This is a genomic window from Thalassobacterium sedimentorum, assembly GCF_031127905.1.
GTDB classification, from domain to species: domain Bacteria; phylum Verrucomicrobiota; class Verrucomicrobiia; order Opitutales; family Coraliomargaritaceae; genus Thalassobacterium; species Thalassobacterium sedimentorum.
On sequence record NZ_JARXIC010000026.1, the window covers coordinates 1 to 57,671 of the forward strand.

Below are 57,671 nucleotides of genomic sequence, written 5' to 3' on the forward strand. Positions count from 1 at the left end.
TACAAAGACACACAGCAAGACTCAAATCCATTGAACACCACTATCGAAAACAGAGATGAACCGCCTACATCTCGTAGTTTAACAATGTAGAAATAAGTAGAATATCTTCGCTTACTTGAGTCTTTGTTGATTGTATGTGAAATCCATATGTGATTTGACTTGGAATTAGCTTTTGCTTTTTTGCAATGAGTTGATTGAATGAAGCAGGTAAATGGCTAATACAGGTTCAGTCACAGATTCAATTTTCAGTGCTCAAGAGAAAACAGTCTCTGAGCGCGATCTTGATTGGGCAATTGTCCAGCGTGTGCAGGCCGGGAATGTGGGTGCCTTTGACCAGTTAGTGCAGAAATATAGAGAACATATTTTTTCGGTCATCTATAATATGACCAGCAATCGCGAGGATGCCTCCGATTTGACTCAGGATACTTTTATTAAAGCGTTTCAGGCCATTGGCCGTTTTAAAGGAAAATCGTCGTTTTTCACTTGGATTTACCGCATCGCCATTAACACCACGATGACATTTCTTAAGAAACGAAATCGTCGTCGGTTTATCAGTTATGAAAAAATTGATGAAGAAGTCTCTAATTCTGAGATATTTGAGCGCTTGACGGCTAAGAATCGTTCGGAAAAAGGAGCTTTAGTGAGTGAATTACAGGAAAAATTGAACGATGCGCTGCAAAAATTGTCTCTAAAGCATCGAACAGTGGTTATTTTACATGAAATTGAAGGCTTGGAGCATGCTGAGATCGCAGAAATTACTAAAACTTCTGTGGGAACTGTGCGTTCTCGGCTGCATTATGCCAAACAGCAACTTCAGTCGTACTTACAAGAATATATCGGTTAGCAACTACGTTTGAGTTACGCTATTTTTCTCATCAATTACCTATGGTAGATATTAACAACGCCCAAGATAAAGAAGTTAAAGTCGAAGATTTGCTCCGCCTGAAGCGGCAGGAAAAGCCTGACGATGCATTTTGGAATGCATTTGATTGTGAGCTACATCAGCGCATGCTTCAAACTTTGGTTAAGAAGGATCCTTGGTACGTGCAAATCCTACGTGGAGCCTCGGGGCGCATCGCGCAAATGTCTGCAGTGGGAGCTGCGGCTGCTTTTCTTGCGATGATGATTGTGCGACCAGCATTTGTAGAGCTGTCTCAACCTGTGATTGGTCCTGCATTGGCGGAGCAGATTCCTGCTGATGTGCGTACGGCGCCTGTCGAGGTCGCTATGTCTGATTTCGATTCTGCATTCACGCCGGATTATCAGTTGGATGCAATTACTGCTGGTGTAGATGCGGGCTATACTCAAGAGTTTGCGCACGACACATTTGAAGTTGTTGGCTATGACAGTGCAGCCTACGTTGCGGATACGGCTACTTTTGCTGGCACTGGACTGGCGACTGGGCTGGTTTATTAGATAAGCGTGATGCGATCTTGGTTTATTCGGATTGGGCTGTCGCTAACCTGTTTCGTTGCTGGTCTGTGGGGGAACGGTGCTGAGGCTTTGGCGTTGCAGGGGCGCTTGCTTGAGGTTTATGAGCAGAATAAAGATGCAGTCGTGCGTGTGAAAGCGGCGTATGCGGGGGCTGAAGTCGAAGGGAAGCAGCAGATCGCTTTGCGAGTGGGAACTGGTTTTTTTATTAGCAATGAGGGCCATGTGCTGGTCAGTGCGAGTCGGGCTGCTGGAGCCGATCGCGTATGGATTGAGTATCAGGGGCGCCCCTATGCCACGGAGGCTGTTGGGCATGATCGTTTGACGAATATTTCGGTTTTGCGCGTGCTGGAGCCACCGGCTGATTTTTCCATCATTAAATTGGACCCCTCCGAGCCATTGCCTGCGACGGGATCTATTGCGATTGCGATTACTTGTCCTTTGGATTTTGGGCCGACTCCAGTCATGGGGCTTTTTACTGGTATCGAAAAGAAATTGGGTAATAAGGTTTTTCCTACCAGTTATATTCGAACATCGATTTCAGTGGATGGTGGGCAAGGGGGCTGCCCGATTTTAGATTTGAATGGACGGTTTATTGGCATGTCGGTTGCGTCGATAGTTGAGCTGGATGGTTCATTTTCATTGCCGGTAGCTGCGCTTGCTCGCGTGCGTGATGACCTAATGTTTTCCGGGCATATAATACATGGTTGGATGGGCTTTGAGGTGACATCTCAATTACTCGATGACGATTCGACCGGGGTTTACTTATCGAAGGTGATTGAGGATGCTCCTGCAGCTCAGGCAGGGTTGCAAGCTGGGGACCAATTGGTTTCGATCGCCGGTCGTTCAATTGGCGACGTGTTTGATGTGCCAGATGCTTTCTTTTTCACGCGTGCCAATCAGTTTACACCTGTGGAGGTGCTTCGTGAGGGGAGCCTGCTTAAGCTTTCGGTCAAGACATTGCCCCGGCCTGAGAAGGATCCTATCATCGCGACTGAAGCGCAGGCTGAGGTTCAAGCGGATATGGATGCAGTTAAGCCCTAGCGATGCTGGTGTATTTGCTGGTGTATTGTTAGTGAGCAAGACCCCGCAGCCTATCTGCAGGGCTCGCTGTTCGAGAATGCTAAATGGTTCTTACCAGGTGTATTCGACGGTGTAGGAAACCGTTTTTGTGGTTTCAGCTGGGATAGTCACTGGGAACTCGATGCTTTGGGCATTTGTTTGGGTGAATGCGTCGCTGTGCTTTTCAATTGTCCAGTTTGAGCCTCGATAGAGGTGTTCAATGATTTGCACTTGGACTGATTCTTCGCTGCGATTTCGGACTTCAATTTCGAAGGTTTCTCGCATCATGTTGCGGCTTGGATGCTTGTAAAATTCTGTGCATGTGCGTTCTCCGACGAGGTCAAAGGCATTTCCGAGATAGACGCGAATTGTCTCGTTCTTGGGGGTGTGATCGATGGTATTTTCACCGGTAAACTCTAGTTGGCCATCGCTATCCATGCGGTAAAAACGTGCTTTACCTGCTGGGAGTGCGATGCCTAGACCGTTGGCATCGCTGTTCTTAAAATCACGATAAATGGCAACGTCTGGCTGCGTGTTCTGCCCATAGTTTTGGTTTGTATTGACACCGCCGTAATAACGTGTGCCACCAGAGCCGTCGTATACGTAGAGCTTATTTGTGGTCACTTTTTCAGCGCGTACGAACTCAACTTGTTTGGTTTCGCTGTCCCGTAATGTTGTTTTGAGTGGTAGCGAATACATGTGAAACTCGTCAAACTTTTTGGTTTCGACTTGAGGGGCATCTGCGTACGACTTTGCCATGGCCATTTCCATGACTTGACCCCTTAGCTGAGCCGAGGGTTGTACTTTATTGACGTCGCCGGCGATGAGTTTGATGGCAGCATCCTGAAAGCTGGTTCCTGTATTGTTATCGATAGAGATCCAGCCGGTGAGCGTAACTTCATCACCCTCTTCAGGTAAAACTAGATTGTAATCGGATTTCCAAGACATGCCATAGGTTAGGTAGCTGAGTTGTGCATCGAATTGGGCGGCCGCGTCGGAGTGAAGCTTCCAGGAGAGAGTGGGCTCTAGGATAGAGTCGTCGCCTAGGCTGGGAAACAGTGGGGTGCCTGGTAGGCGTGTCATTAATAGGCCATCGACTTGTATGATCGGCTCCAGCATTTGTTGCTGTTGGTTGCCGTATTGATTGGTCGTGGTGGCCAGTGAGGGGGCGCGAATGATTGTGCCTTCTTGAATGACTTCTTTACCGTCCACAGTTTTAAGGAAACGGATTGTTTGGCCTTGGAACATTTGTAGCAGGCGCTGTTGGTCGACTGGGTCGCCGCGGTAGCTTTGTTCGACAACACTGATGGCAATTTGGCCGGTAGGATCGCGTAAGATGACGGATTCGGGCTCGAGTTGCGAGGTGACACCACTGTAGTTTTGTTGATTGATCCCTTGTGTCAGCTCAAGTGGGACGGTGTCGCGCACGACACCGAAGTTGCCATTGTAAACGGTGATTGCTGTGTGCGCGGATAGTGAAGTGGCACAGGCAATTAGTGCGGGGAGGAGGGCTATGGATTTCATGGGCTATATAGACTCGTTTAAGCTTCAACTGTTTCGGCTAAATCACACAAAAACTCAATCATCTCTTCGAAGCGCTGGCGAACGGCTTCGTTGCTAATGAGGCCGAGTTCAGTATACACCAGTGTGCCATTGCCAATATATAGAGAGCCTTTGCTGTTCTTTAATGATCTCCTTAGCCAGTTAAGCGCTTTCTTGCCTAGTATCGCTTTGAGTTGCTGGCCGTGGTTGCTACGTACATCTATTGCCTGATCGAAGGAGGCGTCGCCACTTTGCCAGCGGGTCATGCCGCCACTGTCGCGCTGTTTGAAACGACCGATGATCCCTGCTGCTGTGAATTGTGCGCGTAGGTCTGGGTTTTTTAATTCGATTTTTAGGACCGTTTCAATTTGCCGCGTATTTTGCAGGCCTTTGCCGGGCACCGATAATGAGAGTTCGCGTCCACGGTAGATCCCGTAGGAGGCTGGTTCGTTACGGACGAACCCAAGCAGTTTGCTCTCTGGAATTGTGACTTCTAAGTTTAGTTTTTCACTGATTATGCGGTATTGAGTGATGATTTTGTCCGAAGCACTTCGGAGTATGAGCCAAAAGGTGGCAGCGACGGCGACGGCGAGTGCTATGATAAAGGCAATTTCAGTTCCCATGATATATAGAAGTATAGTCTCAGCTTCTTGGTGCGAGTTATTAAAGGTAAAATTAGCTCAGTGTATTACGAATGTGGCTGTGGCACCATGCCACGAATGGCTTGAGATTCTTTTAATATTTTTAAGGTTTACTAGGCGCAATTGAGACTCAATCTTATCTAAAGAGCCATGGAATTCCGTAAAGTAGAGAGCGCACCGATGGATGCGGTAGGAAGTGTTCCCATTGTAGGACATGAGGATTTGTCATATTGTAAGATTTGGCAGTTCGAAGGTACTACGATACCGGCTAGATCTAAACAGCCGCACCGACATCAGGTGATGGAGTTGTTATGGCTGCAACAGGGGGACGCGCATTTTTATAGTGAGACGGGCGAGTGGCGAGTCTCGCCTAGTTCTTTAGTATTGGTGCAGCAGGGGCAGGTGCATGCGTGGGATTTTTCAGAAGATGCGCGCGGTTATGTAATTGTATTTGATTATGAGTTAATCATCCGTGCAGGTTATACCACTGATGGCTTAACCGAGCTGCTTTTCTTGAATGCGATGCTTTATTCGCCAGTGGCGCAATTAAGTGCGAGTGTCGCTGAGGAGGCTGATTGGCAATGTCAGTGGTTAATGCGGGAATATAGATCCGATCAAGCGTATCGAGAAAAAACGATGTGTGCGCGGTTGAAGCTTTTGTTAGTGCATTATAACCGATATTTCCAAGGGCAGGCTGAGCTGAAGCAGGGGACAGCAGTCAGAGTGACGACTCACTTTGTGTCGTTGCTGGATCAGCATTATCACGCGCAGCATAGCTCGCGCTTCTATGCGGAGCAGCTGGGGATTTCGACTTATTTACTGGAGAAGCACGTGCATGCCAGCACGGCGCAATCTCCGATGCAGTGGATTCGGAAGCGCTTGCTCTTGGAAGCACAGCTCAGGCTTCAGCGTCCAGAACTGAGTATTGCGGAGATTGCCTATCAGTTGGGCTTTAAGACTCCCTCTAACTTTGGGCGCTTTTATAAGAAAATGATGGGGCACTCGCCCGGCGATGCACGTCGGGTCGGCAAGCGCGTGACGCGTCGTGAGCAATTGCAAGGTCTGTGTGTGTGCCTGGGCGAATTTACCCGCTCTTTGGGGATTTTGGACATTCCTTTGGGTTTTTGAATATAAATGTGGCTGGACTTAACCTTAGAGACTGAGTCTCAATAGCGTCTTATGCAAGCTAAGCAGATCAACGATTCAAAAATAAATGTAGCCAGAGTGTTGGCGCTGGGGGGCATCTTTGCCTCTGGCACAGCATTCTCTGAGGAGGTCCCGGCGATGGATCCTGTCCAGTTCGAGGAGGTGGTGATTTCCGCTTCTGGATTTGAGCAGGACATTACCCATGCTCCCGCCAGTATTTCTGTGGTTTCCAGGCAGGACTTGGAAGAAAAGCGAGTCAACTCGTTGGCAGAAGCTTTGTCTGAGGTTGAGGGGGTCGACGTGAGTTCTTCGGCTGGAAAGACGGGTGGTCGCGAGATCAGTATTCGCGGCATGCCTAGCGACTACACTTTGATTCTAGTGGATGGGCGTCGTCAAAACGTCGCAGGTAATGTGACGCCTAATGGTTTTGGCTCGACCTCGACGAGCTTTCTGCCGCCGGTATCCTCGATCGAACGGATTGAGGTGATTCGCGGCCCAATGTCTACGCTCTATGGTTCCGACGCGATGGGCGGTGTGGTCAATATCATCACTCGCAAGGTCAATTCGGAGTGGGGTGGCAGTTTGACTACGGGCGGCACCATCCAAGGCGATAGCGATTTTGGAAATACGTCCACCAGTAACTTCTATTTCAGCGGTCCTTTGATCGAAGAAACCCTAGGCCTGACTTTGCGCGGAAGCTATTATAAGCGTTTTGAGTCGGATCTAGAATATACAGATGACGCGGGGGATCCGGTAGAAGTGAGTAAGCGTGGCCCCAGTCCCGTGGAAGCCGATATTTATACTTTGGGCGGTCGTTTGACCTATATGTTAAACGAAGATCACGACCTATGGTTTGATGCGGACATCGCTCGTCAGAGCTACGACAATAGTGAGGCTCAATTGGGAACTTTGGGCGTTCGTGGCTACGAGGATGAGCTTCAATTCAACCGTGAGCAATATACATTGGCGCACACTTGGCGCTATGATCAAGGTCAGCTGGACTCCAGCTTGATGCACAATGCGACAGAAACCATCGGTCGCGTCCTGCCCGCGGGCACGGCTAATGTCGGTGGTCCACGTGAGTTGGAGAATACTAATATCGTCTTTGATACCAAGGCCGTTTATAACCTAGGATCGCATCGTGCGACACTGGGTGGCCAATGGTGGGATGCCGAGATGATCGACGGGGTCGCGGATGCGCCTTACGAACACACGCAATGGGCTTTGTTCCTTGAAGATGAGTGGCACATTCTGCCGGATTTGGCTCTGACCTTTGGCGCGCGCTATGATGATCACAATGTTTTCGGCTCACAAGTCAGCCCACGTGCCTATGCTGTGTGGTCTGTCACCGATCAGTGGACGGTGAAGGGGGGCATCAGCTATGGCTACAAGGCGCCACGTCTGGATCAACTTGCGGACGGTATTACTGGCTACAGTGGACAGGGCACGATTCCCCTGATCGGTACGCCGACTTTGACGCCGGAAACCAGTGTCACACATGAAGTGGGCGTGGTTTATGACAACCTCGATTGGGTGCGCGTGAGTGCGACAGTCTTCCACAATCAGTTTGATGACAAAATCGCCAATGGCCCCGGCTTGCTGAATTGTAGCTGGGCGGGGGATCCGAATCGCCCCGGTTGCGTAGATTACGGCAATTGGCCCAATGTGGACGAATTCAGACAGACTGTGAATGTCGATGAAGCGATGTCACAAGGTTTGGAGCTTTCCACTACGATTCAGTTTGCTGAAGACTGGACCTTGACCGCCAATTACACTTACACCGATAGTGAGCAGCAGAGTGGTGATTCCAAGGGAGATCCACTCTACGACACACCCGAGCATATGGTGAATGCCCGCTTGCGCTGGAATACCACCGATAAGCTCTCGCTCTGGTTGAGCGGTGAATACCGTGGAGAACGTTTCCGCAGCGAGGGTGCTGCGAAAGATGCTCTGGGCGACTATAAAGCCTATGTGCTCTTCCATCTCGGCGGTGTGTATCAGCTCTCTGAGAATGTGACATTGAACGCGACTATCAACAATTTGTTGGATAAGGACTTTGTCGACTATCAGGCCTACGATGACGGTGGCAGCACCAGCTACTCGAACGTCTATAGCAATAACGAAGAACCGCGCCGCCTCTGGCTCTCCGCGACTTATACTTTCTAAATCTATATCCATACGTCCAATCAGATAGCTCCCGCGGGTCGCAACGACTCGCGGGGGCTTCTTTGCATTAAACCGTCAACACACTCCTAAACTGACGCACATGAAATTGTTCACGCTTATGATAGCCTTTGCCGCGGCTGCGCTGATGTTGCCTCTCTCGACTGTTGCAGATACAGTGGACCCATTGTTGGGCGCCCCGTTTGCCTTACGCGAGCGGCCTTCTTTCGGCGAAACGAATGCACCGGTGGTCGTTATCGAGGCGCGAAGTTTTCGTTGTCAGCATTGTCGTCAATTTCAGAAGAGCATTTTTCCCACTCTTAAGGCGGAGTACATCGATACTGGCAAGTTGCGCTGGGTGATGCTGGATTTGCCGGAAGATCCCGAAAAGGACGAGAGCCGTTTCACCGCTTACGCACGCGCCGGCTTGCGCAGCGGGCAATATGCGGCTGTGGAGGAAATACTAGTGGAAAATGGCCGCAAGCCGGCCTATCGTTTGGATAGTTTGCTGCGGAGTCGTGATTCAGTGGACTTTCCCGCTCTCGAGGCGGCCTTGGATTCCGCTGCACTGCAAGCCGAGCTCGCAGCCGACCTAGCTGAGGGGCAGCAATTGGGCCTGAAGACTTTGCCAACTTTTATTTTGCGCAAGCGCCAGCCCGACGGGACTTTCTTGGAAGCACGCATCGACGGGGTGGGTGACTTGGCCTATTTCCGGCATGTGCTGGATGCCGCCTTAAAGACGGAGGGCGCGCAATGACTTGTCTGCGCCGCTTTCGAACACGGCTGATGCAACTGCGGCCTGCACGTTTGCTTATGCTCTGTGCGCTGGCACTGTTGGCTGGGCTGGCGACGGACTGGTTCAGTGAGCAGCGGATATTTTTCCCGAGAAATGACTTTCCGGTCTTTCAAACATTACCAGCGGCTGGGGGCGCGCTAGAGCAATGATGCATGGGGGCACAGCGCACCGCTGGAGCGTGCGCATACTCCGCATACTGCTTGCTGCCGTCTTTGCTTGGTCCGCGGTGGCGAAGCTGCAGGATCTGTCCGGATTTCATGCGGCGCTGCTTGCGTATGAACTGCCCATCCCAGACCGAGGGCTGCGTTTGATTACCTTATTCGTGCCTTACTTGGAGGGAATCTTGGGGCTGGCATTGATTGCAAACTTTTGGCCGGAAACTGTCAGGCCGGCGGTTTGGGGGCTCTGCTCATTATTTGTTGTGATCTTGTTGTTGAGTGCGGCACGGGGCCTGGACATCCATTGCGGTTGTTTTGGAGGTCGCGGTGCGCCGTTGGCAGTGGCTTTGGGACGGGCGGGGCTGCTGTGTGTATTGGCTTTCTGGCTTGTCTTGCAGCCGTCGCGCTTACATGCGTCGCCAAAGAAGAATTAATTATATGAAAGCTAAGAAACGTCGTTGGAAAGCACAGTTGACTAAACAGCTGTATCTTTGGCATTGGGTCAGTAGTGCGATCGCACTGGTGGGCATGCTGCTCTTTGCCTTTACCGGCATTACACTCAATCATGCCGGCAGCATCGGCTCGGAGCCGGAGGTGTATGAACAGGATGCTCTATTGCCCAGCGAATTACAGGCAGACTTAGCGGCCGCCACAGATAGTTTGCCCTACAGCGTGGTGCGTTGGATTGAGGAGGAGTTTGACCTGTCGGTGGCCCATCAGTCCAGTGAATGGTCGGAGTATGAGATTTATGTGAGTCTGCCGCGTCCCGGCGGGGATGCTTGGTTGCTGATCGACCGCGAGAGTGGGGAGGTGATGTATGAGCGCAGCACGCGTGGGATGATTGCTTATTTAAATGACCTGCATAAGGGGCGAAATACCGGTTTTGCCTGGTTCGTCTTTCTCGATGTATTTTCCGTGGCGACGATCATTTTTTGTATGACAGGCTTCTTCCTCTTACTGGTGCATGCCAAACGACGCCCGAGCACCTGGCCGTTGATTATCTCGGGATTTCTGCTCCCGTTCATTCTCATCATCTTTTTTGTGCACTAAATCATTATGAAAACCAAAACACAGAGCGCGCTCAAAGCGGCGCTACTTTCCACGGGTTGTTTGCAATCGACGGCAGCCCTGCAACTTGAAACCACGATCGAGATTCCCCGTCTGTCGGTGGCGGAATACCATCGACCCTATGTGGCGGTCTGGATCGAAGATTCCGACCGTAAGGCGGTGGAGAATTTGTCGGTGCTCTATGATGTAAAAATGAGCAATGACGAGGGGGAAACCTGGCTCAAGGACCTGCGTCAATGGTGGCGTAAAAGCGGTCGCTCACAGGATATGCCGATTGATGGCGTCAGTGGTCCAACACGTCCCCCCGGCATCCACCGCATCGTCTACCGGCAAGGCGAGAGCGGCTTCTTTAATCTGCCCGCAGGCAATTACGCCTTCGTGGTGGAGGCCTCACGCGAAGTGGGCGGCCGCGAAATGATCCGCATCCCCTTTGAGTGGGATGGCCAAAACTTGCCTGAGCTCAGTGCCCAAGGATCGCGTGAACTCGGCACTGTCACTTTTAAACTACAAACCAATCCAGAAAGTTAGTTATTATGAATAAACGATATCAAAACGCTCTCAGTTGTTTCCTCGGCCTGGCGCTGGCTGCTTCCACTGCCAGTGCGCACCGCCTATGGTTGCTGCCTTCGTCTCATGTGCTCTCGGGCACGGACCATTGGGTCACCGTGGATGCGGCGGTGTCGAATGATCTCTTCTTCCCTAACCATGTGGCACTCTCGCCGGAGTCGATTCAGATCATCGAGCCCGATGGCGAATTCGGCACGATTGAAAATGCCATGAAGGGGCATATCCGTGGCACTTTTGATTTCCATGTCAGCAAAGAAGGCACTTACCGAGTCTTGAACCAGCGCGAGGGCTACTTTGCACGCTGGACAGAAGACGGCGAAGGCAAGCGTATGCGCGGCGATTTGGCCGAGCTGAAAGAAGCCGGTGTGTTTGCGAAAGAAGGCGTCGCTGTGATGAAGAGCCTCAGTCGCTTGGAAACTGCGGTCACGGTGAACAACCCCACCGTCGATGTTTTCGCTAGCACTGGCGAAGGCATTGAATTTGTGCCAGTGACCCACCCGAACGATCTCTTTGCCAATGAGACCGTCACCTTTGGATTCTTGCTCAATGGCGAGCCTGCGGAAGGTCTGGAAGTCGAAGTCGTACGTGGCGATGATCGCTACCGCGATGAGCCCGGCCTACAAACCTTGGTGACGGATGCCGAGGGGCAAATCGAAATCAGTTTTGATCAACCAGGGCGTTACTGGTTGGACACTAGCAGCAGTGAGGATGCGGGCACGCTCGAAGGCGCTCCCTTGTCCTTGCGCTATGGGCTAACGATGACTTTTGAGGTCTTGCCTGAGTAATCGCGACAGCGCGCTGCAGAATCGCCGATGACTTCATCTGCTAAATCGGAGCGCACTGTGCTCATTCCCCCCGAGCTCGATCCGGACGCGCTGGCATGGCCCGCGGCGGATGCCGGAGTTTGGGTGCTCGGGGGGAATACGATGGGCACGGTGTGGCAACTGCGCGTGCCAGAGGTGGCGCATACCTCGCCCACGGAATTACAGCGGCGGGTGGAGGCAGTCTTTCAGCGAGTGATTCAAACGATGAGCCCTTGGGAGCCCGCATCGGATCTTGCGCGTTTGAATGCGGCATCAGCGGGTGAGCGCGTGAGCGTGGATGCTTGGACCGGGCGGGTCCTGCGCCGTGCACTCGCCTACGCGGCCCAAACCGACGGCGCCTTTGATCCGACTGTGGCCCCGCTGGTGAATAGCCTCGGCTTCGGTCCGCAGATCGTGGACGCCTCGTCCGCAGAGTGTCGCAGGGAGGCCCAGCGTCAGCTGAGACGACCCTCGTGGCAAACGATTCAAGTGGAAACGGACACTCAGGTGCTGTGCCCAGGCGGCCTGCACTTGGACTTATGTGCGATCGCCAAAGGCTTTGCCATTGATCAAGCAGTCGAGGTGTTGCATACGATCGGATTAAATAGTTATTTATTAGAAGTCGGGGGGGAGGCCTTTGCCCGCGGCTGCAAGCCAGATCGCCAGCCATGGTGGCTGCTGTTAGAGACGCCCAGCCAAGAGGAGACGGGGGCGACCGTTCCCGAAACCGTGCTCGCATTGTGTGGCGAAGCGGTGGCCACTTCCGGAAACTCACAACGTCAACGCAGCGATGCCAGCGGCAGCGTCGGACACATTGTAGATCCACAACAAGTCGATCTACGCGATGGCGAATTACTCAATGTAACAGTCGTGCACACGCACTGTATGGATGCCGACGCCTTGGCCACCGCACTCTTTGTGAAGGGCCGCAAGCAGGGGCTCGAGCACGCCAATGCGCATGGGATCCGAGCACGTTTTCTCTCACGAGTCGCCAGCGGGCGCTTGAAAGTGAGTTATTCGCAAGCGCTGGCGGCATATTTGTAAACTGTAGCTTCCTTTAGGTTGCGTGTTTTTGTCCTGTGTGTCTGCGATACGCGACCGTACGCAGAAGGTAGAGACGAAAGATTCCTGCTACTGTCGTTCATTTTTTTGGGGGGGAGCACAGTGCATTTCAAGATACTTTGTAATTCTGTATCGTTTTACAATTAATTCCTCATTTAAAGGTGCTTTCAATTCAGTGATGGATGTTAGTGGGGGCTGTGGGGAAGGCAGTCTTCTGCTTAGACGAATAAGTTTGTCGGGAGCTTCTTAGGGCTCTATCATTAGCTTTGTGAGTCTTGTTCGTTGGTTACAATATGTGAGCGTTCAAAGGGTTCAGAAATGGCTTTCCTGGATGCTCTGTGCGAGCGGATTGTTGACGGCAGTGTTATGGTCGCTTCATCTTGATTCGGGTTTTGGTCTTGCTCATTGGGGGCCATCACATCCGTTCCTTTCACTTGCATTGTTTATATGTGGAGTGGTTAGTCTTCGATTATTAACGCAGCAGTCGATACGCTTCGAGAAGGCGCTTTGTTTCGTATTACTCTCGGGATTAGGAGTCTTCGAGTTGCTGATACTACTGCAACCTGATTTCTTGTTGGTCGATTCACATCGGCATCAACTTACAGTCTTATTTCAGGACATCCCGCATTCCTTTAGCGTTCTTTATTTTTTGATCTACACTGTTTTTTTGCTGAGTATCCTGCGTTCAAAACGCAGTAATTGGACTTATCTTTTAGGCAGTGCCTGCTGGGTCGTGATGCTGGCTTTATTTGGCTCCGCTGTAATTGCGCATTTACTGGGCTTTGAGCGGCGACCTGGTTTATTGGGTGCAGATGTGAGCGATCCTGTATATTGCCTGCTCATCGCTTGTAATGCCTGGCTGCAGTTACGTGGTGAACATCGTTATATATCGCGAATCTCGCCAACTAGGTCCGCGTTTTTGGCATGCATGGGAGTGTCGTTGATTGCATATACGGTGATTTCTACCAGTCTCGCTTTGGATCGGAAATTGTTTGAAAAAGACAGTCAATTAATGCTTTCGGATATGAAGCGTGAGATTACCGCGGAGCTAGATGATGTTGTTCGGCTTTTAGGTTTATTTCGCAGTGGTATGCTCGTCTCGGATGCAGATGCGGATGGGAATACCTTTGGTATGGATTTTGAGATGTTGGATGAACGGTTAAAAGTCGTACAAGGTTTCTTTATTTATTCGAGAAGTGAGGCTGGTGTCAGATTATGGGGAGACCCGAAGAGAATTGAGGAGTTACATAGGGTGTTCCCCCATTATGAGCGTCTTATCACCGAACAGAGGGTGGATGCACCTATTCATATTTATCTGGCGTCGGAGGAGAATCACTTGTCGGGGTTGATCGCTTTCCCGCTCCAACCTCAGGGGGCAGACGAAGGCCGTATGCAACAAATTTTCTTTGTGAGAATCTCTTTTGCAGCCTACCTGCAGAAGCTTGCCTTCTCTAATGTTAAGAATGAGCGCATGCTTATGACCATAAATGGGCACCAGATTCGTGAGAACTTTGAACTGCCACAGGATCTATATCAGGAGTGGGGGCAAGAGTTGAAATTTCAAAACTATGGTATGGATTTCGTACTTCGTATCATTCCAGACCCGCAATTGTTTCTACAATTACAAGTCGTTAAGCATCGGCTGTTGTGGCTGACTACCGCATTTGCGGTTTTGATGACTTGGTGGATTGTGTATAAGAATACACGATTTAAACAACTGGTTCAGGAAACCCTGCAGTTAAACTGTCAATTGCAGGAAGAAATTCAAGTGAGGCTAGAGGCAGAGGAGGGGCTAAAAAAAGCAAATCAAGAGCTTGAGCGAAGTAACCGTGATCTTCAGGAATTTGCGCAGGTAGCATCTCATGATTTACAAGAACCTTTACGTATTATTAAGGCTTTCAGTCAGAGAATCCATGCTGGCTATCGCACGGCGTTGGATGAGAAAGGAGAGGATTATTTGAATCGAATGTGCCGGGCTGTCGACAGAATGGGCACACTAATTGATGAGCTATTGAACTATGCACGAGTGGAGACTCGTGCTCAGCCTTTTAAAGCGATTGATTTGAACGCCTTGCTGCTGGAGGTGCAGGAGACTTTTGTCGATCGTTTGGAAGTGACGCATGGGTGCATCATACTGCCCGATCGCATACCTACGATACTGGCTGATGAAGTGCAGATGCGTCAGCTTTTTCAGAACTTATTTAGTAATGCGCTAAAGTTTACGCATTCAGATGTGCCGCCTGTGGTGCACTTGACTTTCGAGGTGGCAGGAGCCTTCTTGCGTGTTTATATTAAGGATAATGGCATCGGAATGGACCCGAAGTATCAGCATAAGATTTTTAAGGTTTTTCAGCGCCTGCATGGGCGTTCCCAGTATCCTGGCACAGGTATTGGGTTAGCAATATGTAAGCGCATTGTTGAACGACATGGAAGTGAATTGAGTGTGCAATCCGCTCTCGGAGAGGGGGCAACTTTTTCGTTCTGCCTGCCTTTGGCTGACGATTTTATTTGCACTGATCTGCCTTAACAATAGTTTTACAAATATGCCTCCAATGATTAAGTTTGTGATAGCCGAGGATGACGAGGATGATCAGTTCTTGATCAAAGAGGCTTTGGAGTCCTGTGGGGTACGTAATCCTTATGTTTTTGTTAATGATGGTGTGGAGCTGCTGGATTATTTAAATCAAGAGCTGAATCAGAAGACAGCAGATATGGAGGCCCCTGCTTTGATCATTTTGCTGGATTTGAACATGCCTCGGATGGACGGGCGTGAGGCATTGAGAAAATTAAAAGCAGATCCCGTCCTGCGCAGGATACCTGTTGTCATTTTGACTACTTCGAAGTCGGATGAAGATATTGTGCGTTCCTATGAAAGTGGCGTGAATTCTTTTGTGACCAAACCGGTGAGTTTTGAGGGCTTGGTGAGTGTGATTGCTGAACTCAAGAGATATTGGATCGAAGTTGTCGAGATTCCAAAGCCTGGCAAATCGTAGTTGTCAGCTCAAAGATGAATGCTCCAATACAAATAGTGCTGATCGAAGATAGTGAGGATGATTACATCCTCGCGAAGGAAGCTTTATCGGATGGTTTGAATGAGGGCGCTTATGTTTTACAATGGTTCGATCAAACGCCGAATGTGAGCGAGTTCTTAAAGCAGTACGATCCGGATGTAATTCTCATCGATTATAGTTTGGGTGAAATAAATGGGGTTGAGTTTGCCAGTCAAATTCGTGAGCGAGATGCCTGTGTGAGTCTAATTCTTCTGACAGGTCTCTCAGATCAAGTGTTTCGTGAGATTGATCAACAGGTGGAAGGTGTGGGGATTTCAGATTTTTTGACGAAAAAAGAAGTGAATGGGGCGACGCTCGCCCGTTCCGTACGCTATGCATACGAAAATGCGATCCAGCGACGTCAATTACAAGAGCAGGCTGCCACAATTGAGGATATTTTACAACGCACCGAGATGGTGATGTGGAGCGAATCGCATTTTAGTGAAGGTGCTTGTGAATGTTATTTTTCGGATTCGATTCAGCGATTGACGGGCTATTCGAAAAAAGAATTCATGAGTCGGCGTATGCGGCTGCTGGATCTGGTCGTTGAGTCGGATCGCGAACGGGTACGGCAGGCTTATGAGCAAGCGGTCGACGGTGAAATTAAGCTGAAGTATCGTATTCAGTGTGGTGATAATAGAAAGCGTTGGGTTGAAGAAACGCGTGAAACACTAGGCAGTCCACATGATGGCAATGGTCTTAATGTCGTAGGTTGCCTGCGAGATATCACACGTGAGGTCGAGTCGGAATCAATGCAGCACCTGATGGCCAAATCATTGGACCAATCCTCTGACGCCATTTTAATCACTGAAGCTAATTTAGAACGTCCGGGACCGAAAATTCTTTATGTAAATAAGGCCATTTGCCGTATGTCAGGTTATACTGCCAGCGAATTGTTGGGGGAAACTCCGCGCATTTTTCAGGGGCCTAAGACTGACCGTCGCGTGTTGGATAAATTACGCATGAAATTGGCGGTGAATGAGGCCTTCCAGGGGATGACGACGAACTACCGTAAAGACGGGAGCGAGTATATTGTTTCATGGCGTATCTCGCCTGTAATGGATCAGGCCGGGAAGGTAACCCATTACGTGTCTACTCAGACTGATGTGACTCAGGAAATTCGCCAGCGGGAACGATTGAATGAGCAGGAAAATTTTCTGCGGGAGATTGGCTCTATGGCGAAGGTTGGTGGATGGCGTTATTTAAAGTCATCGAGGTTAGTTTATTGGACTGACCCTATCTACGAAATTCATGCGATGCCCCATGGAAGCAGTCTTACGATTGATGAAATGCTATCGCTGTACTCGAAACAGGATCAGAAAAAGCTTAAGTGTGCTTGGGATCAATGCATGGAAACGGGCACTCCTTATGGTCTGACTTTGGAGGTTCGTGATCGTCGAGGACAGGTCAAGTGGTGTCGCACCGAGGGCGCTCCAATTTGGTCGAATGGTGAGATCACAGGAGTCTGGGGAGTCTATCAGGATGTGACCGAAACGAGACTGCATTCCGTTGAATTAGAGCAGGCTCTGAAAGCTGCCAATTATGCAAACGAATCCAAGAATCAGTTCCTCATGATGATGAGCCATGAATTGCGCACTCCTCTGAATCCGATTATGGGGTTTGCTGAGTTGATGTTATCCGATACCACGAATGCAGAGCATTGTGCCTACCTGAAACAAATACAGTTTTCTGCTTCTCACTTAGTTAAACTGATCAGTGAAATTTTAGACATTGCCAGTATCGAGTCAGGGCGAATGAAATTGGACTCTCAAGCGCTATCGGTTTCCGCGACGGTAAATGAAGTGATTGAGATGTTTCATCCGCAAGCGCTGGAAAAAGGGCTGACATTGAGGTATATAAATCAGGCTGATGCCTCGTCGGGGATACCGTTGATCTGTATGGGAGATGCTAGTAAAATACGGCAAATTTTAATCAACTTATTAAATAATGCGATTAAATTTACCGAGCAGGGGGAGGTCTGTGTCGAGTTGTTGCCGCCTATTTTCAATGGTGATAAGGTAGGTTTTACTCTGAAAGTAGTTGATTCCGGCATCGGCATCTCCTCCGAACAGATGGGGCACATTTTTAATTGCTTTTACCAGGTTGATCAGGGAGCTGCGCGCAAATATGATGGGAGGGGCATTGGTCTTAATTTATGTCGAGAGCTTGCCGAATTGATGGGCGGGACGATCACTGTCAGCAGCGAGCTGGGCAAGGGGTCTACTTTTACGTTTAAGCTGAGTTTGCCACGGGTTCTTACTGTTCAGTCTGAAGCCAGTCCTATAGTTCGCCCGCTTGCATCTGTTTCCAAGCAAGCAAAAGTGTTGGTCGTTGAAGATGATGCAATGAATCGTCTCGTGATTAGTGAGTTACTTCAGTCCATGAATGTAGTGCATGAGCTTGCTACAGATGGCTATGAGGCGCTCGATCTGCTGTCGCGTGATACATTTTGTTTAGTCTTGATGGATATACAGATGCCCAAATTGAACGGGATTGAGGCGACGCGTCGGATCCGTGCGGCGAGCGATCAGAATTCGAAGGTGCGAATCGTTGCTCTGTCTGCTCATGTTGTTGATGATATAAAAAAAGAGGCGATTGATGCTGGTATGGATGATTTTCTGGAAAAGCCTGTCACCTTGTCGAAATTAAAGACTTTTTTTGATCAATCGTTCTTTGAGGAACCTGAGGTATAATGGGTAATGGTCTTATCTATGATTGACCAAAGGGCATCGGGCTCGACTGGTTTTTGCAGGCCTCCATCCATTCCTGCTGCGATTAAATCGAGTTGATTATTTTGGAAAGCAAGAGCAGTGACGGCTATGATGGGAGTGGTATTGCCCGTTTTGCGAAGTTTTCGGGTCGTTTCAAATCCGCTCATTCCAGGCATTTTTAGATCCATAAGAATGATGGAGTAGCGCTTAGAATTACATAGTTCGATCGCGTCTTGCCCAGTCTTAGCATGTGTTACCTGAAAATGTCGTTGTTTTAAACAGGCGATCATCAGTTCGGCATTACTTGGTTCATCTTCGACCAAGAGCACCTCTTTTGTTGGATGCACCGCCATCTGAACGGCGTCGGTGTTGCTTGATACTAATTGAGTGCTGTCCTCAATCGGGTTTGAAATTACTTTTTTAAGATTTGTTTCTGTTGTGGGTATTTGTTGTAGCGGTGTCGGAATTTGAACATGAAACTCGGTTCCTTGCCGGTAATCATTTGCTATCCAGATTCGTCCTCCCATCAGTTCTGTTAGACGTTTGCAAATGGCTAAACCCAGCCCCGCACCTTCATGTGCACGACTATGTGAGCTGTCGAGTTGTTGGAATTCTTGAAAGACAGTTTCATGTTGTTCTTCCGGAATGCCAGGCCCCTGATCTCTTACGATAATGTGTAGGCAGGCTGGAGTGCTGGGGTTGTTTTCGATTGTTTGTTGCATTGCTGCTTTAATCTGGATGACGCCGGATTCGGAGAACTTAATGGCATTGCCGACCAGATTGAGGAGGATTTGTCGAGTCCTGGCTGGATCGATACAGCAGGGTGTATTTAGATCAGAAGTCATTTCAGATTGTAAGATCAAGCCTTTCTCCTGACAGGGTTGTTCAAAGATACTAAAGATATCATCCAGAATGTCCTGCAATAAGCTGGGTTTCGTTTCGATCCTTAGTCGACCAGCTTCGATGCGTGATATATTTAAGATGTCTTCGATGAGTTGTAGTAGATCTTGAGAACGTGATTTGATAATTTCTAGCCATCCCTGCTGGTCTTTGGGCAAGTTTGTTACCTGAAGTAATAGATCAGTAAACCCGAGTATGGGATTTAGTGGTGTGCGTAATTCATGACTCATTGTCGCTAGAAAGACATTTTTTGCCTGGCTGGCGGCTTCGGCCGCTTCTTTTGCTTCGATGAGTGCCGCTTCGTATTTTTTGCGCTCTGTGATGTCGGTTGATACCTGGCTTAAGGCGACGATCTCTCCATCCCGATTTCGAACCAACTGCATCTTGCTAATAAACTGTTTCAGGGTGCCATCGGCTGTGCATTTAGTGAGTTCTCCCTGCCAGCTTTCGTTTTGTTGTGTCAGAGCTAGGTAGTCTTGTCCTTTTTGATCTGGGTCACTGTTGGTACTGTATTCCAATATTGAAGAGCCGATGAGTTTGGAGCGCTCATAGCCTAAGGTTTGAATTTCAGCATCATTTACATAAGTAATTGTACCGTTGAGATCCATGACAGTCACGCAGTCTTGAATTTGTTCCAATACTAATGCCTGTAGTTGTAGTTGCTGTTCATCGCGATATTGTTGGGTTATATCTCTGCCGACACCGAGGACTCCTAAGGCGTCTCCGTTGGCGCTTTGATAAGGAGCTTTGAGCATGCTAATTAGGGCTTTGTTTCCGCTTGGATCGCTCATCCACTCTTTATTGTGTCGCGGATGTCCTTGGGCTAGCATTCTCCTATCGTTTTCGCGAAAACCATCTGCTAATTCCTTATCAAATAGTTCATAGTCTGTTTGCCCTCGTATGACCTCTGGCGTCATGCCGACTATACTGGCAAATTTTGCGTTACAGCCGAGATACTTCCCGTTTAGATCTTTGTAGAAGATCATATCTGGAATGGAGTTAAAGAGTGATGTGATGAAGCCTAGATTGCGGCGTAGAGCTTCTTCAGACTTTTTGATTTCAGTGATATCTTGGTGAGTGCCATAGATCCATTCAGGCTTTCCGTCTTTTGTACGCGTGGTGAGTTTTCCGCGATCCATAATCCAGATCCACGATCCGTCTTTGTGCTTCATACGCAGTTCACATGCATAGTAGTCTGTTTTTCCTTCAAAGTGCTCGTTGATACGTTTGGTAGCGATTTTGAAATCGTCGGGATGGCATAATTCGATCCATGTGTGTACTGTGATAGGAGTTAGCTCTTCCAGGCTATGACCTGTCATTTCAGCCCAATATTCATTGAGCTTCAGTGCGCCGGTTTCCACATTCCACTCCCAGGTGCCGACATGGGTGCCAGAAAGTATGTTGGAGAGTCGCGTCTGTTCGGCGGCCAACACCTCTTGCATCTGACGGCGTTCCGTATTGTCCTGCACGATCGAGAAGAGTACGGGTTCTTCATTCTGTTGTATGCAAATAAATAGGACTTCGACTGTTCTTTGTTCGCCGTTACGTAAGCGATGCTTGAATTGATAGCTCTTCTTTTCGCCTGTCGTGACCTGTTGCAGCACGTCCCCAGTGGCAGCAAAGGCACCTCCATCGATTTCTGATAGATTGAGTTGTGAAAGTTCAGATTGGGTATAGCCGTAATAGTCCAGCGCGGCGGGATTGGCATCGAGGATGTGTCCGCCTTGAGGGGCGATCAGTAGGATCGGGGTGGCGCTGTTTTTGAATAGGCCTGCAGTTTGACCTTCACTTTCCTTTAGGTGAATCAGCAGCTTACGCTGTTTTAAATAAATGAATCCAATTACGATGCCGCAGGCTGCGAGCAATACGGCAATGATAAATGCAGTGATGAAGTAGGCCTTGTATTTGGCATACGTTGAAAGTGGTTTGTCGAGTATGACGGCATCTTGGGGTAATTGTGAGAGGCGTAGCTGATGACGCTGCAGTTCTTTGTAATCGAAGTAGTAAACATTGCCGTAGTTTTCGATCAAAGGATTCTTTGGCTGTGGTTTGCCGTTGAGGTAGTCTTCTGCTAACTTTGTTGCTAATTGAGCCATTTGATAGTGTGAGACGACTTTGCCTCCGAGAAAGCCGAGTCCGATGCCATGGGAGTAGGGGTAAATAATCGGACGTTGTGTATGTTGCTTGAGCCACAATGTAAGATCCAGAAAGCTCATCTGGGTGCCATCCTTGTCCATATACGCCGATAGCAGGAGTAGGACGTCGTTTATAGAATGCGCTTGAAGCTCTTGTGCGAGTTCGTTGAAACTCAGATGGCTTAAGTCTTCAATCTTAAGACGAGTTGTAATCTCGGGTGATAGGCCTTTCAGTAGGGATTTTAATTGGGCCTGACCGCTCGGAGTGGGTCGGTAATCACATGTAATGTGGCTAAACTAGGAAATAGGTCGAATGCAAGTGCCGCATTTTCATGCAGTGAATTTTGCTCGAGAATTCCGGAGAATTCGGCACGTCTTGCGGCGGTGTGAGCTAATTGATAATCGTTAATCCCAAAGAAGATTACTGGCACGGTGCCGAGTAATGTATCTTTATACTCCAGTAGAAATTTTAGAGCATTGTCATCGGATGATAGTATGAGGTCATAGTTCCCATGTGATTCGACTTTGTCGCGGATGCATTCGTATGTGATTGGAAAACGCTCTGCCACTGGGTGGCGCTTGGTGTCCATGTAGATAACATCGAGTTCGCGCTTGGCTTGATTGAGTAACTGAGTAACCGCCTGAAAGTGGCTCGGCGCTGAAGTAAACTCTGAATGATACGAGCTGAGGTAGAGAATACGTGTGGTGGGTTCCGCTGCGCACGTGGTTGCTATTGCAAAAAATAGCAAGAGTAGGCTCGTGATTTTGACTGGTATCGACTGGGGCATGTCGCGCTTTTTCAAGCAGAGAGGAGTTTCTTTGTATTTGAAACGGGCTGAGTAAGCAATCTCATTTTAGCTTGCGGGAAATGTGGTATGCTCCGTTTATTGAGGGGCATTCGAATGCCAAGTCTGCCAAGCATTCAGCGGTCCTAATTATATTAGGAGCCACGCTTGGCACTCTGTGCGCAATGGATAGGAGTGTCGATTGCCCGTTTATTAATTCGTCGGAAGATTTTTGTCCCTACAATTCCGCTTATGAGTCATGGACCAGGCGACGCCGCTGATCATCAAGGTTGAGGCGATGGCTAGGCGGAGTGTGAATTGTTCGTCGATGTATACAATACCTCCCAGTGTGGCGAGTAAGGGGACTAGCAGCTGAGCGATTGCAGCCTGAGTGGTTGTTAGTTTGGGAAGCGCTGTATACCATAGGACATAGCCTAAGCCAGAGGTTAGGCCTCCAGATAGGAGCGCAAGTGCGATTCCTTGGGGGATTAGCTGTGTGTGAGCGAAGGCGCAGACACTGCTTGCCAGCGCAAATGGTGCAGCTCTTAGGAAATTGCCCGAGGTGGTTAAGATGGGAGACGAGCGTCCCCTTCCCGCGATGGAGTAGGCGCCCCATGCGATACCACTGATCAGCATCAGGAGTGCGCCGAGTGGATCTGGCGCGGAGACCCCAGGGGAGACTAAGTAAACGATCCCTGCGATGGCGACCGCGAAGGCAGTCCATTGACTGCGATGCATACGTTCACCTTGGCGATGCGCGGCCAGCAGCATGGTGATTTGGACCGCTCCGAACAGTATTAAGGCACCCGTGCCAGAGCTTAGGGAGCGATAGGCCATCGAAAATGCGGCGGCGTAGGCATAGAGCGCAAATCCTGAGCGCCAAGAGCCCTGCGCCCAACCAGTGCCCGCGCCTGGGATTATCCAGATCGAGAGCGGAACTAATACCATGACAGCTCCGAGGAGTCGCAGCGAAGTAAAGGAGTAGGGGTCAATGGCAGCTCCTTCCAACGCTAGCCGGCACAATACAGAATTACCGGCGAACGCGATGAGCGTCAGCGCTGTTAAGCAGAGGACCTTGATCTGTGGGAACATGTGCTTGGGAGCCGCGCCGCAGGTGCTTATTCCTGCGAAGGTGGTAGGGAGTGCTATAAGTAGAGAGTGGAGAGTCGCTCGCTAAGAGTGAGCGCTGCAGCGCTTGGCTGCGGTCACACTTATGCACGGCACCCTTGGTGCCATGACTCTTTGCTGGAAGCTCGATGAGTTTTCATCCTTATCAGCCTCGCGTCGGACTGGATTCACGCTAATTCACGTAAATTAACGGTTCCACTCCAGCGTCTGCCAGCTGAGTGCTTCAGCTCTTTGCTCCGGCTTCGATTGCTTCCACGATCTTGGCGTAGATCGCCGCGACGGGCATCTGGGCCAGTTCGCTGGAGTGGATGCGGGCGACGTTGAGCTCGGGCAAGGTGTCCAGTGACTCAGAGAGGCAGACGTCGCGGTTGGCTTCCACCTCTTCGACGCGGTCGATCGGGGTGAAGTGGGGCGCGGAGTTGAGCGCTTGCGGGTGCTCTTTGACCAGTTTTAGGATGGCTTTGACGGCTTCGGCGAAGCGGTCGAGCTCGGCTTGGGTGTAGCTCTCGGTGGGCTCGATCATGAGGCCGAGGGCTTCGGGCCAAGCCACGGTGGGCGCGTGAAATCCGAAGTCGAGGAAGAGCTTGCCGATACGGGGCGCGGCGTCGCTCTTGCGTAGGCCGACACTTTCGAGTGCCCCGAAGTCTTCGGGTTTGAGTGAGAGAATGAACTCGTGCATGCGCGGTTCAGCGTCGGAACCGGTGGGCAAGGTTGCGTAGTCCTCGCGTAATTGCTCGTGGAGGTAGCGGGCGCTCAGCACCGCCATTGCCGACATGCGGCGCACGCCTGCGTGTCCGAGTCGCAGTAGATAGCTTAGGCAGCGCACTTTATGCGCGAAATTGCCCCAGTGGCGGTGGAAGGAGCCAATCGACTTTTCCGCTTTGACGGGAGTGTAGGTGGTGCCGTCGAACTCGATTTGGTAGCCAGGCAGGAAGGGCAACAGCTTGTCACTGACGGCCACGATGGCATCGCCGGGGCCGCCGCCGCCGTGGGGGATGGTCCAGGTCTTGTGTAAATTGTTGTGCACCGCGTCCACGCCTAAGGCGCCGAGGTCGATCCAACCGGCAATGGCGTTCATGTTGGCGCCGTCCATGTAGACCAGGCCGCCGAGTGCGTGAATCTTTTCCGCGATCTGCTTGAAGGAAGTCTCGAAGATGCCGGAGGTGTTGGGGTTGGTGATCATCACACCCGCGATGCGCTGGCCGTATTCTTCGATGCGGCGGTCGAGGTCTTCGTTGAGCACGCGGCCCTCGGTGTCGGCTTCCAAATAGACGATTTTGCCCTGCTTGCCGCCGAAGCCGGCCATGGTGGCGGTGGCGAAGTTGGTGCCGTGCGCCGAGCGTGGGATCAGGATGATGTCACGTGTCTCACCTTTGTCGCGGTGGTAGGCTTGGAATAGTTTGAGTCCCACCAGTTCGCCCTGCGCGCCTGCGAGCGGTTGCGTAGTGACACCGGGCAGGCCGGTGATACCCTTGAACCATTCTTGAATTTCGTGCAGCACCATCAGGCAGCCCTGTGAATCTTCGACTGGCGCTTGCGGGTGCAGGTCGGTGAAGCCAGGCAGGCTGGCCGCCCAGTCGTTGACCTTCGGGTTGTACTTCATGGTGCAGGAGCCGAGCGGGTAGCAACCGTCGTCGGGGCTGACGTTGAGTTTGCCCAGCTCCTGATAATATTGGATCACTTCGTCGGCGCTGTAGCACGGCAAGCCCGGCGCGGTGGCGCGGATTTGCTCGGCAGACACGGCGGCCAATGTTTGCGCGTCAGCTGCGGGCGCTCCGAAAACGGATTCAAAGGCCGCGAGCAGAGCGTCGAGTGGTTGCTCGCGATTGGAGAAGGAGAGCTTTAAGAGCTGACGTTCACCTGCGATGCGATCGGAGACATCGGCCCCAGCCAATACACCCGCTGCGCGAGCGGCGGTTAGCACGGAGGCGACTGGTTGGGAGAGCTTAAAAGTCACTTCGTGGTAACTTTTGGACTGCGGGAAGGCCAGCTCGACGCCATCGAAGCGAGTTAACTGGGCGACCGCCTGGCTGAGCTTGCTGCGTAGATCGCTTAAAATCTTTTCCAGTCCAGAGTCGCCGCGTTCCAGCAGCGCAGCCCCGACCAGTGTGGCGATAAAGGCTTGGTTCGAGCAGATGTTGGAGGTGGCCTTGTCCTTGCGGATGTGTTGTTCACGGGTGGAGAGCACGCCGACGCGGCATTCGCGACCGGCGCTGTCTTTGGCCTTGCCGATGAAACGGCCAGGGGCGGCGCGCACGCCGTTGCGGTCTTTGCTGCTGAAACGCACACCGAAGAGTCCGAGTCCCGGGCCGCCGAAGTTGGGAGCCAGTGCGAGGTGGTGGGCCTCGCCGACGATGATATCGACGCCATTTTCGCCGAAATCGCAGGGAGCCTTGAGTCCGCCGGGCGCCAGCAAGAGTGGATCAATCACCGCGATCGTTTTGAGCCCGCGTTCAACGGCAAATTGAGTGAGCGCATCGACCTCTTCCAGTAAGCCGAAGGTGTTGACTTGGGGGAAGACGATGGCGGCGAGGCGATCCGCCGCATCCGTTGCGGCCGCGGCGAGCGCTGTTGGATCGATGAGGCCCGTCTGCGGATCGGCGGGCACTCGGATGAGTTCGATTTCAGTGCCTTCTGATTGAGTGGCCAGCACTTCCAAGTCGCCCGGGTAGAGTGTTTCGGGGATGAGAGCCGCTGATTTGCCACGGCTCATGCGGATGGCGGCGCAGATGCCCTCGAAAATAGAAGTCGAGCGGTCGTAGAGTGAAGCGTTCACCGCTTCGAAGCCCGTCAGGCGGGCCATCGAGCATTGGTAGATCCAGTGCGCCAGCAAGGTGCCCTGGCTCAGCTCTGGCTGATAGGGCGTGTAGGCGGTGGTCATGTTGCGAATGTCGCAAATCGGCGCGATGACCGGGGACGGCACAAAGTCGGGCACGCCGTCGCCGAGAAAACTGGTGCCGATGCGATTCTTGGCTGCGATGGCGCTGAGGCGCTCTTTAAGTGCCTCGTACTCCAGCTCCTCCGGTAGCTCCAGCTCGTTGGGGAAACGCACATCACTGGGGATGTGGTCGAAGAGGTCGTCCAGCCGTTCTTTGCCCACGGCGTCGAGCATGGCGCGAATGTCAGATTCGCTGGCAGGAATGTAGTGGCGCGCGAGTTCGCGCTGGTCGGCTAGTGAGGCTTGCATGGTAGTGTGTAAAAAGATGCTGTAAAACGAACGATCCAGACTTGTGACGCCTGTAAACACAATAATTTTCAGATAAGTTTTCTCAGGATACTGCAGCAGTATCTTGGAGCGGAACTTGACTTTATGAGATGGAATTGAGTTTCATTGCGCGCGAGCTCATAAGCTTCGACTTTTTGTAGGGGTTTCACTGGTGAGGAGCAGCCGATGTAGGGAGCCGCACAGAAGCGGTCTTTACCAGTGAAGCCCCTACGACAGATTAAACTCGCAGCCACTACTTTTTCCAAAAACAGATTTAATTATGCCAAGCGTACTTCAGATACCACTTCACGATTTTCATGCCGCTCAAGGCGCACGTTTCGTTGCATTCGGCGGTTGGAATATGCCGGTGCAATATACCAGCATTTTGGAGGAGCACAAGGCGGTGCGTGAAGCCGCCGGGCTCTTTGACGTGAGCCACATGGGTGAGTTTTTTGTGCAGGGCAGCGATGCGGCACTCTTCTTAGACCGGTTGGTGGTGAATGCCGTAGCTAGTGCGCCGATCGGGAAGGCGGTCTATTCCCCCATGTGCAATAGTGAAGGCACGGTCGTCGATGACTTGATTGTCTATCGGACTGGAGAGGAAGCGTTTCTTGTTTGTGTCAACGCGGGGAATATTGAAAAAGATTACGGCTGGTTCTTGAAGCAGGCCGAGCGTTGGGGCTTGGATGTTAGCATTGAGGACCACTCTGATGACTATGCTTTGCTCGCCTTGCAGGGGCCTCAGGCGGAAGCGATTTTACTGGCAGTTGGGCTGGGGGAAGTTGCGGAAATTAAACGCTTTTGGCACCAGTTGGTGACATTTGGGGGTGAAAAGGTTCGTATTTGTCGCACGGGCTATACGGGGGAGGATGGCTTTGAGATTTACTGCTCGCCGAAGGTTGCGGAGGTGTTGGCGAAGCAAATTATGTCTGAGGGGGACGCTTTTGGCGTGAAGCTCTGCGGGCTGGGGGCGCGTGATAGTTTGCGTCTTGAGGCTGGTTTACCGCTCTATGGGCATGAATTGAGTGACCACATCACTCCATTTGAGGCCAGTCTCGACTGGACGGTGAAACTGAATAAGACTGATTTTATTGGTAAGAACGCGTTGACGGAGCAAAAGGAAAACGGCATTCCGCGTCGCGTGGTGCATTTCAGGCTCGAGGGGCGTCGTATTGCGCGTGAGGGTACGCCGGTGGTGGATGCGTCTGGTGAAGCGGTGGGACGGGTACTCTCAGGCACGCTCTCGCCAATCATAAACTGCCCGATTGGTAGTGCGATTGTTCGCAGTGAGGTGAGGGATGCGCCACTGTTTGTGGATCTGCGTGGCAATCAGTTGCCGCTGCAAATCGCAAAGCCGCCGCTGCATAAATAATGTAGTGGGGGTCCTGCTCCCGGACGTTGAGCTCTGTAGTTGGAAGCTATGGTTACATTATTGTAGCAGGAGCATCTTGCTCTCGAACGTTGGTCTTGGAGCTGGAACTGGCGACCCTACTTTTTTAGCGCCGCGTCGAACCAGTTGCTGCCGAAGTCGTTGTTGCTGGAACGGCGCTCGCCGCGTTGGCCGTTCTTGGGCTTGCCACCGGGCCCCTTCGGGCTACCGGTGCGCTCTTTTTTGCCACCGATTTCGGGCTGCTTTTTCATGGACAGGGCGATGCGGTTGCGTTGAAGATCGATCTCAGTGACCGTGACTTGCACCTTGTCGCCGACTTTCACGACCTTGTTGGGGTCGTCGACGAATTTGTCTGCGAGTTGACTGATATGGACGAGGCCATCTTGGTGTACGCCGACATCCACGAAGGCTCCGAAAGCGGTGACATTAGTCACGATTCCGGGTAGCTTCATGCCGAGGGTGAGGTCGGAGGGCTTATCCACGCCTTCGGCAAAGGCGAAGGCTTCGAACTGTTTGCGTGGATCACGGCCAGGTTTGGCCAATTCTTCCATGATGTCGCGCAGGGTTGGCAGCCCGACTCCTTCCGATACGTAGTCTTGCAAGTTAATTTTCGAACGGGCGCCACCGTCCTTGGTTAGATCTTCGACTTTGCAGCCTACATCGCCAGCCATTTGCTCGACGAGAGCGTAGCGTTCGGGGTGCACGCCGCTTTGATCGAGTGGATGGGCGGCATCTCGAATGCGTAGGAATCCGGCGCATTGCTCAAAGGCTTTGGGGCCGAGTCGGCTGACTTTGGTCAATTCTTTGCGTGATTTGAAGGGGCCATTTTCCTGACGGTGAGCGATGATATTGCCTGCGATGGATTCGTTGAGGCCGGATACGTAGGAGAGCAGTTGCTTACTGGCGGTGTTCACTTCGACGCCCACCTTGTTCACGGAGGAGATCACGGTGTCGTCGAGTGTCCGTTTGAGTGCAAATTGGTCGACATCGTGTTGGTATTGTCCTACGCCGATTGATTTAGGGTCGATTTTGACCAACTCGGCGAGAGGGTCCATTAGACGGCGTCCAATGGAGACGGCGCCACGCACGGTGAGGTCTTGATCGGGGAACTCGTCGCGGGCGGCTTCGGATGCGGAGTAGATGGAAGCGCCCGATTCGTTGACACTGACGATAATAATATTGGCGGGGAGTCCGAGTCCGCGGAAGAAGGTTTCCGTTTCTCGGCCGGCGGTGCCGTTGCCGATGGCGATGGCTTCGATCTTGTATTTTTCGATCAGCGCCTTGGCCTCCACGGCCGCGCGTTCGACTTGTCCCGTGCCGCCCGTGCAGAAGAGCACGTGATTAAAGAGTAGCTTGCCTTGAGCATCGAGAATGACGGTCTTGCAACCCGTGCGAAAGCCTGGGTCGACGGCCATCGTGCGCTTTTGTCCTAGGGGAGAGGCGAGCAATAGTTCGCGCGCGTTGTCGGCGAAGACTTGGATGGCGGCTGCATCTGCTTTCTTTTTTGCTTGGATGCGCACTTCGGTTTCCATTGAGGGGCTAAGCAGGCGCTTGTAAGCGTCGGAGATGGCTTTCTTGACCTCGTCGGCGGCAGAGCCACGGCCATTGAGAAATTGCTTTTCGATAATGCTGATGCCAGCTTCTTCTTCCGGTAGGATCCGGTGGAAGAGGAAGCCTTCTTTTTCGCCGCGTCGAATCGCCAGCACACGGTGGGAGGGGGCATTTTTGATGGGTTCCTTCCACTCGAAGTAGTCGCTGTATTTGGCCCCATCGACTTCTTTGCCCGGGAAAGCTTCGGAGCTTAGGATGCCTTGCTCCCAGAAGAGCTTGCGCAGTTTCTCGCGGACGTCGGCATCATCGCTGATCCATTCGGCTATAATGTGGCGGGCACCTTCGAGTGCAGCATTAGCGTCTGCGACTTCTTTTTCAGCGTCGACATAGCTAAGTGCCTGTTCGGCAGTATCATTTGCATTTTGATTTTCGAAGATATGCGTGGCCAGCGGCTCGAGCCCACGTTCGCGCGCGATCATCGCTTTGGTGCGGCGCTTGGGGCGGAAGGGGAGGTAGATGTCTTCTAGCTTTGCCAAGGTTTTCGCCTCAGCGATTTTAGTTTTTAGTTCATCTGTCAGTAGGCCACGTTCATCGAGCGATTTTTTTATCGATTCCCGGCGATTGGCTAAGTCGGCTAGTTGTTGCAAGCGGTCACGGATGCTGGTGATTTGAACTTCATCCAGTTCACCGGTTTGTTCTTTGCGATAGCGGGCGATGAAGGGCACGGTGCCACCCTCTGCGATGAGCGCCGCGGTGGCAGTCACTTGTTGAGCAGTTAGGCTCAGTTCTTCGGCGATTTGGTCAATGAATGGGTTCTGCATGGGTCAATAAAGAGGCAATCCATCTCGGATCTGTTTGGGAAGCGGATGACCCTATGCCACTTGCTGTGTAGGGAAAGCAAAACTGTCAGCTAAAATGTTTTTTTTCGGACAACAGAGTCATTCGCTGTGTCCCGATGCTGGACTCCCGGACCTGTGCCAGCCTCTTGACTGTAGCGTGGTGTTGTGAAGGCGTTTGGGCCTCTATATGATAGCGCTTCGACTGGCCGGCTAACAGACTCGAGGGCCAGCGGGTGATTTCTAAAATGCCAGATTCTCTACATAGGGATCCCTTTCATCGCCTACCAGTTCTTCCACATAATCGACACGTGTGGGGCCAGGGGTGCTGGTGTCGCCGGTATAGTTGGCGAGTGCTTGGTCGTAGCGAAAGGATCCGCTGCCTGTCAGTGTGATATTCTTGCAAACGATGGAGCCGTAGAGGTCGGAGTCTCCCGTGATTTTTACTTCTGCATTGGGTGCATAGATGAGTCCACTGAATTGGCCATTGTTAAGAAAGTTGATGCTCTGTGTGTCAGTTCCGGTGCCCCAGATTTGTAGTTGTTTAGGGGCCACTTCGCTGAAAATGCCGGCTCCGGTTACTTCCATGTTTCCCGCGATATAGATTTTGAGTGTGGCGTCTGAGGCCATTTCTATGGCGCCGCCTTGAATGACTTTCAGTGTGGTCTCATTTTCGTTCGGTAAATTGATCGTGACGTCGCCTTCTATTCGTAGAGTGGCTCCTGCCTTGATTTCGAGTTCGTTCATATTGAGCACCGTGGCGATGCCTTGTTGCCCGATCGTTTCCTCGTCAATATACTTATTATCATTCCATGATGTTGCTGGGTCATCATAGGAATAGGGCAGCTTATATTCGGACCACAGGTGAGTGAGTTCGAGTGTGGGGGCGGTGATTGTTTCGAAATCTGCGGTAAAACTAGTCGATAGTGCGCCTGTTTGGGTGGAGACTAACCATCCGTTTTTCTTCCAGAGTTCTTCTGTGTCAGATGGATCCCATTCGTTTATATCCTTGGGGCCGACTTGTCCACCCCAGCTGACATAAAGGCCAGAGTAATCTGAGCCACCAATTGCGGCTGTTCCGTAAACATCGGAGCTGCCCAGTGTGATGGAACCATCGCTGGTGCCAGTGGTGGCAATAGCAACTTTATCAGTGGCTACTGAGTTGCTATAGGGAATGAAGCTGGTGCTGGAGTCATTATCGGGATCCGAGTTCCAACTGTCGAAGACGACACCTCCGCTGGCTTTGATAAAATCCTTGGTTAGCATGCCATAAGCAAATAGCCCCTGAGATGTCGAGGCAGATACACGGGCATACATGTAGCGGGTAATCGGAGGGCTGGAAGGAAGCACTACGGTGGCCTTGGCGACGACTTCCGGAGCGTCGCTGGCGTAGTTGTAGATATAAATGTTGGTCGCGCCTGTGATATTGCCGATGAAGATATGGTCACTGAGTTGAATCTGGGCGTCGCTGCCTTGAATGGTCCAGTCAGCCCAACTGTAGTTGGGGTTCTCGTTGGAGCTCATTATGGCATTGACTGCATATTCGACTCCAGACTCAGCCAGATTCATGGTGGCCATGTTATAAAATGCGCGATTCGAGCTTTTATAGGTTTGGCTGCAGAGTTGTAGGTAACTGGGGACCGCGATCACTCCCAGAATTGTTGTAAAAATGAGGGCGATAATAAGGGCGCTACCTGTGGTGTGCTGGCTTCCCGTGAAATGAGTGACGTGAGTGCGCATATTTTATGGGATTGGAGTGGCCTTGTTACGTAATACGTAGCGAGCGGAAACAATGGGGGCGCTGCTCTGAATGCCCGTTGCGATGCGTGTGCTAGAGGTCCCAATGACTTGCATCATTTTAGTGTTCTCGTTTGCTTGAGTTAAACTCTGTGCGATTTGAATACGGCTGCCGCTTATGGTGTAGGCGGCAAATTGTAAATCGTTTATGTTGGATGCCACTTCATCGGAGCCCTGATCGGGAGAGTTACGAGTGACTTTTCTAAGCTGCGAATTGTAGGTATAAGTGATGTAGATACCTTTTTTTAGTAGTCGGAATTCGTTTTCACTCAGCCAGACGATGTCTTCAGCTTCCCGAATGTCGCGGGAGAAATATTGGAGGAAAGTTCCAGCCTCCCGGTCAAACTCAGAATAATTGGAGGCCAGTAGGGTCGCTTTGGCGAAGAATACGTAGAAGGTGAGGACCGCAGCGGAGAGAATAATTGAGAGACTTAGAGATACGAGGAGTTCAACTAGAGTGAAACCTCTGGTGCAGCGCATGTGCGCTTTGCTTATAAGTAGGTGGTGATTGTGGAGGAACATCTGTAATTAAATTGGCTTCTATGGTCGCACGCCGTAGAAATAATCGTGCATGCCATTCTTGGCATACAGAAACTCGATACTCAGGTAGTGCATCTTTTTATTGATTCCTTCCCATTCGGCTTGAAGCAGGACACTCTTGAGGTCTGTTTTGCCAGTGACATCATCGATGACTCTGGTGAAGGTGAAGCGCTCCGGGCGGATTTCATCGCTTCCGAGGGTGTCGGAGGGCGTCAAGGTTTTGGTTCGTGATAAACTTCCGATATGGCTCCAGTTCATTAATCGGAGGCTTTCTGCCTCGTCTTGCAGCACTTGGGTTGCGTAGGTGGTGGCGCGTGAGTTGTCATGTAACAGCATTCCACTGCGTAGGCAGACAGTGGCCGATGTTAGTCCGATACCGAGCACCATGATGGCAATGACGATCTCAACTATCGTGTAGCCGTGACTGTGCCTTCCTTCCGGACTTGCGATTGTTTGCTGTGTCTTCACTTCGATGTGTTAGCTAAATCGCTTTATTTGATTTAGCCATTGTCAGTGGCCTCTCGCCCGCTTATCTCTGGGCGGTTGGCCTTATTCCCTCGCTGTTATTTATCCTAGATTTAACTGAAGATTTAGGTAATTGCAAGATTTAGGCGACAATATAGGGGTATCGAACTCTAGCTCTGAGCGTTCAGCCCAAGGTGAAAGCGAGCCGTCGGAGTCGGTGCGTTGCGAAGGGGCTTGGAGAGATGTGATTGCCCAGGTACTTGTAAGCGCCGGGATCGCTCTAGCTATCGCAGTGTTTTAGCTGGCTGTAGATCTGTCGCAATGCGATGAAGTCCTGGTCGCGTGATCCGCTCAGGATGGTATGGTCGTAAAGTGGGCTCTGTTTCATTTCCTCGACTGCGACTTGCAGGCGGCGCTGGACTTCATCTTCGGCGTCTGTGCCGCGTCCGCGCAGGCGGGTTTCCAGTTCTTCGATGGTGGGTGGCATGATGAAGATGCTGACGACCTTGCCTTTGAGTAGAGGGTCATTCAGGGCTGTCTGCTTCATTTGTGCGGCGCCTTGGACATCGATGTTAAGCAATAAGTCGGTACCAGCGGCTAATTTGCCCTGAACTTCTTGTTTTAGAGTGCCGTATAGGTTGCTGTGTACGTGTGCATATTCGTAGAATGCGCCTGCTTTGATTTTGTTTTTAAAGGTTTCGTGGTCGAAGAAGTAGTAGTCGACTTTGTCTATTTCATTGCCGCGGGGGGGGCGTGTGGTGGAAGTGACCACGCGTTGGATGCCGGGGATTTCGGATAGCATGCGATCACATACAGTTGTTTTTCCACTGCCGGCGGGGCCGGATACGATTATGAGGTGTCCAGAGTTCACAAGAGGAAGTGGGAGGAATTAATAGGTGAAGGCGACTCCGAGTAGTAACAGGCCGTAGGCGGCAAAGAGGCTGCCAAAAACACGTGGGCGTAATTCTTTGCGATAAAGCCAATCGAAGAAGTCGCGCAGTTTATAAGGGTTTGCCCCTAGAACCAAGGCGGTGATGATGGCTAGGTAGGTGAAGCTCACTAAAAATAGACGCGTGATCGGCAGTTGCATATAAGCGGCGTCTAGTAGTGCACCTGCTGTGAGGAGTATTAGCGCAGCCAGCCCTCTTACGGCCAGAAAGTCCGGTACGTAGATGAAGGAGCCGAGGGTAACGACTAGGAAAATGCCGAAGAGTAGGTTTTTGTACTGCCCGAAATCAGCGGGCCCGAGTTGTGTGATTTTGTATAGAAACCAGATGGCCGCAGATCCGAGTAAGATATATGCCGCAACGCGTGAGCGTGGGAAGGCTTTCGTGCTTTTGGCGGAATTCATGCCGTGCCACAGAAAGTGGGCGCCGAAGGCGATTAGGAAAATACTGGTGAAGAGTGTGGCTTGAAAAAGTGTCATGATTTGTGGTGGCGGATGGGTAATGGGTAATGACTAATGCTGCTGGTGGAAGGAAAAAAAGAGAATCGACGTTTGTCAGTTTGAAGAATTCACGGCAAATCTGTGCTGATGAACTTGCTTTTGGATAACGTGTGGCGGCCAATTGATTTGGTCGTTTTTGACTGCGATGGTGTGCTTTTGGAGACGATGGCGGCTAAAATTGAGGCTTTTCAGCGGTGGGTGCCAACGGCGCATACGGCGCGTGGGGCGGAGTTTATGCAGGTGGTCATGGCTGGTTTTGGTAAGGCTCGTGCCCACCATATTCGCAGTTTTTATGAGGACATTTTGAACCAGGTGGTTTCGCAGGAATTTTTAGACGCGGAGGTTGAGCGTTTTACAGCGATTTGTGAGCCACTTTGTGCGGGTGCGGACTGGCGGGTGGGGGCGCGCGAGTTTGTGCTGGCCTGTCGGGATGCGAGCCTGCCTCGTTTTGTGCTTTCAGGTACGCCTCAAGCTCCCTTGGAAGCGATGTTGGTCTCTACTGGTGCGATTGATTATTTTGATGTGGTGATTGGTTCGCCTCCGGCGAAGTCAGAGAGTCTGCGACGTATCTTAAGTGAAACCGAGGTCTTACCAGATCGCTGTGTGTTTATAGGTGATGCGGAAGCGGATCGAGCTGCTGCTGCGTCTGTAGATGTACATTTTGTGTATTTTCCCTCAGAGGCGGACCGACCAGAAGGCCCCATTGCTACGGAGGTCAGCGATTTGCGGCAGCTCTTGCCTGTTGCTGAGGGGTGATCGGGTTATTCGCTATGCAGAATCGCATTCAGTGAAGTATTTTGTATAAGTTTAACTTTATTTCATTGACCATTTTGATTAGTGTGGCTTATTTATGGGTCAGTTGATATTACTCATGAACAGCAAAATAAATACTCTATCGTCCCTAAGTTTACTGGCTATGGGCTGCGCACTTAATGCACAGGGCGGCTACGTTCTGTTTAGCGATTCTAATGTAGATCTTGATCCGGAGTATCGGGTGGTGCGTCCGATTTCCGCACCCTATTTTCATGAAGACTCATTTGTTACCAGCGATGTGAGGGCATGGTATGTCTCTCACGAGTTTGATTCGGATACTGGGGCGGTGCTGAATAATGGATCAGCTACGGTTATGGCCCTGCAGCTGCGACTTGCATTAACGGAGAGTTTGCAATTTGTAGCTTACAAAGACGGCTATACCGAGTTTGATGATGCGGGGGCGCTGGAGGATAATTCGGGCTGGAATGATGTGGGTGCCGGGATTAAGTGGGCTTTTGTCCAAGACTGGGAAAATCAATTTCATATGGCACTTGGACTCGGATATGAATTTAGTCTGGGAGAAAGTGATGTTTTGCAGGACAGTGATGAGTTTCGTCTTTGGCTGTCGGCTAACAAGGGCTTCGATCGGCTGCATTTTGGAGCGACGGCAAATTTGATTTTATCTGAGGACGATTCAGATAGTCTACTTGGGAATTCCGATATGGTGACCTTGCATTTGCATGCCGATTATTATATGACTGATTGGTTGAGTCCAGTGATTGAGGTGAATGGTTATTTGGCGCAGGATGAAGCGCCGGCATCACTGAGTGTGCTGAATTTTTCGGGTGTGGACGCTGGCAGTCTGCCTGGGGGGCAGGAGAATGATAGCTACACTATCGCTGTAGGTGCTGAGTTGCGCTTGATTCAGGATCTCGGACTTCGAATTGCATATGAGACGGAGTTGAATGATCGTGATAGCTTGTTCGGTGAGCGTTGGACGTTCTCGGCGGTTTATGAGTTTTAGTTAGTTGATTGTGTTATTCGTGAGAAGGGCGCCTCCAGCGATGGGGCGCCCTTTTTTTACGAGGGATAAGCTACCGCTTTCAAGTTTCACTTGATCTAATGCAGATGGTACCCATATATATAAGCTATACTGTGCGTTGCGGGATTGAGCTGGCTTAGTATATGGAGATGGATTGGCCGGGACGACCCCACCTGACTAGTCTATCGGATCACATCAAGGTATGAATTTTGACTATATAATCGGGGGCTTCTTAGGTGTCATTGTTGGCATTTTGCTTACTTACATAGCGACCAAGCGCCATTTTGTTCGATTGGAAGAAGCGTTACGTAGTCGTTTCGATGTGGAAGCACGAGAGGCACGGCTTGCTCAAAAAGAAGAGCAATCGGAGTTGGAGTTGAATTATAGGAACAAAGAGTTGGATTTGACGCGGGCAATCGCCACTCGTGAGGATGAGTTGAAAATTCGTGCGCGTGAGCTTGAGCGCGAGGGGGAGCGACAGTCTGAGCAGCAGGCGCAGGTCGATTTGAAATTTAAAGAATTGGCACGGGAGCAGCGTTTGCTGGGGGATGCTGAGCACGAGGCCGAGAAGATTCGTCGCCTTTATCGCCTTAAATTGCATCAAATCACGCAAATGGAGCGTGACGAAGCACGTCAGTTATTAATGAAAAGCACTGAGCGTGAGTGTGAGCAAGAGATACGTGAGTTACGGCAGAGTCTGTTGGGGCGTGCGGAGGCCGATGTTGCGAGCGAGGCACGGCGTATTTTGTTGGCCGCGATGCAGCGCATCACCAGTCAACCGATGAATGATGCGACGGCTACAGTTGTTAATTTACCCAGTGAGGAGATGAAGGGCCGTATTATTGGTCGCGAGGGGCGTAATATTCGCACATTTGAGCACGCTACTGGCACGACTTTGATGATCGATGAGACGCCGGATTCTGTTTTGATTTCCTGCTTTGATCCTGTGCGACGTGAGATTGCGCGTATCGCGCTGGAGGCACTTTTACGAGATGGTCGTATTCATCCTTCTAGCATTGAAGATGAGGTCGTTCGTGCTGAGGAAGAGATGCGTGCGAATGTCATCGATTTAGGAGAGGGAGCTTTGCGCAAACTTCGGTTACATGATGTGCACCCTGAAGTTGTGGCATTATTAGGTAAGCTGCACTATCGCCTTTCCAATAATCAGAATACCCTGGCGCATTCCGTGGAAGTGGCCAATCTATGTGCGCTGATTGCCTCTGAAATCGGCTTGGACCCAATGATCGCTAAGCGAGCAGGTTTGTTTCACGATATTGGTAAGGCGGTCGATGAAGACTATGAGGGCAGCCATGCCACAGTCGGTGCTGAGATCATTAAGCAGTATGGGGAAGATGCGCGTGTGGTGAATGCTGCTGCTGCGCATCATCAGGAGGTGTCGGCGGAGAGTGCGTATGCGGGATTGGTGATGGTGGCTGATTCGCTGTCAGCGGTGCGGCCAGGTGCTCGAGCCTCGTCCATTGACGGGTTTATTCAGCGGGTGCGCAGTATTGAGGATATCGCTGCTGCTCAGGCGGGGGTGAGTGAGGCATATGCGGTGCAAGCTGGCCGTGAGGTACGGGTGATTGTTGAGCCGGAAATCGTGAATGACGAAGAGGCGCGTCAACTGGCCCGTACGATTCGTCAGCGTATTGAAGAACAATTAAATTATCCCGGAACGGTTGAAATTACTGTGATTCGTGAACAAAGGTTTTCTGAAACTGCTGTATGAGAAACTTTTTAACCTCTTTTTATGTACTGTGTGTCTGGGCCTGGGCTCCGCTGCTGGCTGCGCCTTCATTGGTAATTTTGGATACAGGTGAGCAATTGATTGGAGAGGTGCTCCCGCAATCAACATCGGAAACTGTGGTGCTGCGCTCTGAAATCCTGGGCGAGGTGCAGATGCTGCGATCACGTATTGTATCTATTGAAGCAAAGCAGGCTGTCACCGAAACACCGGCTGTCGTCGTGCAGCGTAAAGCGTCGTCGGACATCAGGACCAGATCCGAGGGGAAGCCGTCTGTTAAGCCGTCTGAACTGAAGGCTGAGAAGCCGGCCGAGCCGAAGGCCGAGGTGCTGGTGGCGACTGAGACTCGCGTCGAACCTTTGGTGCCTGAGGCAGTTTTGGACGGAGTGCGTCCAGTCGTTGAGAAATTTCAAGCACTCAAAGCGCCTGATGATTGGTCTGGGAGTATACGCTTGGGGGTCAATGTGAGCCAGGGAGATACCAAATGGGCAGAATCATATGCGAATGGGAAGCTGGAAATTGACCCTAAGCAGAGTCCAAATTATTATCGTATTTCAGGTTCGTATACGTTTCGTGAAACCGAACGCTCGGACGGTTCGCAGTATCGTTCGACTGACAAATACGATGCGGAGTTTACCTATCGACGCACTTTTTGGAACGACTGGTTTGTTCAGAATGCACTAGGCTATCGTGCGGATCAAATCAAGGGGATCGACCGTGAGGCTCAGGAGACAGTGGGAGTGGGCTACCACTATAAGCCATCGGATACTTTTAATATTCTTCTCGGCGGCGGTGGAGGCATCGAAGAGTTCGATGCAGATTACGAGGATACCCGGGCGGGATTGAATCCTTTGGCAAATATTTTTCAAGAAGCGACTTGGAAACCCTTTAAACGCACCTCATTTGTACAGAAATTTAATTATTATTGGAATCCGGAGAACTCCGAGCAGTTCAATTATGTATTTACTGCTGCGATTCGGGTGCGCATGACGGATCTGCTGGGGCTGGAGTTCTCTTATAATAAGAGTTTCGATAATGATGTGGGGACTGGCAGCGCGCAGGATGATGTGCAATGGCGCAATGCACTAGTCGTTTATTTTTAGCTGCCTCTGCGTGCAATAGCACAGTGGAAACTAAGTTTCGGAGTCGGTGGGCATTTCCCAGATTTTCCACGGAGGGCGCTTTGACGCGAATCGGGATTACATCAAAATAGTTTCCAGTTCTGGGGCGTCAGGAGATTGTTCTATGCGTGTATTATTGTTGAACGGGTAGCGGTATTCGTCGCCACTGAAGTTGCGCATCACGATGGCTTCATTGGTAATCTCTTTGATGTAGTCGGGATTGATCGGGATCTTGCCGCCGCCTCCTGGTGCGTCGATGACAAACTGCGGGATGGAGTAGCCTGTTGTGTGTCCTCTGAGACTGCGGATGATTTCGATGCCTTTGCGTGGGTCGGCGCGGAGATGTGCGCTGCCTGTGATTAGGTCGCACTGATAAAGGTAGTAGGGGCGCACCCGCATCATCAGTAGCCGATGAATGAGTGACTTCATGACCTCGGCATCGTCGTTTACATTACGCAGTAGCACGGATTGATTGCCGATAGGCACGCCCGCATAGGTTAATTGTTCGCAGGCATTACGCAGGGTATGAGTGCACTCGTTTGGATGGTTGACATGTATGCTCATCCAGATCGGGCCATGCTTTTTGAAAATCTCGCACAGTTCTGGAGTGATGCGCTGTGGCAAAAATACCGGAATGCGTGAACCGATACGGATGAACTCGACATGCGGGATTTTACGCAACTCGCCCAGTAGGTGGTCCAGCTTGCGGTCGGACAGTAGCAGCGGATCACCGCCACTGAGCAGGACGTCGCGAATTTCGGGGTGCGAGCGGATGTATTCGAGGCCGCTTTCGAACTCTGGGTGGAAGTTATAGTCCTGCGCATTCGAGACCAGTCGGCTGCGCGTGCAGTAGCGGCAATAAGAGGCGCAGCGGTCCGTCACCAAGAAGAGCACGCGGTCGGGATAGCGGTGCACGATGCCATCGACTGGCTTAGTATTTTCTTCACCCACAGGATCCAGCATTTCCTCCGGGGCAGTGTGCATTTCGCCTGCGCGGGGGATGACTTGCCGCCGCACCGGGCAGTTCGGATCGTTGCGATCTATCAAGTTGAAGAAATAAGGGGTGATCGCCAGTGCCAGTTTGTCTTTGGCAAAGAGGCAGCCTGCCCGCTCGTCGGCGGTCAGTTTCATGTGTTTTTCCAGATGCTCCAGCTTGGTGAGGCGGTTTTTAAGCTGCCATTTCCAGCTATTCCAGTCCTCGGAGGGCACATCCGCCCAGAGGCCTTGGCCTTGATGCCAGTTTTCGAGTGAGTCGTTTGGATACATTTTTAAGCAGATCGGGCTAGAAGTTAAGAAAAGCGATTCTTCGGTTGTTGACGAGTTGATGTATCTACATACTTAAATATGTCAATGGCATCAGTGAAAACAAATGTGGAGATCGATGTGCTTGCGAAGCAGCTGTGGGCGCTGGGGGACCCTGTGCGGTTGCAGATCTTACGCATTTTGCCGACTGAGCCCACCTGTGATAATGCCTGCAATGTCTCAACTATTGCAGAGCGGATTGGGCTGTCGCAACCAGCCACGTCACATCATTTACGCATACTCCGCCAGGCAGGGATTATTACCAATGAGAAAAAATGCCGCGATATGATTTACTGGATCGATTTAGAGGCCGCAGCGTTGGTGCGCACTCAGTTGGGGGAGGTGCTGAGCTAATTTTTCGACTTAAAAAAGTGGAAACTCGTGGCATCCGTTTTAGCTTTTGAATTGCATGGCGCTGGATTCTCGTTTGGCTGCTGCGCTAACATGGCTAAAACGACTCGCACAGGACTTATCGCATTTGAAGACGGAACCGTATTCCGTGGCCGCGCTTTTGGCGCTGTGGCTACCAACGTAGGCGAGGCCTGCTTCAATACTAGTATGACGGGCTATCAGGAGATTTTGACCGATCCGTCGTATTTTTCTCAAATTGTCACGATGACCGCGGTGCAGATTGGTAACTATGGAATCTGTCCGGACGATGTCGAGTCGGACGGTCCCAAGGTCAAGGGATTCATCGTGCGTGAGGTCAGTCCCGTTGCCAGCAACTGGCGAAGCAATATTTCAATCCAGGACTATCTGGCAGAAGCGGGTATTCCGGGCATCGAAGGGGTGGATACGCGGGCGATTACTAAGAAGTTGCGTGTCTCCGGTGCTTTGAAAGCCTGTATCACCACAGAGGATATTTCCGAGGAAGAGGCGGTTAAACGTGCGCAGGAATTTGGTGGCTTGATCGGGGTGGATTTCGTTAAGGAAGTGACTGCCAAGGAGGCTTATCACTGGGACCCGGAGATGAAGCAATCGACCCCCTTTACAGTGGTCGGCACCGATTTGAAGCTGAATGAGGACAAAAGCGCGAAGCCTCGCTTTAAGGTGGCGGCTATGGACTTTGGTGCGAAGTATTCGATATACCGCAAGCTGCAGCACCATGGTTTCGATGTGCATGTCTTTCCCGCCACCGCCTCAGCGGAGGAGATTAAGTCCTGCAAGCCGGATTGCGTATTCTTGTCCAATGGTCCCGGAGATCCGGGAGCGGTGGAGTATGCACACGCTACGGTTAAGGAATTGATTGAGGATTACCCGACTTTTGGAATTTGCCTGGGGCATCAGATCATTACGCACGCTCTTGGAGCGAAAACTTTTAAGCTCAAGTTTGGTCATCGTGGTGGCAATCAGCCAGTTAAGAATTTGGAGACCGGAAAGGTTTCGATCACGGCGCAGAACCACGGTTTTGCTTCCACTCGGGAAGAGTTGGAAAAGACTGGTGCGATCGTGACAGAGATCAATCTCAACGACGACACTGTCGAAGGACTGCGCTTGAAGGATAAGCCCGTCTTTTCCGTGCAGTACCACCCCGAGGCAGCACCTGGCCCGAACGACGCCGACGCGCTCTTTGTAGATTTCTACAACATGGTTGCGAAGCACCACGGGTAGGTTTTAATGAGACGGATCACGCGCGGGCAGCTATGCCCCCGCGCCTCCTTAGTTGCCTTGGCTATTAGGCAACTAAGATTCCTAGGCTCAAGGTTGCGCGATGGCTTCGACTTGGGTTGAAGCTGTTGCTGTCTTTGGCTTATTCAGAGCTTTGATCCAGTCGGCCATGATGCGTGCACTTTCGCGGAGATAGATGTCGTAGCTCGTCGCTTCATCGTCTTCCTCTTCGTTTTCTGCTGTATCGCTGCCCTCGATGGTTGCGATCGCGTCGCTGACCTCTGTGTCGACGACACCTTCGCTTAATTCTTCGGCAATTTCATGAATGGGTTGCGCAAGTGTTTGTTTCGAGAGTGCATCCTGTTCCTCAGTTATTTTGAGTAGGAACTCTTCTATTTCGTAGTCGTTTTCGCTTAGGGTTTCGTAGATTTCATCGAGTTCATCAATATAGCCTTTTTCGCGAATTTTGCGTTCGATACGTTGATGGAGGTTGATTGAAATCGCTTTTTCTTCGTAGCGCTGACGACGCCATTCGATTTGTTTGTTGAGGAACTGAAATTCTTCAAGAGATTCTTGGCGTGTTTGGCTGGCAGCTATCAGGCGTTGTACCAATTTAGGATCTTCGGGGCTGTCGACATCCAACTTCGTCCAATTATTGATCCAGTCCACGGGGTTCACTTCATCCCAAGGGAGTGCGTGGGGCAGGTCATCTTCACCAATCGGCAAGAACTCGTTTACTGAGGGGAGCACAATGTCCGAGGGTACACCTTTTACCTGTGTGGAACTGCCATCAGGCAGGAAGAATTGCTTGATAGTGATTTTTGAGGCGACGGGGCGTGCCGTTGGTTCGATACTCTTTAGGAAAGAGAAGGGCATCCGACTGTTCATGTGGTAAACTTCTTGCACCGTGCCTTTGCCATGTGTGGAGCTGTTACCTACGATGAGCGCGCGGTCATTGTCTTGTAGGGCACCTGCCACGATTTCGGAAGCTGAGGCGCTGAAGCGGGAGGTGAGCACGATCAGTGGGCCGTCCCAGAGCATGTTGGGGTCGCGATCGGAGAGCACGTCGGTGCGTCCCGAGCTGTCGCGTACTTGTACCACTGGGCCTACTGGAATGAAGAGCCCGGTCAACCTCACTGCTTCACTGAGGAGGCCGCCGCCGTTCATACGAAGGTCGAGAATGAGACCTTCTGCACCAGCGTCGCGTAGCTTGTTAATCAATTCTGAAACGTCGTCGGTAGTGGTGGTGAGTGTACCGCCGGCACCGATGTTGCCGTAAAAGGAGGGCAGTTCTATCACGCCGACAGCGATTGTCTGTTCGTCATTGACTGGCACGCTGATTAGTTTGCCAGTTGCCAAGTTGGCAGTGAGTTTGACTTCGTCGCGTACGATTGGCACAATCTTGCGGACAGAGGGATCGGCTGCGTCTCCAGGGCGGATCAGGAGCCGAACTGTAGTGCCTTTCTCGCCTTTAATTTTACGCACGATGTAGCGCAGTTGCATGTCGACTACATCTTCAAATTCTTCGTCTCCTTGCGCGACGCCCAGAATTTGATCTTCGGCTTCCAGCAGGCGTGAGCGCTCTGCTGGACCACCGGGCAGGATTTCTTTAATGGTGCAAATGCCATCGTCGTCTTCGAGCATTGCACCGATGCCGACGAAGGAGTTCTGCACTGCGGAGTTGAAGCTCTCGAGAGTGTCGGATGAGAGGAAGGTGGAGTGTGGATCGAAGAGCTGTGTCATTGCATTGATAAACGACTCTTGTACTTCTGCGGCTTCTCGTGCGATGGTGTGGCTGAGGTTGCGTTCGTAGCGGCGGTGGATTTTTTCACGCGCGGCGTCGAGTGTTTCAGCATAGAATTCGCGATCTTCCAGCAGGCGTAAGAGCTTGGAGGGGTCAAACTCCTCCTCATCTTCATTGGGATCGACGACATCAGGATTGTCGGCGGAGAGTGAGGCACTATTGCTGTCTTTATCTTCTGCGGCCAGGGAGAGCATTTCATTTAGTAGCTCGTATTTGAGGCGTCGTAGCCAGAGTGCCTCAGCTTCTTCGGGGGTCGCTGGCCATTCGGCTTCGCGGCGGTCGGGGGTGAAGCTCTCCTCGATGCTAAAGTCGAAATCTTGTTCTAGTCGTTCAAATGCCCATTGGGTACGAGTTTCGGCTTTTTGTTTAAAGTTTTCGTAGATGTCGAAGGCTGCGTAAAGATTACCTTTTTTTAAGGATTCCTCCATCGCGTCGCCAAAGCGGAATATAAAGTCGTCCACTTCGGGGCGCAGGAAGTACATGCGGCTATAATCAAAGGATTCAATATAGGCTTCGACCATTTCGGCACCGTCGAGTTGCTCCATTGTGCCGCGCAGGTAGTGACGTGCGTTGATGGTATTGACGACCCAGCGCGTTTGTGAGGCCATCTCTTTGCTGGGCTCAAGCTTTGCGTAGGTCGAGAGTGCGAAGGCCAGCACGGCCGTGGCCGCGAGTGCGAATCGAAAGATGCGTTTATTCATACGTGATTTGGTAGTATCGTCAGACATGCGCTTAGTTTAGCGGCTTAAAAGATCTTTGGCGCGGTCGAGAGTGTGTTTCTCATGCTCGGTGAGTGAGCCGAATCCAGAAGCATTGATTTTGTCTAGGATGCGATCCACTTCGCTTTGGAGTTGGTCGCGGTTGCTACGGTTGACCTTGTAGCTGATGTGGGCTTCGGTCTTTTTCCGGCGTTTGAACCAGGCGGGCTGTTCGACAGTGGGGCGCGCATGGCTCGCAGAGAAGAATGCGGTGCTGCGATTATGGACGTAGCGGTAGTAAAGGATTCCAGCAAGAAGCCCACCTAGGTGGGCGGAGTGGGCTACGTTGGAGTTCCCGGGGAGCTCGTAAAGTAGGATGCCTCCGGCTGAGATGGCCAGACTCCCCCAGAATACCCACTTGGGTTTGACGGTAACGGGTATAATGAAGAAGATTAGTAGAGTGATGGGGCGCTCCGGGTTGAGCAGGCAGAACAGGGCCAAGATCGCCATGACGGATGCCGAAGCACCAACGACAGGACCGCTGCCGTTGAAGTGAAAGAGTAGGTAGGTCAACCCACCCAGGAGGGTACCTGCTAAATAGAGACTTAGAAAGCGTTCGCGCCCGATGGTCGGTTCGATCAGGCGACCGATGAAAAAGAGCCCGAGCATGTTGCCTAAAATATGAAAGAAACCCGCGGTGCTGTGGAGGAAGCCGTAGCTCAGTAAGGTCCAGACCTTCAGTTGCTGAAAGTTGTGGCCACTCAGTGCGAACCATTGTGACATGAATGAATTTTCGCGTCCAAAAGGTCCAGGCAAGAAGACGTTTAAAACCTGCTGCAGTACGAACACGGCTACCGAGATGACAATGAGTGTTGTCACCATTGACGTCTTCTGAGGAGCGGCCTCCGAAGGGGATTGGCGCATGTACGGGCGGTCGTAAAGCATGTTGGAAATATTAAAAAATGTCCGGCGCGATCTTGCCCGGAATCAAAGAAGACCTGTACTATTATGAGCAGTTCCTTCGGGGGCAAGGATTGAGATGAGTTCTTACCAATGCGTTGCCGTGACGTGGCCAGACTATGGCCGGCCCAGAGGGCCGGAATTATTTTTTGCTGCGATAGCTGCCGGGTTGCTTGCTTTTTGTACGACGTTTGATGAATACGGGCAAAAACTTGGCTTCTATGTGACTAAAGGCGGCCGCCAGCCCCGCTGTTTCATAGACGACTCCGATTTCGGCCTCCATCGCAGTGGGCTCGCCCAGGGAGGATAGAAACTGGTTCGACGTCATTTGAATGAAGACATTCGCACGCTCTTTGGCTGATATGTCGCTTTGCTTTAAGATCCATTCACGAGCGAACAATGCCAGCACTGCATCGCCGATCCAAGCTTTGCTGCGTTTCTGCTCTTCGATCAAGGTCTTTAGATTTTATCGATAATCTTGTCAGCTAGGCCGTAGGCGATCGCTTCGTCGGCTGTCATATAAAAGTCACGATCCGTGTCTTTTTCAATTTTCTTAAGTGGTTGTCCGGAGGATTCAGCTAAGATGGCATTCAGCTCATCGCGCAGGCGTTCCATTTCTTGAGCTTGGATGTGGATGTCTACAGCTACGGCAATCATCTGGCCAGAGATGAGTGGCTGGTGGATGAGCACACGTGAGTGTGGATACAGGTAGCGATTGCCCTTATCGGCACCGCAGAGGAGAATCGAGCCCATGCTCGCGGCCATACCGGTGACGACCACTTTGATCGGAGAGCTGATCAACTTCATGGTATCGTAAACAGCCATGCCTGCGGTGATGGAACCGCCGGGGGTGTTGATGTAGAAAGTAATCTCTTCGCCGGGTGCCTCCATTTCAAGATAGAGCAGCTTCTCCGTAACATCGCGTGCGGACTTGTCGGAGACTTCACCCCATAGGAAGACCTTACGCTCCTTGAGGAAAGTTTCTTGGATCTTGATAGATTTTTCTTCGGTGTCTTTCGACTTATTTTTTTCGGCCATGGTAAATGTTGATTGGTTTTGTCGTCGGGGCATCATGTGTGAAGCCCGCCAGTTTTGAATTGTGATAGATAAGGAGAGCACAGCTAGGCGTTCTTTCAAGCTGCGAATGGAATCATTTATGCTTCAATCTTATCGATGCGGCGTTGATGGCGACCGCCTTCAAATGTGGCGTCCAGCCAGATGCCGACGATTTTGAGCGCCAAGTCTTCGGGCACGGGCCGCGCACCGATGGCGATACAGTTGGCATTATTGTGCTCTTTGGTCATTTGGGCTGACCATTCATCCCAGCAGAGACCACAACGCACGCCTTTGACCTTGTTGGCGACGATTGCTTCGCCATTGCCAGAGCCGCCGAGCACGATGCCACAGTCGGCCTTGCCGGAAGCGACCGCCTCGGCGGCAGGGCGGATAAAGTCCGGGTAATCGCAGGACTCGTCGCTGTCACAGCCGCAGTCGATGACGGTATAGCCGCGCGCTTTGAGCAAAGTGATTATGGGTGCTTTAAGCGGGAAGCCGGCGTGATCGGTGCCGATGGAAACTGTAAGGGTTTTTTCTGTCATTTCTGTCATCAATGCCAAAGTGGAGATGAAAGTGAAGGTGAAAGTGTCCAGCTGCTTAAAATGTGTAGCTTATTGCTTGGGCTGGAAACCAGACAGCTAGGTAGGCCGGTCTCGCACCCTTCAATCTCTGCCTCGCGTGAGAGGGCCAATTTTAGAACGGGTGCGATTTTGCTCTGATTTAGAAAATCATACCGTACATCGGGTGCGGTCGCAGTGCGGGTTCGGTCATGTTTGATTCGTTACTCACGCAAGCGTGCATGTCCGCGTATAAATTCAAAGAGGATGCAGGCGATGCCGATGAGTGTCATGCCGATGATGGCCACGTTCGCGGGGGTGGAGTGGCTGAGAATGTAGTAGCCGAGGAAGGGGGCCAGTGTGCCGCGTAATCCAGTGAGCGCCATGTGGATGCTCATGTAGGAAGAGGCCTTGGCCTCGGACGCGATCTTTGTGACCCATAGGCTCCAGAAAATTTTGCCCCCACCCAGCGAGAGCCCTTGGAAGGCCATTGCGAGGCTGAGCACGTAGATGTTTGTCGTGAAAAAGAACAGTGCGATACTCAGTAGGAAGGAGAGGTTGAGCAGATTGCGCGTCGTCACAAAGTGCATCCGGTCGAAGAGGTGCCCCCACATCTTCGTACTCAGTATGCGCGTTACTGCGGGGATGACTAGCATCAGTAATGCGATATGGGTATTGCTGGCATTGACGCCATAGCTGGGATTGGCGAGGTAGTCAATGCGCACGGGTAAGGTGAGCAGGTTGCCCAGTCCTAGCAGCATCCAAGTGCCGAGGATGTAACCGAAAAAGCGATCTTTCCAGATCAGGCTGAAGCTTTGCCAGGGATTGCCCACGTTTTCGCGTGAGAGCGGACTGCTGGGGATTTTGAGGCACACGCGAGCGCAGGCAACTGCTGCGAGTAGCATGCAGACAAAAATCCAGTGGTAAGCCTCAATTTTTTGGTCCAGTAGCCGTCCGCCGACGAGTGCGAAGCCGATGGAGCTCAGTGCGGTGAGCATGAAGGGCCAGGTCATGCGGCTGCCGCGTTCGGAGCGGGTGTAGTTTTCTGTGTAGATTTGCAGCATCAGCGGCCCTTGCTGGACTGCGGCGACTTGGCTGAGGACGACGAAGAGGGTGAAGAACAGGAGTGTCTGTACTAGACTGGCACCGGCGAGTAGTGCTGCGGCTGTGCCAAAGACGATTGCGCACGCGCGACTCGGAGTGGCGCGTAAGCTGGCTGCGATGTACAGCGTGAGCGGAGTGAGTAAGAAGCCGATCGGCCCGGATCCGGCGATGAAAGCTTTATGTGTCTCGCTGGCATCGAAGTAACGGATGGCGATGACGAGCGCGAAAGTCGTCCACCCCGCTTCCAGGATGCCCATTAGCGGAGCGCGCAGCAGATCGTTGCGATAGGTGGCGCGAGCGAACTTCGAACGTTGAACGTCCAACGTCGAATCTTGAATCATATTTCGGTTTTAGTTCTGAGCCGTATTCACAAGTAAATGTCGATGTGCGGCGTTCACTACTTGCTCCACTCCAGCATGCGCTTGATGGGGGCGTAGGCTTTGAGGCGGATATCTTCCGGCATTTCGATTTGAGGCGACATGTCGCGTAGGCAGTCGCGTAGCTTCTCGATGGTGTTCATCTTCATGAAGCGGCAATCGTTGCAGGCACAGGTGTCGGTCGGGCCAGCGATGAAAGTTTTCTCGGGGATCTCGCGCTGTAGGCGGTGGATCATTCCAGTCTCGGTGACGACGATGATTTGCTCGGCATCGCAGTCACGGCAGAAGCCGATCATTTTTTCGGTGCTGCAAACTTCGTCCGCATTATCGCGTACGGTTTCGACGCATTCCGGGTGTGCGACCACCAGTGCGTCGGGAAATTTTAATTTCAGGCGTTCGATGGCTTGTTGCGTGAATAGCACGTGCGCATAGCAGGAGCCCGGCCAGAGTTGCATCTCGCGGCCAGTCTGTTTGCTGACCCACTGGCCGAGGTTTTGGTCGGGTACGAAGAGAATGTCGCGGTCCGCGGGGACCTTTTCGACGATTTTCATGGCGTTGCCACTGGTGCAAATCACATCAGAGAGTGCTTTCACGCCTGCAGAGCAGTTGATGTAGGCGACCACGTAAACATTGGGGTTGGCTGCCTTGTAGGCGGCCAGCTTTTCAGCCGGGCAGGAGTCGGAGAGCGAGCAGCCGGCCTCCATCTCCGGGAGTAGCACTGGCTTGTTGGGGTTGACGATCTTGGCTGTTTCCGCCATGAAGTGCACCCCGCAGAATACGATACAATCTGTGTCGGCCTCTTCGGCTTTGTAGGCGAGACCGAGTGAGTCGCCCACATAATCAGCGACGCGCTGAATGGCATCAACTTGGTAGTTATGCGCGAGGATGAGTGCGTTGCGCTCCTTTTTGAGCGCAAGGACTTCTTCTTGGATCGCAGTGAGCGGGGCTTCATTCCCGAGCTTGGGATTGAAGACCATAGGTTCGTAGTTGAGTGTCGCGGTGGCCATGGCTGTTTGATATAGGGGCAAGAAGCTCGGATGCATTGGCTGCGAAGTCAAGCTGCCGATGGCTTACGACGGGAATCCAGAGGCATGATCTCGCTCCTATATTTTTTTCCCAAGGTGTATTCAGCAGTGCATTACGTTAAAAAAGGCAGAAAAATAATTGGATGCTCGACAGCGCTCGAAATGTGCACTTAGTTGTAATTTTTTTGTAAGTAGTGGCGTAGTAGTATTTGCTAGGGGCGACTGGCTGGTCCAGTTGTCCCTAGCTACCTTTTCTTTTTGGAGCGCAGTTTAGCTTATTTGATTCGGTCAATTAAGAAGCGCGGGCGTCGTTTCGTTTCCATGTAAATTTTACTGACGTATTCGCCCAGCACACCGATACTGAGCAGCTGAATCCCGCCGATGAAATAGATGGGGATTACCGAGGAGGCCCAACCTGGAACTGCCTCTGGGTTCAGTAAACGCGTGAATAGTGCCCAAATCACCATCACTACGCTGATCCCGGATACAGTGAGCCCGAGCATGGCAATGATGCGTAGTGGGATGGCTGAGAAGCTGGTGATTCCTTGGATCGCCAAGGATAGCATTTTATGAATCGGATATTTTGATTCGCCGGCGAAGCGCTCGTCGCGTGCATACTCCACTTCAGATGAGCGAAAGCCCAGAGTTGGGATGACTCCACGAATAAAGAGATTCACTTCGTCATATTTTTTAAGAGCCTCTAAGGCAGTGCGGCTGAGCAGGCGGTAGTCGCCATGGTTAAAGACCAGTTCAACGCCCATCATTGCAAGTAGTTTGTAGTAGCCCTCGGCGGTGGCACGTTTGAAGAAACTGTCAGTAGTGCGTTCTTTGCGCACCCCATACACCACATCGTCGCCTTGGCGATAGGCATCGACCATGTCCTCGATGACGCGGATGTCGTCTTGCAAGTCTGCATCGATGCTAATGATCGCATCTCCATCGACGGTGTGTAAGCCTGCTAGTAGGGCGTGTTGATGGCCGCGGTTACGGGAGAGTTTGAGGCCTCGGAAGAGTGCATCTGCGTCGGCTTGTTGTACGATCAGTTGCCAGGTGCGGTCCCGGCTGCCGTCATCCACAAACACGACCGCGCTGTCGGGGGCTATTTTGCCTTTTTCGCAGAGTTGAGTCATTAACTCGGAGAGGCGTTTGATTGTCTCAGGTAAGACCTCTTCCTCATTGTAGCAAGGAATGACTAGGCTGAGCTTGGGCTGTTCACGGTTGAGCTGCTCAAAGTTTTGGTTGGCTGCAGTATCGACAGCGAAGGTGTAATTGGGTTCTTGGGACATCTTGAGCTTATTGACCTCGTAGTTTGACTACAATCGCTTCTTTTATTTTCGCGATTTTAGTTGCGATTGAAACTGGTAAGAGGCGGACGATTGATTTGCGAAATTGATAGAGCGCGGGCGATAAATCCTTGAGTGCTTGGTCGTCAGGGATGATGCAATCTTGTAGGGTTTGTGGTAGTTCGGTCACTCGATTACGTGCGACATAGAGGAAGGGGTTGTAGCGGTACCACGCTTCAATGTCCTGGTTGTCTATAATTTTCGGACGTAGGTAGTCGATGGCCACATAATCGTGCGACGCGAAGAGCTTGCGCCAAAAGTCGTAATCCTGTTCGTTTACGTGGCTATCGCCTCCCTGGCCACGAGCGGCCGCGGAGAATAGTATAAAGTCACTGTGTTTGACCAGCGATGCTATAAAGTCGGCTGAGGATTGAGTTGGGAGGTGCTCGCCGACTTCAAGACTCTGGACCAAGTCAAAACGTCGCTCCAGATTGAAGGGCTTGGATAGATCGATAGGTGTGAATTCACTTGGTTCGACTAGTAGTTCTTCGCGCACGACGTAGTCGCCGTCGATACCGAGTACTGTATGGGCTCCTAGTTTTTTCCATACAGTTAGCCATCCGCCCTGTCCGCAACCTGCATCCAAAATGGATTTGGGTTGAAGCGGTTCATTTAGGATCGGCAGTAGAGCTTCGGCAGATTTGAGCGCACCTGAGTTTACATAGTCGAAGAATGCGGAGTCGTAGTTGGCCATAGGTTGTGTGTCGTATGAGGTTAAATTTTGAGTGCTTACTGTTGATTGGAAAGTTTTGCTTCAGCTATTTTTTTGTATTCGGCGTAGGTGTCCGACATCTGCTCGGGGGAGATTAATTTTAGCGCTTGCTGGTAGTAGGCCATAGCACTGCTAGTGTTTCCGATGGCATCATGTGCTTTGGCTGCGCCCATGAGTACGTCGACGATGTTTGGATAGAGTTCATTAAGTCGCCGCCATTTGGGTGCGGCAATCGCGTAGTCCTTTGCCAGGTTAAGGTTTTTGGCTTCGGCGAAAAGTGCTTTACCGCGTAGCGGCGAGTCGAGGGTAGCGAGTTGCGTGAAGACCTTCGCTGCCAAGCGGTGGGCGCCGCGCTGTTCGAGTTGGATGCCGAGTCGGTTCAGATTATTATGGATGGCGGTTTCAGGTTGTGTGCGTTGTCGCTCCTGAATTTCTGCGATTGTTTTCTGATAAAAAATCTCGGCTGCGGTATCTAGCTTGAGTAGTGCGCGATCGGCTTGTCGCCGCAAGGGGGCATCTTCCCAGTGCCGGTCTTGCTCCTCAATGAGGTCAAGAACTGTCTGGTAGGCGATTCGAGCTTGTGCTTCCTGCTGTGTTGCCTCCAAGGCTTTGGCTTCTTCCAATCTGACGATTGGGAGGCTCGGGAAGTCTGCGCGCAGTGCCTGCCATTTTGCGAGTGCGTCTTCATAGTGTTTTGCAAGAATAAGATTTTTGGCCTCTGAAAAGCGCGCGGGGGCTTTGACTTGTGAGTCGGCGCTGGCGGCTGCAGCAGCTAATTCGAATGCACGAGCGGCCATCGTGTACGCCTTTGCATTTTCAAGCGCGATCCCCAGATTGTTCAGTAATACATCGCTTGCAGCTGATTGTTGCGAAAGTATGGACACATATTGATCGAAGTCTTGTTGGGCGGCTTCGATCTGTCCATCGCCTGCAAGTGCGATGGCTCTTTGGGAAATGACTTCCATTTCTGTAGGATAGGCGGTGGCGAGTTGTGTCCATTTTGCAATGGCTGTCCTGTATTGGCCGGCTAGGTTCAAGTTCTTCGCTTCGGAGAAAAGTGCCTTACCTTGAATGGGGGAGGCGCTGCGTGCTGCGTCGCCAAATGCTTGCGCGGCCAGCGTATGTGCTTGCACCTTTTCAAGCTGTAACCCCAGTGCGTTCAGTTGTAGATAGGCCGGTGGTTGGCTGTTGCCTGGAATTGTTTGCAAGACTTCATAGAAGTTTTGATACTGATTGAGGGCGCCTTCGTTGTCGCCAGTAGCTGCATGGGCTAGCGTGAGGTTGGGTAAGTTGTCCAGCGAGCGCGGTTCTTCGAGTTGAGTCGATTTCACAAAATCCACTGCCCGTTGATATTGTTGTGACATTATCAGGGTTTTCAGATAGTTTCTTTGGGCATCTGCACGCACCTCTGAGTAGTAACTACTGGCTTTTCCGTAGGTGTCCGCCGCGAGTCTATAGTCTTCAATCAATTCGTAGGTTTGCGCGAGTTTGAAGTACATGGATGCATCATTCGGAGCATCGATTAGCATACGCTGATAAGCTGCGATGACGCTGCGTAGTTTTTCAGGGTTCATGTTGTCTTTTCGCGCTGCATCCATTTGCGAGAGTGCAACCATTCGATTGACGATGATATTACGCGGGGCAGTTTGTACGTCAGTCAAACCAAGTGTCAGGTTGCTTTCCCATGCGCGATTGCGTTCGATAGTGTAACCGGCGTATCCGATGAATATGAGGCTCGCCAGTCCAATGGTTGTCCGGGGGCTTAGGGCATACAGTTTGAGTAGTGCATAACCGACAGCTATGCTGACGCCGAGCGATGGGATGAGTAACCAACGTTCACTGACTATATTGGGAATTGTGAAGATCAGGTTTGTGAACAGGGCTAATGTAGTGAAAAAGAACGCAAGTGCAAAGCCCCAGATGTTGCCGCGCTGTAAATTGCAGAGCAATGCAATGCCTAAGAGAATGTAAGCTGCGAGGGCAAAAATAGCGCGAATGTCCCAAGCCTCGACAATGGGCACGCTATTGTAGACGTACATGACGACTAGTGGGTACGGAAGTGTGAGTAATTGAAGGTTCTTGCCCAGTGCATAGAGTCGGGTGCCTATCTGCTGACTGGTAGTGTCTGCTAGTAAAACGACGTTTGAGTATACTGATGTATCGGTAAGCTCGTTGGGGTTTTCACCAAATACGGATGAGCGGATCAGTAGGTAGAGTCCGACCATAGCAAGCATGGGGGCAACAGATAGAACGATGCGTTTGATGGAGAGCTTTGAGAAGAAATAGAGTATAAAGATACCTGCACCCACGAAGCTAACGATCGTTTCTTTTGTGAGTAGGGCTAGTAAAAAACAGAAGGCTCCAAGTGCGAGATAGCTGGCTTGTCCCAGTGTGCTCTCTTTGTGGGCATATTTGTGTAAGCAGTGTAAAGAAAGGATGCCAAAAAGCATGGCCAGCAGGTCGCCATTACCTTTGATGTTGGCAACCACTTCGGTGTGCACCGGGTGAATTGTAAATAAGAAGGTCGCGATGAATGCGAGGCGGTTACCGTAGTCATAAGGGGCGAATAGACTCAGTAATAAGCGATAGACCAAGAAGCAGAGTAAGGCGTAGCTGATGACATGTACGACATGGTATGCACTCGCTTTGAGCCCGAAGATTTGATGCTGTAGTGCTAATGCGGTGAGCTGCATTGGGCGGTAAATATGCATGTCGGAGTCGGGCTCGTAACCTTGCCAAGAGCCTTTGGTGAAGATGTCTGGTAGGCCAGAGAGGCCTTTTTTCACGTCTCTGTGTCCGGTTAATACTGCTGTGTCATCGAATACAAAACCATGGGTGAAGGTGTTGGCGTAGAGCAAAAATGCGAGCAGGACGATGATAGTAGCTGGCAGATAGGTAGGTTTTTTCGCTAAGTCTTTCATTGAATATACGAGGGGTCTCTGTGATGGCGAGAGCTTGTTAGAGAGTCAATCTCTATGGAGAACGTTAGATTTACGCTTGGGTTAGATGCGGATGAATGGTCTCATGAGGCGGGCATTGCTTATGGAAGCAGTGCTTTTAGTCGGCTGCGTGCTTCATTGTAATCGTTCTGTTGATTGATTGGTAGGCTTGCTTCAGAGTAACGTTGGACGATGGCGCGATAGATGTCGCGCGCTTCGGTCGTTCGCCCGAGTGCTTGCAGGCATTCGGCCTTGCTCAGCTCGGCTTTAATTACTTCAGGGTAGTCGCGTAATACTCGATCCCACTGAGTCACAGCTTCGGCATAGCGGCTGTCGGCTTGTAGGTTTTTTGCTGCCGAAAAAGCGGCTTTGCCGCGTATCGGCGAAGGGTGTGCTGCCGCATGAAGAAATAAGTCGGCCGCTAGATTATAGAGTTGGAGACTTTCTAAAATCACTGCGATCGAATTGATGTCTTTGCATTGTTGAGCATCTAGAGTGGGCTCTATGGAGACGATTTTTTCGAGCAGTTTAGCGGCTTGCATGGAGAGCGCTGCCAGATCGTCGCGAATGCCGGCGTGGGCGATTGTTTTTCCGATGGTTACTTCAATGAGCTGTGGGTAATCGTTTTCTAAGCGCTCCCAGCAGGGGAGTGCGGCGGAGTAATTGCCAGCGAGATTGAGCTGCTTTGCTTGGGAGAAACGTGCCTTGCCTTTGATCGAACTAGGATATTGGGTTGCCATGCCAAAGGCGCGGGCCGCATTTTTATGGTCTTTGAGTGAGCGGTAGATCTGGCCGAGTACATTGTAGCCAGATGCGGTCGCTTCTTTGGTGTCCTTGCTGACGCTTAACCAGTCTTCAAATAAGCGTGCGCTCTCTTGCAGCATGTCAGGCGGAGAGCCTGCTGCTTTAGTGGCTTGTAAGTGGTGTTGGGCCAGTCCCTTGAGGGCTCGCCAGTAATTCGGTTGTGCGGCGAGGCTTTTTTGTAGTTGCTCCATGGCTTGTTCGCTGCGCCCTAGCCCGAGTAATATCTCGGCTTTTAGAGCGAGTAGGCCTGCATTGTCCGGGTAGTCTTTTTCTAAGTCTTGGGCAATTTCGAGTGCACGAACGTAGTTTCTGGCGTAGAGTAGATTTCTAACGAGAGCGTAGGTTGCTGCGTCCTTGATTTCGGATTCGTAGTTGTCGGCCATGTCGAAGTGAATTGCCGCCATTTCGTATTTGCCCATTAATTCATAGGCGGTGGCTAGAGTATTTCGTGTGACGTAGTTGTTGGCTGTGATGCGTAATACGGCTTCCATCGCGAGCGCGCTTTCTTGGAGTAGATCAATGTCTACTGGATCGCTTTTTCGTGCTTGGCGGTAGAGTTCTGAACCTGCTAAGCGGAGCGCATTGTAATTGCGAGGAGAGGTGCGCATGTCGCTGGTGGCCAGGATTAGATCTGACTTCCAGTCAAAATTACGTTGAATTGTGTAGCCTGTGTATCCGAAGCAAAGTAGGGCGATTATAATGTGTGCGCTACGTGGGTAGTGTTTGCGAACTTCGATGAGAAGAATCGCAACGGCGAGGCAGAAAGCAAGAGAGGGGAGTAGTAGCCATCGTTCACTGACAATATTTGGAATTGAGAATAGTATATTGGAGAATAAGAAGATGGTTGTGAGATAGCAGCCGGCTGCAAAGCCCAGCAGCGTCCGTTTGGGGAGGCTCCATAAGAACCCAATGGTAATTGCGCTATAAATAACGAATGGGAGTAGGCTCTCAATTTGATAAGCTTCTACCATTGGGATGCTGTCATAGACATACATCATCAATAGAGGGTAGGGGAAAATCAGGAGCTGTAGGTTTTTTCCCAGTGCCCACATGCGTAGGCCGATTTCCTGACTCCATCCATCGGCGAGTAAGGTGACGTTGGAGATATTTGTGGTGGTATCGACTAATGAGTTTGCATTACCGTCAAAGACTAAGTGGCGTACTGTCAGGTAGAGGCCGATTGGAATGAGTAGTGGTGCTGTGGTCAGTGTAATCTTTCGAATGCTACATCCGTGAAAATAGTGAAGTAGCAGTGCTGCTACACCAATAATGGTGATGGCGGTTTCTTTGAAAAAGAGGGCAATTAGGAAAGCGAGGGTAGCTGCAACTAGATGATACCAGCGGTTGCTTTCGCCGAATGCGCGCACACATAGTAGCGTCAATATGCCAAACAACATTGCCATTAGATCGCCGTTGCCTTTGATGTTTGCGGCGACTTCTGTGTGGACTGGGTGTAAGGTGAATAGGATTGCGGCTAGGCGAGCGATGCTCGGGCCACCTGGATGTTTTTTTAGCAGTTTGCTTAGTAGTTTATATACCAGTAAGCAGAGAACTGCGTAGCTCAATACGTGGACAATGTGGTAACCGAGTGGGTTCAGCTTAAAAAATTCATACTGTACTGCGAGTAGACTTAATTGCAGTGGGCGATAGATGCGAAGGTTGCGCTCAGGGTTGAAGCCGGACCATGAGCCAGTTGTGAAGATCGTATCGATCCCCGCGATTCCTTGTTGGACATGCTTGTTGGCAGAGATGACGGCAGCATCGTCGAATACGAATTCATGGCCAAAGGTATTTGCATAAACTAAGACGGCAACGGCGCAGATGAGGACGGCCCAAAGGTTGCTTTTAGTGAGTGTGTGAATGTCTAAACCTTTCATGATGTAAGCATAGTGAATCCTGCTAGATTGGCTTCAGCTGGTAGATTAGTCGGATTTTTAAGTAGTATAACCCTTCCTCTCACAAGGGTAAATATATGGGGTAAGAAATGAGGAGTTATCTAGGGTCATTTTGGGCTATTCGCTCTAGTATTTCACTTACTTGCTATAACTCGACTTGAACATTGGCCTGAGTCTACATGTCGTAATTGAAAAGAATGGGGGGTTGACTTGTGCTCATTGTGGAGCCGTTCTCGGTGCTTCATTCATTATTCGTATTCGGGTGTACATTCCCAATTGCGTCATTCGTTAACTATTTTTTATTATCATGTCTTCGCTTAATATTGCCATCAGCTTTAATAACGAGAGTAGCTTAGGGCAGGTGATGTTTCAGAGCGGAATTGCTCAAAATGCTAAGTTTTTATATGACTTGCTCTTGCGGATTGGGCAACGCCCCTATTTTCTAGTG

Annotated in this window: 46 protein-coding genes (1 of these 46 running past the window's edge); 22 read left to right on the forward strand and 24 right to left on the reverse strand. The window is 51.2% G+C overall.

Features of this window, described 5'->3' with window-relative positions; translation table 11 throughout:
- Positions 1-211 precede the first annotated feature (211 nt).
- Genes QEH59_RS13890 through QEH59_RS13900 form a run of 3 tightly spaced genes read left to right on the forward strand, consistent with a single transcriptional unit; the run spans position 212 to position 2,475 of the window.
- Positions 212-844, forward strand: a complete 633-nt coding sequence (locus QEH59_RS13890) for a sigma-70 family RNA polymerase sigma factor (RefSeq protein WP_308985977.1) — start codon at positions 212-214, stop codon at positions 842-844.
- A 41-nt stretch (positions 845-885) separates the two neighbouring features.
- Positions 886-1,416 carry a hypothetical protein gene (locus QEH59_RS13895; RefSeq protein WP_308985978.1) on the forward strand — a complete coding sequence of 177 codons (531 nt, stop codon included), beginning with the start codon at positions 886-888 and terminating at the stop codon, positions 1,414-1,416.
- A 9-nt stretch (positions 1,417-1,425) separates the two neighbouring features.
- On the forward strand, positions 1,426-2,475 hold the full coding sequence (locus tag QEH59_RS13900) for a S1C family serine protease (protein WP_308985979.1): 1,050 nt from the start codon (positions 1,426-1,428) through the stop codon (positions 2,473-2,475).
- Positions 2,476-2,565: 90 nt separating this feature from the next.
- On the opposite strand, the gene QEH59_RS13905 is transcribed toward QEH59_RS13900, so the two are convergent.
- A complete protein-coding gene (locus tag QEH59_RS13905; protein WP_308985980.1) occupies positions 2,566-4,017 on the reverse strand; it encodes a DUF4139 domain-containing protein in 1,452 nt (483 codons plus the stop codon).
- A gap of 17 nt (positions 4,018-4,034) precedes the next feature.
- On the reverse strand, positions 4,035-4,658 hold the full coding sequence (locus tag QEH59_RS13910) for a hypothetical protein (RefSeq protein WP_308985981.1): 624 nt from the start codon (positions 4,656-4,658) through the stop codon (positions 4,035-4,037).
- 168 nt (positions 4,659-4,826) lie between these two features.
- Between QEH59_RS13910 and QEH59_RS13915 the strand changes: the two genes are divergently transcribed.
- The 11 genes from QEH59_RS13915 to QEH59_RS13965 all read left to right on the forward strand — a co-directional run bounded on the left by QEH59_RS13915 (position 4,827) and on the right by QEH59_RS13965 (position 18,182).
- Positions 4,827-5,804 carry an AraC family transcriptional regulator gene (locus QEH59_RS13915; protein ID WP_308985982.1) on the forward strand — a complete coding sequence of 326 codons (978 nt, stop codon included), beginning with the start codon at positions 4,827-4,829 and terminating at the stop codon, positions 5,802-5,804.
- Between the two features lie 51 nt (positions 5,805-5,855).
- Positions 5,856-7,988: a TonB-dependent receptor domain-containing protein gene (locus tag QEH59_RS13920; RefSeq protein WP_308985983.1), complete on the forward strand. Its 2,133-nt coding sequence runs from the start codon at positions 5,856-5,858 to the stop codon at positions 7,986-7,988.
- A gap of 100 nt (positions 7,989-8,088) precedes the next feature.
- Entirely contained in the window at positions 8,089-8,742 is a 654-nt protein-coding gene (locus tag QEH59_RS13925) for a thioredoxin domain-containing protein (protein ID WP_308985984.1), read from the forward strand.
- 217 nt (positions 8,743-8,959) lie between these two features.
- The gene (locus QEH59_RS13930) at positions 8,960-9,373 is read left to right on the forward strand and encodes a MauE/DoxX family redox-associated membrane protein (protein WP_308985985.1); all 414 of its coding nucleotides are present in this window, start codon (positions 8,960-8,962) and stop codon (positions 9,371-9,373) included.
- 4 nt (positions 9,374-9,377) lie between these two features.
- On the forward strand, positions 9,378-9,989 hold the full coding sequence (locus QEH59_RS13935; protein WP_308985986.1) for a PepSY-associated TM helix domain-containing protein: 612 nt from the start codon (positions 9,378-9,380) through the stop codon (positions 9,987-9,989).
- Positions 9,990-9,995: 6 nt separating this feature from the next.
- On the forward strand, positions 9,996-10,535 hold the full coding sequence (locus tag QEH59_RS13940) for a DUF2271 domain-containing protein (RefSeq protein WP_308985987.1): 540 nt from the start codon (positions 9,996-9,998) through the stop codon (positions 10,533-10,535).
- A 5-nt stretch (positions 10,536-10,540) separates the two neighbouring features.
- Positions 10,541-11,359, forward strand: coding sequence for a DUF4198 domain-containing protein (locus tag QEH59_RS13945; protein ID WP_308985988.1), 819 nt, complete (start codon positions 10,541-10,543; stop codon positions 11,357-11,359).
- Between the two features lie 27 nt (positions 11,360-11,386).
- The gene (locus tag QEH59_RS13950; RefSeq protein ID WP_308985989.1) at positions 11,387-12,421 is read left to right on the forward strand and encodes an FAD:protein FMN transferase; all 1,035 of its coding nucleotides are present in this window, start codon (positions 11,387-11,389) and stop codon (positions 12,419-12,421) included.
- 472 nt (positions 12,422-12,893) lie between these two features.
- Positions 12,894-14,966, forward strand: a complete 2,073-nt coding sequence (locus QEH59_RS13955) for a sensor histidine kinase (protein WP_308985990.1) — start codon at positions 12,894-12,896, stop codon at positions 14,964-14,966.
- Positions 14,967-14,982: 16 nt separating this feature from the next.
- Positions 14,983-15,432, forward strand: coding sequence for a response regulator (locus QEH59_RS13960; RefSeq protein WP_308985991.1), 450 nt, complete (start codon positions 14,983-14,985; stop codon positions 15,430-15,432).
- A gap of 14 nt (positions 15,433-15,446) precedes the next feature.
- Positions 15,447-18,182, forward strand: a complete 2,736-nt coding sequence (locus QEH59_RS13965; RefSeq protein WP_308985992.1) for a response regulator — start codon at positions 15,447-15,449, stop codon at positions 18,180-18,182.
- Here the strand turns inward: QEH59_RS13965 and QEH59_RS13970 are convergent.
- The 4 genes from QEH59_RS13970 to gcvPB all read right to left on the reverse strand — a co-directional run bounded on the left by QEH59_RS13970 (position 18,152) and on the right by gcvPB (position 26,335).
- The gene (locus tag QEH59_RS13970) at positions 18,152-21,337 is read right to left on the reverse strand and encodes a PAS domain S-box protein (RefSeq protein WP_308985993.1); all 3,186 of its coding nucleotides are present in this window, start codon (positions 21,335-21,337) and stop codon (positions 18,152-18,154) included. The two genes, QEH59_RS13965 and QEH59_RS13970, sit on opposite strands and share 31 nt — an antisense overlap.
- 140 nt (positions 21,338-21,477) lie before the next feature.
- On the reverse strand, positions 21,478-22,038 hold the full coding sequence (locus QEH59_RS13975; RefSeq protein WP_308985994.1) for a hypothetical protein: 561 nt from the start codon (positions 22,036-22,038) through the stop codon (positions 21,478-21,480).
- Between the two features lie 195 nt (positions 22,039-22,233).
- A complete protein-coding gene (locus tag QEH59_RS13980) occupies positions 22,234-23,112 on the reverse strand; it encodes a DMT family transporter (protein ID WP_308985995.1) in 879 nt (292 codons plus the stop codon).
- A gap of 259 nt (positions 23,113-23,371) precedes the next feature.
- Positions 23,372-26,335, reverse strand: a complete 2,964-nt coding sequence (gene gcvPB / locus QEH59_RS13985; protein ID WP_308985996.1) for an aminomethyl-transferring glycine dehydrogenase subunit GcvPB — start codon at positions 26,333-26,335, stop codon at positions 23,372-23,374.
- Between the two features lie 298 nt (positions 26,336-26,633).
- Between gcvPB and gcvT the strand changes: the two genes are divergently transcribed.
- Positions 26,634-27,725, forward strand: a complete 1,092-nt coding sequence (gene gcvT, locus QEH59_RS13990; protein WP_308985997.1) for a glycine cleavage system aminomethyltransferase GcvT — start codon at positions 26,634-26,636, stop codon at positions 27,723-27,725.
- A 116-nt stretch (positions 27,726-27,841) separates the two neighbouring features.
- Here gcvT and QEH59_RS13995 read toward each other — a convergent pair whose 3' ends face one another.
- The 6 genes from QEH59_RS13995 to QEH59_RS14020 all read right to left on the reverse strand — a co-directional run bounded on the left by QEH59_RS13995 (position 27,842) and on the right by QEH59_RS14020 (position 34,358).
- Entirely contained in the window at positions 27,842-30,115 is a 2,274-nt protein-coding gene (locus tag QEH59_RS13995; protein ID WP_308985998.1) for a Tex family protein, read from the reverse strand.
- Positions 30,116-30,373: 258 nt separating this feature from the next.
- Entirely contained in the window at positions 30,374-31,870 is a 1,497-nt protein-coding gene (locus QEH59_RS14000) for a DUF7305 domain-containing protein (RefSeq protein ID WP_308985999.1), read from the reverse strand.
- 3 nt (positions 31,871-31,873) lie between these two features.
- Positions 31,874-32,407 (reverse strand): prepilin-type N-terminal cleavage/methylation domain-containing protein, encoded by a 534-nt coding sequence (locus tag QEH59_RS14005; RefSeq protein ID WP_308986000.1) that lies wholly within the window; start codon positions 32,405-32,407, stop codon positions 31,874-31,876.
- A gap of 60 nt (positions 32,408-32,467) precedes the next feature.
- Complete coding sequence (locus QEH59_RS14010; RefSeq protein ID WP_308986001.1) at positions 32,468-32,935, reverse strand: type IV pilus modification PilV family protein; 468 nt, start codon at positions 32,933-32,935, stop codon at positions 32,468-32,470.
- 277 nt (positions 32,936-33,212) lie between these two features.
- Entirely contained in the window at positions 33,213-33,803 is a 591-nt protein-coding gene (gmk, locus tag QEH59_RS14015) for a guanylate kinase (RefSeq protein ID WP_308986002.1), read from the reverse strand.
- A gap of 18 nt (positions 33,804-33,821) precedes the next feature.
- A complete protein-coding gene (locus QEH59_RS14020; protein WP_308986003.1) occupies positions 33,822-34,358 on the reverse strand; it encodes a hypothetical protein in 537 nt (178 codons plus the stop codon).
- A 108-nt stretch (positions 34,359-34,466) separates the two neighbouring features.
- Here QEH59_RS14020 and QEH59_RS14025 point away from each other — a divergent pair, with 108 nt between their 5' ends.
- From QEH59_RS14025 to QEH59_RS14040, 4 genes are all read left to right on the forward strand, one after another.
- Positions 34,467-35,135 (forward strand): HAD family hydrolase, encoded by a 669-nt coding sequence (locus QEH59_RS14025; protein ID WP_308986004.1) that lies wholly within the window; start codon positions 34,467-34,469, stop codon positions 35,133-35,135.
- Positions 35,136-35,250: 115 nt separating this feature from the next.
- On the forward strand, positions 35,251-36,156 hold the full coding sequence (locus QEH59_RS14030) for a hypothetical protein (protein WP_308986005.1): 906 nt from the start codon (positions 35,251-35,253) through the stop codon (positions 36,154-36,156).
- A 220-nt stretch (positions 36,157-36,376) separates the two neighbouring features.
- Complete coding sequence (gene rny, locus QEH59_RS14035) at positions 36,377-37,903, forward strand: ribonuclease Y (RefSeq protein WP_308986006.1); 1,527 nt, start codon at positions 36,377-36,379, stop codon at positions 37,901-37,903.
- The gene (locus QEH59_RS14040; protein WP_308986007.1) at positions 37,900-39,021 is read left to right on the forward strand and encodes a DUF481 domain-containing protein; all 1,122 of its coding nucleotides are present in this window, start codon (positions 37,900-37,902) and stop codon (positions 39,019-39,021) included. Before rny ends, QEH59_RS14040 begins: the two co-directional genes overlap by 4 nt.
- A gap of 96 nt (positions 39,022-39,117) precedes the next feature.
- Here the strand turns inward: QEH59_RS14040 and QEH59_RS14045 are convergent, their stop codons facing one another.
- Positions 39,118-40,305: a KamA family radical SAM protein gene (locus QEH59_RS14045; RefSeq protein WP_308986008.1), complete on the reverse strand. Its 1,188-nt coding sequence runs from the start codon at positions 40,303-40,305 to the stop codon at positions 39,118-39,120.
- 78 nt (positions 40,306-40,383) lie between these two features.
- Here QEH59_RS14045 and QEH59_RS14050 point away from each other — a divergent pair, with 78 nt between their 5' ends.
- Together QEH59_RS14050 and carA are read left to right on the forward strand one after the other, a co-directional pair.
- On the forward strand, positions 40,384-40,695 hold the full coding sequence (locus QEH59_RS14050) for an ArsR/SmtB family transcription factor (RefSeq protein ID WP_308986009.1): 312 nt from the start codon (positions 40,384-40,386) through the stop codon (positions 40,693-40,695).
- A gap of 90 nt (positions 40,696-40,785) precedes the next feature.
- On the forward strand, positions 40,786-41,952 hold the full coding sequence (carA, locus tag QEH59_RS14055) for a glutamine-hydrolyzing carbamoyl-phosphate synthase small subunit (protein WP_308986010.1): 1,167 nt from the start codon (positions 40,786-40,788) through the stop codon (positions 41,950-41,952).
- 87 nt (positions 41,953-42,039) lie between these two features.
- Here the strand turns inward: carA and QEH59_RS14060 are convergent, their stop codons facing one another.
- The 11 genes from QEH59_RS14060 to QEH59_RS14110 all read right to left on the reverse strand — a co-directional run bounded on the left by QEH59_RS14060 (position 42,040) and on the right by QEH59_RS14110 (position 57,205).
- Positions 42,040-44,481: a carboxy terminal-processing peptidase gene (locus tag QEH59_RS14060; RefSeq protein ID WP_308986011.1), complete on the reverse strand. Its 2,442-nt coding sequence runs from the start codon at positions 44,479-44,481 to the stop codon at positions 42,040-42,042.
- Between the two features lie 9 nt (positions 44,482-44,490).
- Positions 44,491-45,375: a rhomboid family intramembrane serine protease gene (locus QEH59_RS14065; protein WP_308986012.1), complete on the reverse strand. Its 885-nt coding sequence runs from the start codon at positions 45,373-45,375 to the stop codon at positions 44,491-44,493.
- Positions 45,376-45,553: 178 nt separating this feature from the next.
- Positions 45,554-45,865, reverse strand: a complete 312-nt coding sequence (locus QEH59_RS14070) for a ribonuclease III domain-containing protein (protein ID WP_308986013.1) — start codon at positions 45,863-45,865, stop codon at positions 45,554-45,556.
- Positions 45,866-45,870: 5 nt separating this feature from the next.
- Positions 45,871-46,482 carry a ClpP family protease gene (locus QEH59_RS14075; RefSeq protein WP_345785348.1) on the reverse strand — a complete coding sequence of 204 codons (612 nt, stop codon included), beginning with the start codon at positions 46,480-46,482 and terminating at the stop codon, positions 45,871-45,873.
- 83 nt (positions 46,483-46,565) lie between these two features.
- Positions 46,566-47,009 carry a ribose 5-phosphate isomerase B gene (gene rpiB / locus QEH59_RS14080; protein ID WP_308986015.1) on the reverse strand — a complete coding sequence of 148 codons (444 nt, stop codon included), beginning with the start codon at positions 47,007-47,009 and terminating at the stop codon, positions 46,566-46,568.
- Between the two features lie 239 nt (positions 47,010-47,248).
- The gene (locus QEH59_RS14085; RefSeq protein WP_308986016.1) at positions 47,249-48,469 is read right to left on the reverse strand and encodes an MFS transporter; all 1,221 of its coding nucleotides are present in this window, start codon (positions 48,467-48,469) and stop codon (positions 47,249-47,251) included.
- 56 nt (positions 48,470-48,525) lie between these two features.
- Positions 48,526-49,512 (reverse strand): quinolinate synthase NadA, encoded by a 987-nt coding sequence (gene nadA, locus QEH59_RS14090; RefSeq protein WP_308986017.1) that lies wholly within the window; start codon positions 49,510-49,512, stop codon positions 48,526-48,528.
- Positions 49,513-49,805: 293 nt separating this feature from the next.
- Positions 49,806-50,816, reverse strand: a complete 1,011-nt coding sequence (locus QEH59_RS14095; RefSeq protein ID WP_308986018.1) for a glycosyltransferase family 2 protein — start codon at positions 50,814-50,816, stop codon at positions 49,806-49,808.
- A gap of 7 nt (positions 50,817-50,823) precedes the next feature.
- Complete coding sequence (locus QEH59_RS14100) at positions 50,824-51,567, reverse strand: class I SAM-dependent methyltransferase (protein ID WP_308986019.1); 744 nt, start codon at positions 51,565-51,567, stop codon at positions 50,824-50,826.
- A 35-nt stretch (positions 51,568-51,602) separates the two neighbouring features.
- Positions 51,603-54,506, reverse strand: coding sequence for a hypothetical protein (locus QEH59_RS14105; RefSeq protein ID WP_308986020.1), 2,904 nt, complete (start codon positions 54,504-54,506; stop codon positions 51,603-51,605).
- Between the two features lie 119 nt (positions 54,507-54,625).
- The gene (locus QEH59_RS14110; protein WP_308986021.1) at positions 54,626-57,205 is read right to left on the reverse strand and encodes a tetratricopeptide repeat protein; all 2,580 of its coding nucleotides are present in this window, start codon (positions 57,203-57,205) and stop codon (positions 54,626-54,628) included.
- A gap of 325 nt (positions 57,206-57,530) precedes the next feature.
- On the opposite strand from QEH59_RS14110, the gene QEH59_RS14115 reads away from it, so the two are divergent.
- A protein-coding gene (locus QEH59_RS14115) for a DUF2827 family protein (RefSeq protein WP_308986022.1) crosses the window boundary here: on the forward strand, positions 57,531-57,671 show its 5' portion. 948 nt of this gene lie beyond the right edge of the window; the window shows 141 of its 1,089 coding nt (coding positions 1-141); its start codon is at positions 57,531-57,533; its stop codon lies off the right edge, out of view.

What these genes read in the sequence shown, in the direction of transcription:
- QEH59_RS13890 (WP_308985977.1), top strand. Translation starts at nt 212, where the DNA reads ATGGCTAATACAGGTTCAGTCACAGATTCAATTTTCAGTGCTCAAGAG.
- QEH59_RS13895 (WP_308985978.1), top strand. Translation starts at nt 886, where the DNA reads ATGGTAGATATTAACAACGCCCAAGATAAAGAAGTTAAAGTCGAAGAT.
- QEH59_RS13900 (WP_308985979.1), top strand. Translation starts at nt 1,426, where the DNA reads ATGCGATCTTGGTTTATTCGGATTGGGCTGTCGCTAACCTGTTTCGTT.
- QEH59_RS13905 (WP_308985980.1), bottom strand. Translation starts at nt 4,017, where the DNA reads ATGAAATCCATAGCCCTCCTCCCCGCACTAATTGCCTGTGCCACTTCA.
- QEH59_RS13910 (WP_308985981.1), bottom strand. Translation starts at nt 4,658, where the DNA reads ATGGGAACTGAAATTGCCTTTATCATAGCACTCGCCGTCGCCGTCGCT.
- QEH59_RS13915 (WP_308985982.1), top strand. Translation starts at nt 4,827, where the DNA reads ATGGAATTCCGTAAAGTAGAGAGCGCACCGATGGATGCGGTAGGAAGT.
- QEH59_RS13920 (WP_308985983.1), top strand. Translation starts at nt 5,856, where the DNA reads ATGCAAGCTAAGCAGATCAACGATTCAAAAATAAATGTAGCCAGAGTG.
- QEH59_RS13925 (WP_308985984.1), top strand. Translation starts at nt 8,089, where the DNA reads ATGAAATTGTTCACGCTTATGATAGCCTTTGCCGCGGCTGCGCTGATG.
- QEH59_RS13935 (WP_308985986.1), top strand. Translation starts at nt 9,378, where the DNA reads ATGAAAGCTAAGAAACGTCGTTGGAAAGCACAGTTGACTAAACAGCTG.
- QEH59_RS13940 (WP_308985987.1), top strand. Translation starts at nt 9,996, where the DNA reads ATGAAAACCAAAACACAGAGCGCGCTCAAAGCGGCGCTACTTTCCACG.
- QEH59_RS13945 (WP_308985988.1), top strand. Translation starts at nt 10,541, where the DNA reads ATGAATAAACGATATCAAAACGCTCTCAGTTGTTTCCTCGGCCTGGCG.
- QEH59_RS13950 (WP_308985989.1), top strand. Translation starts at nt 11,387, where the DNA reads ATGACTTCATCTGCTAAATCGGAGCGCACTGTGCTCATTCCCCCCGAG.
- QEH59_RS13960 (WP_308985991.1), top strand. Translation starts at nt 14,983, where the DNA reads ATGCCTCCAATGATTAAGTTTGTGATAGCCGAGGATGACGAGGATGAT.
- QEH59_RS13965 (WP_308985992.1), top strand. Translation starts at nt 15,447, where the DNA reads ATGAATGCTCCAATACAAATAGTGCTGATCGAAGATAGTGAGGATGAT.
- QEH59_RS13970 (WP_308985993.1), bottom strand. Translation starts at nt 21,337, where the DNA reads ATGGACAAGGATGGCACCCAGATGAGCTTTCTGGATCTTACATTGTGG.
- QEH59_RS13980 (WP_308985995.1), bottom strand. Translation starts at nt 23,112, where the DNA reads ATGTTCCCACAGATCAAGGTCCTCTGCTTAACAGCGCTGACGCTCATC.
- gcvPB (WP_308985996.1), bottom strand. Translation starts at nt 26,335, where the DNA reads ATGCAAGCCTCACTAGCCGACCAGCGCGAACTCGCGCGCCACTACATT.
- gcvT (WP_308985997.1), top strand. Translation starts at nt 26,634, where the DNA reads ATGCCAAGCGTACTTCAGATACCACTTCACGATTTTCATGCCGCTCAA.
- QEH59_RS13995 (WP_308985998.1), bottom strand. Translation starts at nt 30,115, where the DNA reads ATGCAGAACCCATTCATTGACCAAATCGCCGAAGAACTGAGCCTAACT.
- QEH59_RS14000 (WP_308985999.1), bottom strand. Translation starts at nt 31,870, where the DNA reads ATGCGCACTCACGTCACTCATTTCACGGGAAGCCAGCACACCACAGGT.
- QEH59_RS14005 (WP_308986000.1), bottom strand. Translation starts at nt 32,407, where the DNA reads ATGCGCTGCACCAGAGGTTTCACTCTAGTTGAACTCCTCGTATCTCTA.
- QEH59_RS14020 (WP_308986003.1), bottom strand. Translation starts at nt 34,358, where the DNA reads ATGACACTTTTTCAAGCCACACTCTTCACCAGTATTTTCCTAATCGCC.
- QEH59_RS14025 (WP_308986004.1), top strand. Translation starts at nt 34,467, where the DNA reads ATGAACTTGCTTTTGGATAACGTGTGGCGGCCAATTGATTTGGTCGTT.
- QEH59_RS14030 (WP_308986005.1), top strand. Translation starts at nt 35,251, where the DNA reads ATGAACAGCAAAATAAATACTCTATCGTCCCTAAGTTTACTGGCTATG.
- rny (WP_308986006.1), top strand. Translation starts at nt 36,377, where the DNA reads ATGAATTTTGACTATATAATCGGGGGCTTCTTAGGTGTCATTGTTGGC.
- QEH59_RS14040 (WP_308986007.1), top strand. Translation starts at nt 37,900, where the DNA reads ATGAGAAACTTTTTAACCTCTTTTTATGTACTGTGTGTCTGGGCCTGG.
- QEH59_RS14045 (WP_308986008.1), bottom strand. Translation starts at nt 40,305, where the DNA reads ATGTATCCAAACGACTCACTCGAAAACTGGCATCAAGGCCAAGGCCTC.
- QEH59_RS14050 (WP_308986009.1), top strand. Translation starts at nt 40,384, where the DNA reads ATGTCAATGGCATCAGTGAAAACAAATGTGGAGATCGATGTGCTTGCG.
- carA (WP_308986010.1), top strand. Translation starts at nt 40,786, where the DNA reads ATGGCTAAAACGACTCGCACAGGACTTATCGCATTTGAAGACGGAACC.
- QEH59_RS14060 (WP_308986011.1), bottom strand. Translation starts at nt 44,481, where the DNA reads ATGTCTGACGATACTACCAAATCACGTATGAATAAACGCATCTTTCGA.
- QEH59_RS14065 (WP_308986012.1), bottom strand. Translation starts at nt 45,375, where the DNA reads ATGCGCCAATCCCCTTCGGAGGCCGCTCCTCAGAAGACGTCAATGGTG.
- QEH59_RS14075 (WP_345785348.1), bottom strand. Translation starts at nt 46,482, where the DNA reads ATGCCCCGACGACAAAACCAATCAACATTTACCATGGCCGAAAAAAAT.
- rpiB (WP_308986015.1), bottom strand. Translation starts at nt 47,009, where the DNA reads ATGACAGAAAAAACCCTTACAGTTTCCATCGGCACCGATCACGCCGGC.
- QEH59_RS14085 (WP_308986016.1), bottom strand. Translation starts at nt 48,469, where the DNA reads ATGATTCAAGATTCGACGTTGGACGTTCAACGTTCGAAGTTCGCTCGC.
- nadA (WP_308986017.1), bottom strand. Translation starts at nt 49,512, where the DNA reads ATGGCCACCGCGACACTCAACTACGAACCTATGGTCTTCAATCCCAAG.
- QEH59_RS14095 (WP_308986018.1), bottom strand. Translation starts at nt 50,816, where the DNA reads ATGTCCCAAGAACCCAATTACACCTTCGCTGTCGATACTGCAGCCAAC.
- QEH59_RS14100 (WP_308986019.1), bottom strand. Translation starts at nt 51,567, where the DNA reads ATGGCCAACTACGACTCCGCATTCTTCGACTATGTAAACTCAGGTGCG.
- QEH59_RS14105 (WP_308986020.1), bottom strand. Translation starts at nt 54,506, where the DNA reads ATGAAAGACTTAGCGAAAAAACCTACCTATCTGCCAGCTACTATCATC.
- QEH59_RS14110 (WP_308986021.1), bottom strand. Translation starts at nt 57,205, where the DNA reads ATGAAAGGTTTAGACATTCACACACTCACTAAAAGCAACCTTTGGGCC.